Raw genomic sequence first — 55,972 nt, forward strand, 5'->3', positions numbered from 1 at the left:
GTGCCATGGACGACTCGGGTACTTCGACACGGACGGGGGGCGAGCCGTGTCCACAGTGCGGGACAGCGTTCTCACCCGCGGCGCGCGCGGCCTCGGCGCACTGCTCTGCCTGCTGCTCGCGCTGATCGGCGTGGGCTGGATCATCCGGGACCTGACCATCGCTCAGCACGGCGCGGACGTAGGGCGGTTCTGGCTCGGACAGCTGCCCCGGCCACGGGAGTTCACCGCCTGGGCCACCTCGGCACTCGACCCGCTGCTGGTGCTCGGCGCGCTCGTCGTCGCGGTCGCCGCCCTGCGCACCGCCGTCGCCTCGACCCTGGTCACCGGCGCCCTGCTCTCCCTGGCGGCCGCCACCGCACTGCTGCGGATCCCGCTGGTGTGGATGCTGGGCGCGGGCTGGCTCCAAGGGCTGGACAGCGGTCTCATGGCGCGGGCACGGCTGACCGCCCTGGTCCAACTCGCCCTGGCGGTCGCGATGATCGCGGTGTGCGCGGCGGGGCAGCGGCCGGACGGGACCGGCGGGCGCGGGGTGCACGGGCTGCCGGCGCCGCAGTCCGCGGCCTACGGAGTGGTCCGTGCGGTGCCGCCGGTGGCGGGCCACGGGGCACCCGGCAGGCCGTTCAAGGGGCCGGCCGTCACCGTCGCCGTCCTCCTGGGCGCCGCCGGAATCGCCGTCACCGGCTGGGAGATCCACTGGTGGGCGCAGCTCGGCGGGGACATCTACGCCAAGGGGCTGTTCGGCGACGCCTCCGTCTTCCGTGCGCTGCTCCAGCCGCCGGTGCACTGGCAGGCGGTGGCGCTCGCGCTGCTGGCCCTGGGCGCCGCGGCCGCCGCGCTGCGCCGGGCGGCCTGGTCCCGGCCGGCGGCGCTGACCGCCGCGGCCCTGCTGTGCGTGCACGGAGCCGTGGCACTCGCCTTCGCCGGCCACACCGGGAAGCTGGGCCGCTTCGCCGTGCTGCCCGTCCGGGCCCAACTGGAGCTGGGCTCCGCGGGCTTCGTGGCGGCCGCCGGACTGGCCGCGCTGATCACGGCGGCCCGGCCCGGCGTCCCGGCGGCGGCCCCGGAGACGGACGAGGTGCTGGCGTACGGCGCCACCCCGGGCGAGGCGCGGCCGCCGCACGCCCCGCCCCCGCCGTCCACGCTCCCGCCCGGCTGGTGAGACGGGCCGGTGGCGGGGTCTTAGGGGGCGGGCGAACAGATCCCGTAGGGGGTGGGGAGGCCCCCTCGGGCCCACAACGGGGCAGCGGGGGCGGGTATTCCCGTGGTCAGGCCCGCATCCCCAACGACCGCTTGAGAAAGTCGACTTGGAGCAGCAGCAAGTTTTCGGCCACCTGCTCCTGTGCCGCCATATGCGTCACCCCGGAGAGCGGCAGCACCTCGTGCGGGCGGCCCGCCGCCAGCAGCGCCGAGGACAGCCGCAGCGAATGGGCCACCACCACGTTGTCGTCCGCGAGGCCGTGCACGATCAGCATCGGACGGTGCGGCTCCACCGCTCCGGACAGCCCCTCGTCCGTGATCAGCGAGTTCTCCGCATAGACCGCCGGTTCCTCGTCCGGATGGCCGAGGTAGCGCTCCTGGTAATGGGTGTCGTACAGCCGGAGATCGGTGACCGGCGCGCCCACCACCGCCGCGTGGAAGACATCGGGCCTGCGCAGCGCGGCGAGCCCGGCGAGATAGCCGCCGAAGGACCAGCCGCGGATGGCCACCCGCTCCATGTCCAGGGGAAAGGATCCGGCCAGTGCCTGGAGGGCATGGACCTGGTCGTCCAGGGCGTACTCCGCGAGCCGCCGGGAGACCGACTTCTCCCACGCGGGGGAGCGGCCCGGGGTGCCCCGGCCGTCCGCGACGATCACCGCGAAGCCCTGGTCGGCGAACCACTGCGAGGTCAGATGGGCGTGGTGCGCGGCGACCACGCGCTGGCCGTGCGGACCGCCGTACGGGTCCAGCAGCACCGGCAGCGGACCGTCGCCCTCCTGATAGCCGCTCGGCAGCAGCACCGCACACGGAATCTCCCGTTCCCCGGCAAGGACGAGACGGGGGCGGGCGGTCAGGGACGGCTGCTCGGCGTGCGAACCGATCGTGGCGAGCGTCTTCTCCCCGCCGTCGGCATCCAGCCGCACCACCTCCACCTGGGTGCCGGGCCGCTCCAGCGACGCCTGGGACAGCACGGTCAGCGCCCCGCCGCGCACCGCGGAGGACACCGTCGGATACGGGCGCTCGCCCACCCGCTCCCAGCCGCCCTGGTCACCGCTGCCGCGGAACCAGGCGCGGTAGACGCCGATGTCGTGCATATCGGTGCCGCTCGCGGAGAACAGGACGTCGTCCTCGCCGATGTCCAGGACGGCCCGGACGTGCAGCGGCGCCCCGGTCAGCGGCCGGTCGCCGACGAACAGCTTGCGCGCGCCGCCCTCGTCCGCGATCCGCACCAGCCGGCCGTCCGGCGTCCAGGCCGGTACCCCGGGGAACGGCTCGACCCAGGCCTCGTCCTCGTCCTCGTGCACCGTCCGGGTCGCGCCGGTCGTGGTGTCGACGGTCAGATAGCGCTGGTCGCGCTGGTCGCGGGCCTGTACGAGCAGCAGTGGCGGCCCGGCCGCGGACCAGTGGACGCGCGCGAGATAGGGGTAGCGCTCGGTGTCCCAGACGATGTCGGTGCGGGTGCCGTCCAGGCCGAGCAGAGTGAGGGTGACCTCGGCGTTGCGGGTGCCGGCCGCCGGGTACGCGACCCGGGTCGGCTCCCGGTCCGGATGGGCCGGGTCGGAGATCCACCAGCGCCGCACCGGCGCCTCGTCGACCCGCGCGGCCAGCACCGCGTCGCTCTCCGGTGACCACCAGAAACCCCGGTAACGCCCCATCTCCTCGGCCGCGATGAACTCCGCGAGCCCCCAGGTCACCTCGGGCCCGTCGGGCTCGGCCAGCACCCGGTCCGCCCGCCCGTCGGCCGCCGCGCCACCCTCGCCCTCGTCCGACGTCGCGGCGCCGTCCACCGGCACCACCCGCAGCCGGCCGTCCGCCACGAAGGCCACCTGCCGGCCGTCCGGCGACGGCCGGGGGTCCACCACCGGCCCCTGGACCGGCAGTTCACGGGTGGTGCCGGCGCGCAGCTCGGAGACGAACAGCCGCCCCGAGAGCGTGAACGCCGCCAACTCCACGGCGGAGTCGGTCGCATAGCCGACGATGCCCGCCGAGCTCTCCCGGCTGCGCTCGCGGCGGGCCCGCTCCTGCGGGGGGAGGTCCTCGTCCGCACCGGCCAGCAGGGCCTGCGGGTCGGCGGCCGGGAACTCCCGTCCCTCTTCCAGGTCGAGTACCCACAACTGCTGGCTGCGGTCGGTACCCGAACCGGAGCGGAGGAAGGCGACGCGCGCGCCGTCGGGGGAGAGGGCGTAGCTGCGCGGGGCACCCAGGGTGAAGCGCTGCGTACGGGCGTACTGCCGCGGGAACGAAGGCTGTCCGGTCATGGGGTGAGCCTAGGGGTTTTCGCGCCGGTCAGGGCCGGGTCGGAGCAGCCGGATCCGTCCCCGGCGGCGGACCGGCTCACCCCGGTCGCGCTCGTGAAGATCATGTGCGCCCCCGTTCTGCTTCCGTGCTCCGACTTATGCGCTAGCGCGGAAAGTTATGATCCCTTGCGCGTAGTGGGTACGGGGTAAAGAGCCCTTGGCATACCCGGGTGCGCGGGTCGTGAAGTCGGTCCGGGCGCCCTCAACTCTGTCCGGACCGTGAGTACTTGGAGGTGAGCCGCCGTGGCACTCTCGATTTCGGCGGTGGTGCTGCTGGCGATCATCGTCTTCTTGCTTGTCAAGAAGTCTGGACTGAAGGCCCCGCATGCGTTGGTCTGCATGCTGCTGGGCTTCTATCTGGCCAGCTCGTCCATCGCCCCGACGATCAAGCAGCTGACGACGAACGTCGCCGGCATGCTCGGGAACATCAAGTTCTGAGCCGCCCCCGGCCGGGCCCGCCCGTGGTGGGCCCGTCCGCCGGCCGGGCACCCGGGTGGCGGACGGGATCGCCTGCGGGCGGCGGACGGGGCGGCTCGTAGGCTGTCGGCATGACCGATCAGCCCGCCCGTCCCCCGCAGCCACCCGCCGACGGGAGCGCCTCGCCCGCCGCCTTTTCCCGGCGGCTGCTGCTGGTGCATGCGCACCCCGACGACGAGTCGATCAACAACGGCCTGACCATGGCCAAGTACGCGGCCGAGGGCGCGCTGGTCACCCTGGTGACCTGCACCCTCGGCGAGGAGGGCGAGGTCATCCCGTCCGAGCTCGCCGCGCTCGCGCCGGACCGCGACGACACCCTCGGCCCGTACCGCGCCGGTGAGCTGGCCGCCGCGATGGCGGCCCTGGGCGTCACGGACCACCGCTTCCTCGGCGGGCCGGGCCGCTACCGGGACTCCGGGATGATGGGCGCTCCCCAGAACGACCGGCCGGACGCCTTCTGGCAGGCCCCGCTCGACGAGGCGGCCGGTGAACTGGTGGCCGTGATCCGGGAGGTCCGGCCGCAGGTCCTGGTCACCTATGACCCGAACGGCGGATACGGCCACCCCGATCACATCCAGGCGCACCGCGTCGCCATGCGTGGTGCCGAGCTCGCCGCGCGGGCGGACTTCCGGCCGGAACTGGGCCGGGCCCATGAGATCGGGAAGATCTACTGGAACTGCAACCCCCGGTCGGTGGTCGAGGAGGGTTTCGCGCGGCTGCGCGCGGCCGGCCACAGCTTCCCCGGGGTGGCCACCGTCGACGATGTGCCGGGCGTGGTACCGGACTCCGAGGTCACGGCGTCCCTCACCGGCGATCCCCGGTACACGGCCGCGAAGTCCGCGGCGATGCGGGCGCACTACACCCAGATCGCGGTCGACGGGCCGTTCTTCGCGCTCTCCAACGACTTGGGTCAGCCGCTGTTCGGCACGGAGCACTATCGGCTGGTGCACGGCGTCCCGGGCGCCGCGGACGGGGTCCGGGAGGACGATCTCTTCGCGGGTATCGGCGAAATGGTGGGTATGGAGGAGAGTGCCCGGATTGAGGAGGCGGCGGAATGAGCACGGCGAAGGGCGGCGGGAACGCCGGTGAGGGAAACGGTGGCGCGGCTCCCGGCAAGGGGAAGCGGTCGCGGGCCGGTTCGGGCGGAACGTCCGGTATGCCGTCCGGTGTCCCCGTGGCGCCGATGGCGGGTTCCGTGCCTGCCGCGCCGCTGACGGTGGGACGCGTCGGCATATATGTGCTGCTTCTGGTCGCGGGCGTGCTGGTGGCCGGTGCCGGAACGCTGGTACAAGCGGCCTGGTTCCCTGGCGGTTTGGCGCTGGCCCTGGCCGGTGTCGGCGGCCTGTTCTACGGGGGCGGCCGGGCGACCGGTACCTCCGCGGGCGTGCTGGTGCCCGGCGCGGCCTGGCTGGTGACCGTGTTTCTGCTGCTCAGCAACGTCCGGCCGGAAGGTGACTTCCTCTTCGGCGCGGGGCTCGGCTCGTACATCTTCCTGCTGGGCGGCATCGCGGTCGCTGTGATCTGCGCCACCGCGAAGCAGATGCGTCCGACGGGCGTCCGGCCCGGCCGAGTTGGCGGATGACGTGGCCCAAACCGGGACGGATGCCGCGTCGGTCCGGGTGAACGAACCGGGTCCCGGGGGTTCGCCCGGGGCGGGGGTGTTCGTACGCTCCCCGGGTGGCCGCCCGCGGCGGACAGTATGGTGGTGCGCGCCGTCGCGCCGCCCTGGGGGCACCTCCCGGCCTGTGGCCGGGGATCATCTCTGACGAGCGGCGGAGCCAACCGGGAGAACCTGCTTTGAGTCGTGAATCTGACAGTTCGTCCTCCGGCCCCCAGGGCCGTGGCGGAGCCGCGTACCCGTCCGGGACGCCGCCGTACGGCTCGCCCAGGGGAGAGGCCGGCGACACGCCGGCGTCCGGTGCCGCGGCGCAGCCGGAGGAGCCCAAGACCGAGACCACGCTGACGACGCGGATCAAGATCAACATTCCGGGGTCGCGCCCCATCCCGCCGGTCGTCGTGCGCAAGCCCGTCGGTGAGGAGGCCGGCATGAACGGACCGGCTGGTTCCGGCGGTGCCGCCGGTTCCCGCGGCACGTCCCGCTCCGGCGAGCGGAACGCGGAGCGTACGGCGAACATGCCCCGGCCCGAAGCCCCGGCGGACGAGACGCCCGCGGGCGGCCCGCCCGAGAAGACCAGCGACTGGTTCGCACCGCGCAAGCCGCAGGGCGGCGCCGGTGCGTCCTCCTCCACCGGCTCCCACGCGGTGCCGCCCGCCCCGGGCGGTGCCACGCCGCCGCGCGCCCCGTCGGGCGCCACGCCGCCGCAGCGCCCGGACCTGCCGTACTTCTCCGACAGCCCGGCACCGCAGGAGGGCGCCTCGCCGTTCGACGGCGGTGCCCGGCCGGGCGGCGGCTCGCCGTTCGACGGCGGTCCGGGGGCTGCCGCCTCGCCGTTCGACGGCGCGGCGCCCGGCGGCGGTACGCCGTTCGACAGCCCCGCCGCTCCCACCCGCGACCACAGCCCGTTCGACGCCCCGGCGGGCGGCCCGAGCGGTCCGACCACCGGGCCGGCGCGCGGCAATTCGGCGCTCAACCTCCCGCCCGGCTTCAGCGACCCCGGCACCGGCGGCACGCCCCGGATCGACGACACCGCGGAGCTCACCCCGCAGCCGCCGGCGCCGCTCGCCGGGCCGGGCAGCGGTCTCGGCGGCGGCGTCACCGGTGGGCTGCCCACCGCCCCCAAGGGCAAGCGCGGCCCGAAGGGCCCCCAGGGCGGCGGGCCGGGCGGCGCTCCCGGCGGCCGCGACCGGGTGTCCGGCGACACGCTGGTCAGCGGCATCCCGAAGATCCCCGGCGACGAGAAGCCGTCGTCCCCGTCGCCGTTCGCGCAGGCCCCGGCCGGTGAGGGCGACAGCGCGGCCCCCAAGCCGCGGCCGAAGATCCCCGAGCCGATCAACCCGCCCAAGAAGGGCCGTAACAAGCTCGTTCTCGTGGGTGTCGGCGTCGTGGTGCTGGCCGGTGTCGCCTATGGCGCCGGACTGCTGCTGGACCACGCCGATGTGCCCAACGGCACCACCGTGCTCGGGGTGGACATCGGCGGCACCACCAAGGAAGAGGCCGTCAAGAAGCTGGAGACGGCGCTCAAGAACAGCCGTACCGCGCCGCTCAAGCTCAGCGTCGACGGCAAGCCCGCGACCCTCCGGCCCACCACGGCAGGCCTGGACATCGACCCGCAGGCGACCGTGCGCAAGGCGGCCGGCCGGGACTACAACCCGGTCTCCGTCATCGGCTCGCTGTTCGGCGTGCACCGCACCGCCGAGCCCGCGGTGATCGTCGACGACGAGAAGCTCCAGATCGCCCTGGAGAACGCCACCGGGCCCGGGGGCGCCACCGAGGACGGCGGGATCACCTTCGAGAACGGCAAGGCGGTGCCCCACTACGGCGCGCCCCACAAGGCGATCGATGTGGACGCGTCCAAGAAGAAGGTCACCGACGCCTACCGCAAGCGCGCCGCGACCGGCACCGACGCCCCCGTGGTGCTGGCCGCCGGCACCCAGCAGCCGCAGGTCAGCAAGGCCGCGGTGAACAAGGCGCTGAAGCAGTTCGCCGAGCCCGCGATGTCCGGGCTGGTGACGGTCCGTACGGACGCGGCGCACACGGTCTCCTTCAGTCCGCAGAAGTCCATCCCGAAGTTCCTGTCGTTCAAGATCATCAACGGCGCTCTGGTGCCCTACTACGACCGGCCGGCTCTCAAGCGGCTCTACGGCGACACCTTCAACGGCGTCATGGTCACCAAGGGCGACGGCTCCAAGCACCCGGTCAGCGTCGAGGAGGTGGCGAGCGCGGTCGGCAAGGCCCTCCAGGGCACCAGCCCGGCCGAGCGGGTGCAGACCATCGCCACCAACGGCAACTGACCGCCGTCCGCGCGACATCGCAGGTGAGAGGCCCCCGCAGGGCGTCTGCCCGGTCACCCCGGGAAGACCCCTGGGGGGCCTCCCCCATGACGGATGTCATGGGGGAGTGCTGACAGCCGGCACTGCCGCGCAGGGAGCGGAGGCCGGAAGCTGAGAGGCATGACGACCACAGCGGCCACCACCGCCGACACCACCACCGCCGCGACGGCGGAGCGGGCACCCGTGGTCAGTTTCCGGCAGGTCAGCAAGAGTTACGGCGCGGTGCGCGCGGTCTGCGACCTCGACCTGGAGCTGTTCCCGGGAGAGACCGTCGCCCTCCTCGGCCCGAACGGCGCGGGCAAGTCCTCCACCCTCGATCTGCTCCTCGGGCTGCGCACCGCCGACTCCGGCACCGTCACCCTCTTCGGCACGACCCCGCAGCGCGCCATAGAGCAGGGCAGGGTCGGCGCGATGCTCCAGAGCGGCGGCCTGATGGAGGGCGTCAAGGTCAGGGAACTGGTCAAGCTCGCCCGTGATCTGCATCCCCAAGGCCATCCGCTCGACCGGATCCTGGCCGCCGCCGATCTCACCGACATCGCCGACCGCAAGGTCGACAAGCTCTCCGGCGGCCAGGAACAGCGGGTCCGCTTCGCCCTCGCCACCGCCGGCGCCGGCGATCTGATCGTGCTGGACGAGCCGACCACCGGGATGGACGTCACCGCCCGGCAGACCTTCTGGGGCGCGATGCGCCGGCAGGCCCGGGAAGGCCGTACGGTCCTCTTCGCGACGCACTACCTCGAAGAGGCCGACGCGATCGCCGACCGGGTGATCGTGCTGCACCGCGGCCGGGTGCTGGCCGACGGCACCGCCGCCGAGATCAAGTCCAGGGCCGGCGCCCGCCGGGTCACCTTCGACCTCGACGAGCCGGTCGACCGCGGGGCGCTGGACGGCCTGCCCGCGCTGCTCTCCCTGGAGGTCTCCGGCCGCACGGTCCGCATCCAGTCCCGGGACGCCGACGCCACCGTCCACGCGCTGTACGGCCTCGGCCTCTACCCCCGCCACCTCGAAGTCTCCGGCCTCGGCCTGGAGCAGGCCTTCATCGCCCTGACCACCGCCTCCGACGCCGGCCCCGCCGAGGAGGCGGCACGATGACCACTCTGATCAAGCTGGAGATCGTCCGCGCCCTGCGGAACAAGAAGTTCATGTTCTTCTCGGTGATCTATCCGCCGGTGCTCTACCTGATCATCGCCGGCGGCGCGGACAGCAAGCCGATCCCCGGGATGAAGCTGGACATGGGCCTGTATTTCATGGTGTCCATGGCAGCATTCGGTGCCATGACCGCCGTGCTGCTGGGCAACAGCGAGCGCATCGCCAAGGAGCGCGAGAAGGGCTGGGTGCGGCAGTTGCGGCTGACGGCCCTGCCCGGCCGTGGCTATGTCGCCGCCAAGATGGCCGCCGCCGCGACCGTCAGCCTGCCCTCGATCCTGCTGGTCCTGATCGTCGCCGCGGTGGTCAAGGGCGTCCGCCTGGAGCCCTGGCAGTGGATCGCCATCGCCGTCGGCACCTGGCTCGGCAGCTTCGTCTTCGCCGCCCTCGGCGTCGCCCTCGGCTATCTGGCCACCGGTGACGCGGTCCGCCCGATATCGATGCTGTGCTACTTCGGCCTGGCCTTCCTCGGCGGCCTGTGGATGCCGCTGACGATCCTGCCGCAGTGGGTGCAGAACATCGCCGAGTGGCTCCCGACCCACGCCTACGCGGCGCTCGGCACCGCCGTCGAGGCCGGCGGCGCACCGCACCTCAAGGACGTGGCCATCCTGGCCGGCTATCTGCTGGTCTTCACCGCCGGTGCGGCCGGCCTGTACCGCAAGGACACCCACAAGGCGTGAGACACACCACGGGGAAACGTGAGCCGGCGGACCGCAGTCCCATGCTGATCGGGCAGCCGCCCCGCAACCGCCGCCAAGCGCTGGTCAAGACGATGTGGATCTCCCTCTGGCTGCTGTATCTGGCCGGCCCGGTGAGCGGGCTGCTGCGGCCCGGCGTCCCCACCGCCGAGCGGATCTGGGGCGGCCTCGGGCTCACGCTCTTCGTGCTCTGCTACTTCGGCCTGGTCTTCCGCCACATATGGGGCGAGCGGAGCCGCTCGGTGGTCCACGGCTCCCTGGCGCTGCTGCTGGTGCTGTCCATGGTGCTGTCCTGGACGCTGGACTCCTCCTGGCTGGTGCTGTTCATCTTCACCAGCGTGGGCTGCGGAGTGGTGCTGCCCTGGCAGCTGTCGCGCTGGTCCATCCCGCTGGTCACCGCGGTGCTGCTCGTCGTCGGCGCCCACGATCCGCAGATCCGCGGCTACTACCTCTTCGCCTACGGGCTACCGGCGCTGGGCTGCGGTTTCCTGATGGTCGGCGTGCAGCATCTGATCCATACGTCCAGGGAACTGCGCGCCGCCCGCGAGAAGGTCGCCCGCCTCGCCGCCAACGACGAGCGGCTGCGGCTCTCCCGCGATCTGCACGACCTCCTCGGCCACTCCCTCTCCCTGATCACGCTCAAGAGCGAGCTGGCCGGCCGGATGCTGCCCGACCGGCCGTCCGACGCCGCCCGGCAGGTCGCCGACATCGAACAGGTCAGCCGGCAGGCCCTGCTCGATGTGCGGGAGGCGGTCACCGGCTACCGCCGCCCCCGGCTCGCCGTCGAACTGGCCGGGGCGCGGGCCGCGCTGCGCACCGCGGGCGTCACGGCCGTCGTCGACCCGGCCCTGGAGGGCGAGTACCGCGGGCTCACCGCCGACGAGGAGGGCGCCCTGGCCTGGGCGCTGCGCGAGGCCGTCACCAACGTCATACGCCACAGCGGTGCCCGCCGCTGCGAACTGCTGCTCACCGAGGAGCGGGAGGCCGACGAGCGCCACTGTCTGTGCCTGACGGTGCTCGACGACGGCACCGGCCCGCCCCGCGCCCAGCACGAGGGCAACGGCCTCAGCGGTCTGCGCGAGCGCCTCGCCCTGGCCGACGGCCGGCTGGAGACCGGCCCGGCCCCGCGCGGCCGCGGCTTCGCGCTGCGCGCCCGTGTCCCCCTGGGCGACGCCGGCACCGAACCCTCACCGTCCCTCCGAACCCCTTAAGGTGACCCGCATGATCAGAGTGCTGCTGGCGGAGGACCAGTCGATGGTCCGGGAGGCGCTGGCCGCGCTGTTGTCGCTGGAGGACGATCTGGAGGTCGTGGCCCAGGCGGCGCGCGGCGACGAAGTCCTCCCCGCCGCACGGGAGCACGCGGTGGACGTCGCCCTCCTGGACATCGAGATGCCCGGACTGAACGGACTGGACGCCGCGGCCGCGCTGCGCGACGCCCTGCCCACGGTCAGGACCGTCATCCTCACCACCTTCGGCCGCCCCGGCTATCTGCGCCGCGCCATGGAGGCGGGCGCCGACGCCTTCCTGGTCAAGGACGCTCCGGCGGCCCGGCTCGCCGACGCGATACGGCGCGTGCTGCGCGGCGAGCGGGTCATCGACCCGGCGCTGGCGGCGGCCGCGCTCGCCGACGGCGCCAGCCCGCTGACCGAGCGCGAGCGCGAGGTGCTGCTGACGGCCGCCGACGGCGCCACCAACGCCGAGATCGCCGCCGCACTCCAGCTGTCCCCGGGCACGGTCCGCAACTACCTCTCCACCGCCATCCAGAAAACGGGCGCCCGCAACCGCACCGAGGCGGTCCGCACGGCCCGCGACAAGGGCTGGCTGTAGCCCCGCGCGCCGGCGCCGGTCCCGTATGCGCCGGGACCTTCGTCCCGGTGCGGTCTTCGGCGGAGTCTTGCAGGCTTGAAGTGTTATGCCTGCCGACCGATCCACCGAGCACCGCGTCTGGGCTCCCCTGCTGCTCATCCTGGCGATCCTCCTGGTCGCCGTGCTGGACGCGACGACCGGCCCGGAACTGCACATCTCGGCCTTCCTGGGCATCGCCCCGCTGTACGCCGCGCTGCGCTGCTCGTTCCGGCGGACGCTCCTGGTGGCGGTCGTCTTCGTCGTGTCCCTGACCTACATCGACCTCTTCACGGTGCCCGACTGGGCCCCGGCCAGCCGGGTCGTCGGGATCTTCGGCGCCTGTCTGGTGGCCGTCTTCTCCCTGATGCTGTGCCGCACCCGCCTCCAGCGGGAGGCCCTGCACGCCCGGACCCGGTTGGTCGCCGACACCGTGCAGCGGGCGATGCTGCGCGAGCTGCCGCTCAGCGCCGGCGCGGTCGAGGCGTACGGCTTCTATGTCTCCGCCCAGGAGGGGGCCCGGGTCGGCGGCGACATCTACGAGGCCATCGACACCCCGCACGGCCTCCGGCTGATGATCGGCGACGTACAGGGCAAGGGCATGCCGGCGATCGGGGCCGGCGTCGAGGTGCTGGCGTCGTTCCGGGAGGCCGCGCAGTACCAGGAATCGCTGGAGTCGGTGGCCGAGCGCATGGAGCAGGCGCTGATCCGGCACAACGCCCGCTCCGTCGAGCAGGGCGCCGACGAGCGCTTCGTCACGGCGCTGCTGATGGAGATCCGCAGTGCGGCCGGCTCGCCGCAGGGGCGGGTGCTGTCCTGCGGCCACATCCCGTATTACCTGGTGCGCCACGGTGAGGTCACCGAGCGCCGGGACGGCGAGGGCGGACTGCCGCTCGGCCTGGGCATGCTCGGCGGCGGGCCCCGGCACAGCGTCCGGATCCACCCCGATCCCGACGACTGGATCGTGCTGTGCACGGACGGCGTGACCGAGGCGCGCGGCAAGGACGGTGAGTTCTACCCCCTGGCCGAGCGGCTGGCCGGGTGGACGGACCTGGAGCCCCCGGAGCTGGCCCGTACCCTCCGCGCCGATCTGGAGAGCTTCACCGGCGGCGACCTCAAGGACGACGCGACCGCGCTGGTCGTCCGGCGTACCCCGGCCGCCACTCAGTTCAGCATGGCCCGTGCCGCCGCGGCCTGACGCCGTATCGCGAGCGCCCCGGCCGCGTCGACGGCCTCCACCACCCGGGCGTACTCCTCCAGCTCGGCCGCCCCGGCCAGGAACTCACCACGCTGGACGAGCAGTTGGGCCCGCTCATGGCGCAGCCGCGCCGGATGGCTCGGCAGCAGCAGCGACAGCTCCAGCGCCCACAGCTGCACCGCACTGTGCTCCGGGCGGGCCTGCGCCCAGGCCCGGATGTTGTTGAGCATCCGCAGCACGATCTCCAGCGGATCGGCGGGCGTCATCATCCGCGCGCTCAGCGGCTCCCCCGTCGCCCCCGCGACCAGCAGCTCCGCGTCCTCGTCGGTGAGCGGCCGGCCGCCCGCGAACGGATCGGCCAGGACGTGGCTGCCGGCGGGATCGCCGAAACCGACGACGAAATGGCCCGGCAGCGCCACCCCGTACACCGGGGCCCCGGCCCGCCGGGCGACCTCCATCCACACCACCGACAGCAGGATCGGCAGGCCCCGGCGCCGCCGCAGCACCTCGTGCAGCAGCGAGGACTCCAGCCGCCGGTAGTCGGCGGGCGAGCCGCCGAAGCCACACCGGGTGCCGAGCAGCTCGGCGACGTTGCGGGCCCAGGCCCCGGGGCCACCGGCCGGGGCGTACGGGAGCAGCCCGGCCAGCCGGTCCAGTTCGATCTGCACCGCGTCACAGCCCGCCTCGTCCAGCGCGGGATCGGCCTCGGCACCGATCAGCAGACACAGCAGCGTCAGATCGGGCCGCTCGGCCCGCGCGGCCTCGGTGAACTGCTGCCGCCGTGCGGCGCGGGCGCCGTCCCGCTCCGGCTCGGGTTCCTGGGGCATGTCGGTGGGACCCTTCAGCGCCGGCCGCCGGGCCGGGCACGCCGGTAGTGGTAGCCGTGGTGCTCGGTGAAGCCCAGCCGGTCGTAGAACGCGAGCGCGTCCGCGTTGTCGGTCTCGACCTGGAGATACGCGGCCGAGGCGCCCTCTTCCAGGGCCCGCTCGGCGAGTGCCGCCATCACCAGCGTGGCCAGTCCCTGCCGCCGTGCGGCCGGGGCCACCTCCAGCGCCGCGAAGCCCGCCCAGCGCCCGTCGACGACCAGCCGGCCGATCGCCGCCGTCCCGCCGTCCGCGCCGGGCACCGTCGCGAACCACACGGACGGCCCGCCGGTCAGCACCTGCCGGGCGATCCGGGTGGCCTCCTCCGACGCGGTGGCCTCGCCGGTCCGGTTGTACAGGGCCAGCCAGTCCGCGCCGGGCTCCCGGGACAGCGTGACGCGGCTGGTGTCGGCGTCGGTGTCGGCGAGTGGCGCCAGCGCCGCGATCCGGACGGTGGTGTGCCGCTCGGCGGTCCAGCCGCGTTCCGCCAGCTCCGCGGCCAGCCGTTCATCGGTGTCGGCCTGCCCGGTGGCGACCATGATCACCGGCGGCAGACCACGCTCGTCATACCACTGGCCGATCCGCTCCAGTGCCACCTCCAGCGGGACGCCGGGGTCGCCGAGCGGCAGCACGGAATTGGCGCGGCGGGTGAATCCTCCCGAGGCCCGCAGTGTCCACTCCCCGAGATGCGCCGTCTCCACGGCGGGCCAGCCGCGGGCCGCGACGGTCTGGAGCTCGCGGGCGGTGGCGGCGGGCCCCCGCCGGCGGGACGGTTCCCCCGAGGACGGCCGCGCGGCCCCGTGCCGGGCGGTGGCGGGACGGTCGGGCACCACCTTGCCCGCCACCAGCGAGGACTCCTCGATCCGGACGGTCTCACCACTGCGCCGTGTGATGCTCAGCACACCTTGATCCCAGGATGTGAGAACGCCGACCGCGTCGGTGAACGCGGGAACCCCCGCACCGCCCCCGGTCAGACGCCGGACGGATACCCTTTTGCCCACGTCAGAACGGGTGATCCGGACCTCCGCGCGTCCGCCGGCCAGGAATTCCATCGCTCAAACCGCCCCTCTTGTTCGTCTCGCGCCCGGGAACGGAGATACTAGATGGCGGGCATCGACGACGCCGCGCTCCCGCGCGCCCAGCGGCGGTACTGCCAATCGGTCCGCCGGCCCTACCGAGGAGGAACGACAGCGTGACCTACGTCATCGCGCAGCCTTGTGTCGACGTCAAGGACAAGGCGTGCATCGAGGAGTGCCCGGTCGACTGCATCTACGAGGGCTCCCGGTCCTTGTACATCCACCCGGACGAATGCGTCGACTGTGGTGCCTGTGAACCGGTCTGCCCGGTCGAGGCGATCTTCTACGAGGACGACACCCCGGAGGAGTGGAAGGACTACTACAAGGCGAATGTGGAGTTCTTCGACGAGCTCGGTTCGCCCGGTGGCGCCAGCAAGCTCGGTCTGATCGAGCGGGACCACCCGTTCATCGCGGCCCTGCCGCCGCAGAACCAGTAACGACCGAGGAGCAAGAGGGAGCCAGCCCGCTCCCTCTTGTCCCCGTGTCGTTGGGGGCACCTCCCCGTGTCAGCCACGGGAGGTCGCACGGCGCCGCCCCGGTCCCGTACGGCCTGCCGCCGTACGGGACCGCAGCATTTCCGCCGAGGGCCCCGCACCACCCGAGAAAGAGAGCACCGTGGGCGCAGCATCGTCTCCCCGGCCCGAATCCCCGCGCGCGTCGCTCCGCGACCGGCTTCCGGTCTTCCCCTGGGACCGCCTGGAGCCGTACAAGGCCACCGCCGCCGCGCACACCGACGGCATCGTGGACCTGTCCGTCGGCACCCCGGTGGACCCGGTCCCCGCGCTGGTGCGGCAGGCGCTGACCGACGCGGCCGACAGCCCCGGCTATCCGACGGTGTGGGGCACGGCCGCGCTGCGGGACGCCCTCACCGGCTGGGCCGCCGAGCGGCTCGGTGCCCGGGGCCTGGAGCACACCAATGTGCTGCCGGTCGTCGGCTCCAAGGAGCTGGTGGCCTGGCTGCCCACCCAACTGGGCCTCGGCCCCGGCGACAAGGTCGGCTACCCCCGGCTGGCCTACCCGACCTACGAGGTCGGCGCCCGGCTGGCCGGCGCCGAGCCGGTCGTCTACGACGACCCCACGGAGCTGGACCCCAGCGGTCTGAAGCTGCTCTGGCTGAACTCGCCGTCCAACCCCACCGGCCGGGTGCTGAGCGCCGACGAGCTGCGCCGCACCGTCGCCTGGGCGCGCGAGCACGGTGTCCTGGTCTTCAGCGACGAGTGCTACCTGGAGCTGGGCTGGGAGGCCGACCCGGTCTCCGTGCTGCACCCGGACATCTGCGGCGGCTCCCACGACGGCCTCGTCGCCGTCCACTCGCTCTCCAAGCGCTCCAACCTGGCCGGCTACCGCTCCGCGTTCCTCGTCGGTGACGCCGCGGTCCTCGGCGATCTGCTCCAGATCCGCAAGCACGGCGGCATGATGATCGCGGCGCCCGTGCAGGCCGCCACCGTCGCGGCGCTTGGCGACACCGCCCATGTCGCCGAGCAGCGTGCGCGCTACGCCCGCCGCCGCGCCGCGCTGCGCGGCGCCTTCGAGGCCGCCGGCTTCCGCATCGAGCACAGCGAGGCCTCGCTCTACCTCTGGGCGACCCGCGACGAGCCCTGCTGGGACACGGTCGGCGACCTCGCCAAGCGCGGCATCCTCGTCGCCCCCGGCGAGTTCTACGGCCCGGCGGGGGAGCGGTTCGTACGGATCGCCTTCACCGCCACCGACGAGCGGGTGGACGCGGCGGTGCGCCGGCTGGCGGAGTGAGCCGCGGCTGACCACGCGCAGGGGCCCGGGGAGAGCGAACTCCCCGGGCCCCTGCGCGTCGTACGGGCGGACCGCCGGTCAGCGGCCGCCGAGCGGCAGACCGCCGAGCAGGCCGGTGGCGGGCGCGAGCAGGCCCTTGGGCGAGCCGACGAGCCCCTTGGCCGCGTCGAGCGGCAGCGAGCTGGTCGAGACGCCCTTCTTGGCGATCGGGCGGGCCACGCTCTCCGCCTTGTCAACGGCGGCATGGGTGAGCGGCATGGCCTTCTTCACGACCGGGCCGGCGGTCTCGACGAGTGCCGGGGCGAGCTTCGTGGCGGCCTTGCTGCCGGCCGCGTTCACCAGGCCGACGCCGTCGCGCGCGGTGTGGTCGAGGGTCTCGCTGGTGTTCTGGGAGTCCAGGGGCGCCGTCAGTCCGCCGAGTGCCTTGGTGGGCAGCTCCGCAGCGCTCGCGGAGCCGGCCGCAGCGACCACGGGAGCGGCACCCGCTGCAACGAGCAGGGCGGCTCGGGCGATCCGACGCGTAACGGGGAGGGACATGGTGCTCCTTTTACGGAGAAGGACTCGTTCTTCTGACAGATGTGCCATGTCCGCCTGGCGGACGCACTGACTACCGCGTCAGAACCCCGAAGGTTGCGGTGAACTCCGGTAAAGAGTTGGTAACGCGTCACATAATCGGCCCTGGATAAAGACGGGCAATATGTGCACGGACGGCGGTGCCGCGGAAACGTCACAGCCCTTTGCATACAAGGGAATTGACCGAGGACGTGGACGAGATACGGTCAACTCGCCTTCCGTAAAAGGGAATTGCTGACGGTGCCCCTTCCGGGTGACCGGACAAACTATTGCGCGGTGACGATCCGCACCTGCTGCGCGGCCCCCGCGGAATCGGCCGGCTTCCGCTGCCAGCCCTTCCCCGCATCGTCCGCCTGCCACATCCGGCCGGCGTAAGAGATCTGTTCGATGCGCAGCTCGGCGGAGTGCGCCATCGCCCACATGGCCAGCTCCCAGCCGCGCCGCTCGGTATCGCCCGCGCCCACCGCACCGGACTGCCCCACCGGTATCGTCACGCCGCCCTTGGCGCGGCCCTTGTCGTCGCCCGCCCGTGGCAGCACCCCGGCGCCGAACTCCCGCACCAGCCGCTCCCGCACCGCCGCGGCGCCACCCGCCTGCCCGTCCACCGGGCGGCTCTCCGTACAGGTCATCGCGTCCCGGTCACGGCCCGAGAGCGCGCCGGTCAGCCGTGCGGCGTTCGCCTCGTGCTTCGCATAGGCCTGCGGGTAGCCGCTGCGCTGCACCTTCTGCGCGGCGACGGTCAGCGGCAGCCGGGAGTAGCCGGGCACCTTCGCCAGATGCCGGTAGAACTCCCCGGCCGAATAGACCGGGTCCATGATCTGCTGCACGGTGCCCCAGTCCTGCGACGGCCGCTGCTGGAAGAGCCCGACCGAATCCCGGTCACCGAAGTCGATGTTGCGCAGCCCCGACTCCTGCATCGCGGTCGCCAGCGCGATGGTCACCGCCCGCTCCGACAGCCCGCGCGAGGACGCCACCGCCGAGATCGTCGCGGCGTTCGCGGCCTGCTCCGGGGACAGCTCGTACTCCTTCGCATCCCCTTCGGCGCGCACCGTGCACTGCGGTGCTCCCGGGCCTCCGGTCACGTACTGGATCACGAGATAGCCGGCCAGTCCGATCAGTACGGCGACGGCTGCGGCGGCACGCCACAGACGGGCGCGGCGGCGGGGAGCTGAGGGCTGTGCGGACACGGGCCCACCGTACTGGAGTGCTGCCGATAGGGTCGGATCCATGGAGCGCCCCACAGATCACCCCGCCCTCGACCTGTCGCTCGACGCCGCCGCGCTCACCGCGCAGCTCGTCGACTTCCCCTCCGAGAGCGGCAACGAGAAGGACCTCGCCGACGCCGTCGAGCACGCGCTGCGCGCGCTCCCGCACCTCACCGTCGACCGCTACGGCAACAACGTGGTGGCCCGCACGAACCTGGGCCGCGCCGAGCGGGTGGTGCTCGCCGGGCACCTCGACACCGTGCCGATCGCCGACAACGTCCCCTCCCGGCTGGACGAGAACGGCGTGCTGTGGGGCTGCGGCACCTGCGACATGAAGTCCGGCGTCGCCGTCCAGCTGCGGATGGCCGCCACCGTCCCGGCCCCCAACCGCGACCTGACCTTCGTCTTCTACGACAACGAAGAGGTCGCCGCGCACCTCAACGGCCTCGGCCATGTCGCCGACGCCCACCCCGACTGGCTCACCGGTGACTTCGCCGTCCTCCTGGAGCCCTCCGACGGCCAGGTGGAGGGCGGCTGTCAGGGCACCCTCCGGGTCCTGCTGCGCACCACCGGCGAGCGCGCCCACTCCGCCCGCAGCTGGATGGGCGCCAACGCGCTGCACGCCGCCGCCCCGATCCTGGCGAAGCTCGCCGCGTACGAGCCGCGCCGCCCGGTCATCGACGGCCTCGAATACCGCGAGGGCCTCAACGCCGTACGCATCGAGGGCGGCGTCGCCAACAATGTCATCCCGGACGCCTGCACGGTCACCGTGAACTTCCGCTACGCACCGGACCGCACCCCCGACGAGGCGGTGGCCCACGTCCGCGAGGTCTTCGCGGATTGCCCGGTGGACGAGTTCGTCGTCGACGACCACTCCCCGGGCGCGCTGCCCGGACTGTCCCACCCGGCGGCCCGGGCGTTCATGGAGTCCGTCGGCGGCACCGCGATGCCCAAGTTCGGCTGGACCGATGTCTCGCGCTTCAGCTCCCTGGGCGTCCCGGCCGTCAACTACGGCCCCGGCTACTCCCTGCTCGCGCACAAGAAGGACGAGCGGGTGGAAATCGACCGCATCCTGCACTGTGAGGAACGGCTGCGCGCCTGGCTGACGGCCTGACGCCCCCCGGGCCCGCCGCCGACCGCTCGCCTCCCCACCGAATTCCCCTGCTCTTCATGTCGGCGGATCTACGCTGAACAGGCAAACGATCTGCCAGCGGAGGGAGCACGACATGGCCAGTCCCGAGGGAGCACCGGTCCCGGAGGAGCAGCGGCTGGGTCCCGTACTGCGCCGCCAGGAGCAGGTGCAGACCGGCACCACCGACCAGCGGCTGCTGGACTCCGAAGGCCCCTCCGAGTGGGTGCACACCGACCCCTGGCGCGTGATGCGCATCCAGTCGGAGTTCGTGGAGGGCTTCGGCGCGCTGGCCGAGCTGGGTCCGGCCGTCAGCGTCTTCGGCTCGGCCCGTACGCCGCGTGACTCCAAGGAGTACGACGCCGGTGTACGGATCGGCCGGGCCCTGGTCGACGCCGGTTTCGCGGTGATCACCGGCGGCGGCCCCGGCGCCATGGAGGCCGCCAACAAGGGCGCCAACGAGGCCGGTGGCACCTCCGTCGGGCTGGGCATCGAGCTGCCCTTCGAGCAGGGCATGAACGAGTACGTGAACCTCGGCGTCGACTTCCGCTACTTCTTCGTCCGCAAGACGTGCTTTGTGAAGTATGCCCGGGGGTTCGTGGTGCTCCCCGGTGGCCTGGGCACCCTCGACGAGCTCTTCGAGGCGCTCACCCTCGTCCAGACCCGTAAGGTCACCCGCTTCCCGATCGTGCTGTTCGGCACGGCCTACTGGAGCGGCCTGGTCGACTGGCTGCGCGACACCCTCATCGCCCAGGGCAAGGCGTCGATGCACGATCTGGAGCTCTTCCACCTCAGCGACGACGTGGACGAGGCAATCGCCCTGGTGACCAAGGAGGTCGGGATCTAGGGAGACGCCCTCTGGGAGCGGGGGCGGCCCGGGGTCCCGCTGACGGGGGCGGCCCGGGAATGCCGCCGCCCGGCGCCCGCCCGGGACTACCCCCGGCCGGTGCCCGCCCGGGAAACCTCCCGGCCAGGCGCCCACCCCGGGAATACCCCCGCTCCCCATCCCGTTGTGGCCCCGAGGGGGCCCAGGCACCCCCTACGGCATCCGTTCGCACGAGCCCTAAGGGATTCCTCCCTCAGGCCAGTCCCCGGCGGGCGACCGCCGGGGGCCGGTGGCCGGCGATCGAGGCCACCATGTCCAGCACCTGCCGGGTCTCGGCGACTTCGTGGACGCGGTAGACCTGGGCGCCCAGCCAGGCCGAGACGGCGGTGGTCGCGAGGGTGCCGAGTACCCGGTCCTTGACCGGCCTGTCGAGCGTCTCGCCGACGAAGTCCTTGTTGGACAGCGAGACCAGCACCGGCCAGGTCGTCTGCGTCATCTCGCCCAGCCGCCGGGTCGCCTCCAGGCTGTGCCGGGTGTTCTTGCCGAAGTCGTGCCCCGGATCGATCATGATCGCGTCCCGTCGGACGCCCAACTCCACGGCGCGCTCGGCCAGTCCGAGCGTCACCCGCAGGATGTCCGCCATCACGTCGTCGTAGGTCACCCGGTGCGGCCGGGTCCGTGGCTCGGCGCCGCCCGCGTGGGTGCACACCAGGCCGACGTCATAGCGCGCGGCAACCTCGGCGAGCCGTGGATCGACGCCGCCCCAGGCGTCGTTGAGCAGATCCGCGCCGGCCTCGCACACCGCCTCGCCGACCTCGTGCCGCCAGGTGTCGACGCTGATCACCACATCGGGGAAGCGCTTGCGGACCTCGGCGACGAACCCGACGGTGCGGCGGGCCTCCTCCTCGGCGCTCACCTCCTCGCCGGGACCGGCCTTGACGCCGCCGATGTCGATGATCGCGGCACCGTCGGCCACGGCCTGTTCCACCCGGGCGAGCGCGGGCTCGTCACGGAACGTGGCGCCCTGGTCGTAGAACGAGTCCGGCGTCCTGTTGACGATCGCCATGATCACCGGCTCGTGCGCGCCGAACTCGCGATTCCCCAGCCGCAGCATTCCCTGACTCCCTCTCCGTGGTCCGGGAGCGACCCTAACTGTCACACCCGCATGGCACGATCAGTGCAGGCACATAGTCCGGGGAGTTGGTCGTGTTCTGGTTCTTGCTGATCGCGATGGTCGTGGTGGTGGCCGCGGTCACGCTCGTGGTCGTCGGTGGCGGTGACGGCGGTGGGCTGCGGGATGCCGAGCCGGACCGGCTGCACGACCCGCTGCCGGAGGACCGCCCGGTGGCCCGCGCCGATGTGGACGCCGTCCGCCTTCCGGTCACCGTCCGTGGCTATCGCATGACCGACGTCGACGACGTCCTGGACCGGCTGGGCGCCGAACTCGCCGAGCGGGACGCCCGGATCGCCGAGCTGGAGGCCGCGCTGGCCGGGGCGCATGCCTCCGCCATGGGCGGCCCGGGGCTGATACAGGACGGCCCGCCGGTGCTCGGGCCGGTGCCGGAGGCGGGGCCCGGCGACCAGAAATCCGCGAACGCACCCGAAGCGCCCGGACAGCGGCCGGACGACGAGGAGCGGGCATGAGCGGCGTGGTGAGGGAACCGGACGGCATCCCGCGCTGCCCGTGGGGGCTGGAGTCGGCGCAGATGGCCGACTACCGCGCCTACCACGACACCGAATGGGGCCTGCCGGTCCATGGCGACGACGCCCTCTTCGAGCGGATGAGCCTGGAGGCGTTCCAGTCCGGGCTCTCCTGGATCACGATCCTGCGCCGCCGCCCCGGCTTCCGCGCCGCGTTCGCCGGCTTCCGCATCGCGAAGGTCGCGCGGTTCACGGACGCGGACGCCGAGCGGCTGCTCACCGACCCCGGCATCATCCGCAACCGCGCCAAGATCGCCGCGACGATCAACAACGCCAAGGTCGCCGCCGAGCTGGCCCCCGGCGAGCTCGACGACCTGATCTGGTCCTTCGCCCCCGCCCGGGCGGGCCGGCCGGTGCCGCGCACCGTCGACGATCTCCAGCCGACGACCCCGGAGTCCACGGCGCTCGCCAAGGACCTCAAGAAGCGCGGCTTCCGCTTCGTCGGCCCGACTACCGCCTACGCGATGATGCAGGCCTGCGGTCTGGTCAACGACCATCTGGCGGAGTGCCACGTCCGGGCGGCCGTGGAGGCGGCGGCCGGCTGACCCGGCCGGCGGGGCCGGGCCCAGGGCGGGTCAGCGGCCCAGGAAGACCGGCTTCTCCTTCTTCACGAACGCCTCGACCGCGATCCGGTGGTCCTCCGACGCCCCTGCCCGGCCCTGTAGTTCGTCCTCCTTGCCGAGGGTCTCGACGAGCGAGTGCCCCGCCCCGTAGGCCAGCGACTCCTTGAGCGCGGCATACGCGGCGGTCGGGCCCTGGGCCAGCCGGCGGGCGACGGCCGCGGCTTCCCCGGCCAGTTCCTCGGCCGGCACCACCTTGTTGGCGATCCCCAGCTCGTACGCCTCCTGGGCACCGACGTTGCGCGGGAAGAGCAGCAGGTCGGCGGCCCGGCCCTGGCCGATCAGCCGCGGCAGGGTCCAGGACATCCCGGAGTCGGCGGTCAGCGCGACCCCTGCGAAGGAGGTGTTGAAGGAGGCCGAGTCGGCGACCACGCGGTAGTCGGCGGCCATCGCGAAGCCCGCGCCGGCGCCCGCGGCGACCCCGTTGACACCCGCCACCACGGGCTTGGGCATCTCGGTCAGCGCCGTCACGATGGGGTTGTAGTGCTCACGCACGGTGTTCATGGTCTTCCCGGAGCCGGTGGCCCGGTCCTCGGCCAGCAGGCCGATGTGCTCCTTGAGGTCCTGCCCGACGCAGAAGGCGCGCCCGGTGGCGGTCAGCAGCACGGCCCGCACGGCGGAGTCGGCGGCGGCCTCCTGGAGCGTGTCCCGCAGCAGGACCTTCGCCTCGATGTTCAGCGCGTTCATCGCGTCGGGGCGGTTGAGCGTGATCGTCGCGAGTCCGTCGGTCACGTCATAGAGCACGGTGTCGGCCATAGTGGGAGTCCCCTCCGTCGCGGCTCGGACTGCTCGGCAGCGGCAGTCAGCGCTCAGGATGCCGGAGATCATCGGGCATCGGCATGTGACGTACATCAAAGATTGCGGGCGCGCCGGGGGGCGGCGGGTGGAGAAGTATTGCAGCCGCCTCTCCGAATTGAGGGGGTTTGCGGGAGCGCGTTGCCGAAGGGATGCAGCCCGATGTTGGTCATCGGGTCGTTCGATGCGGGATAATGGCCTGGAAGCAATGTGTTCGATGCCGGTGACACGTGCCTATTCGGGCCGTCGGCTGAGATGAGCTGGTTTCAGGAAGGGGAACGAGCATGGCGGCCATGAAGCCGCGGACGGGCGACGGCCCGCTCGAGGTGACCAAGGAGGGGCGGGGCATCGTCATGCGTGTTCCGCTCGAAGGCGGCGGGCGGCTCGTCGTCGAGCTGACCCCCGACGAAGCCAAGGCCCTGGGTGAGGCCCTGGACAAGGTCACCGTCTGACAAGGGCGGCGCAACCGGCGGTTTCCCGGGGCTGGCCCCGGTATCCCCAGCCGAATTACCCCGGCCCCGGCACGTGGCGCGCAGTGAAGGCGCGCCGCGTGCCGGGGCCGTTTCGTACGTCCCCCGCCGGGTGGTCAACCGCGCTTGACCGCGCAGAGCAGTCCGTCACCGACCGGCAACAGGGACGGTACGAGGGTCGTGCTCTCCCTTACGGCCCGCAGCAGTTCCCGCAGCCGCAGCACCTCTGCGGGCTGTACCGCCGAATCGACCGTACGGCCGTCCGCGAAGACGCCCTCGAAGCAGACCAGGCCGCCGGGGCGCAGCAGCCGCAACGATTCAGCGAGGTACTCCAAGCACTCCATCAGGTCGCCGTCGCAGTACACGAGGTCGTATCCGCCGTCCGCGAGCCGGGGCAGTACGTCCAGGGCGCGGCCGGGGATGAAGCGGGCGCGGTTGCCGGCGAAGCCCGCGGCACGGAACGCCTGCTTGGCGAACGCCTGCCGCTCGGGTTCGAGGTCCACGGTGGTCAGTACCCCGTCGGGCCGCATGCCGTGCAGGAGGTAGATGCCCGACACGCCCGTGCCGGTGCCGATCTCGGCGACCGCCTTGGCGTCCACGGCGGCGGCGAGCAGACGGAGGGCCGAGCCGGTGCCGGTGGTCACCGTGCGGATACCGGCTTCCCGTGCGCGGTCACGGGACCAGTGCAGGGCGGCCTCGGCGCTGTCGTCGATGGTCCCGGCGCCGTACGCCTCGGCGAATGCCAAGCTCGTCTGCCGGTTGCCGGTAATGGCCCTCTCCTGTCCCCGTAGTTGACGCAACCGTGACTGTATCCGCTGCGTGCGGGAACCCGCAGATGGGACTGGACGTTAGGGAGGGGTAGCGGGGTGACGGGGGGAGGCACGGTGACGACCGCGCGAGACGCGAACCAGGACGAGAAGCAGGACCAAATGCAGGTCAAAACTGCTTATCCGGAGCTAACGGGCGAGGTGGATATGGTAGGGGCTCTACTGGACACCACCAGAGCCACCAGGGGAGGTGCGGCTGCGGCGGGTGACCGAGGGGTGCTGAGGCGCTTGAAGAGGTCGTTCGCCGAGCCGAAATCCGTGACAAACACTGCTGACCGTTTCCGCCCCCATGGCCCGAAGGGCATGGGAGGGGCCTCCACCGCCGACTCCGCGACCACCGCGACCTTTGCCGCAGACGCGGATGCGCAGGCGTGGACTCCGCCCAGCTGGGAGGAGATCGTCAGCACCCACAGTGCACGGGTCTACCGCCTCGCCTATCGCCTCACCGGCAATCAACACGACGCCGAGGACCTCACCCAGGAGGTGTTCGTCCGCGTCTTCCGTTCGCTGTCGACGTACACCCCCGGCACGTTCGAGGGCTGGCTGCACCGCATCACGACCAACCTCTTCCTGGACATGGTCCGGCGCCGCCAGCGTATTCGCTTCGACGCGCTCGGTGACGACGCGGCCGAGCGGCTGCCCAGCCGTGAGCCCTCCCCGCAGCAGCACTTCAACGACACCCATTTCGACGCCGATGTGCAGCAGGCGCTGGACACCCTGGCGCCCGAATTCCGCGCCGCGGTCGTGCTGTGCGACATCGAGGGCCTGTCCTACGAGGAGATCGCCGCGACCCTCGGCGTCAAGCTGGGCACGGTCCGCAGCCGGATCCACCGTGGCCGCTCCCATCTGCGCAAGTCCCTCAAGCACCGGGCCCCGGCCACCCGCGCCGAAGAGCGCGAGCAGCGACGCTCGCTGGCCGTGGTGCCCTCGCAGGAGGTCGGAATCGCGTGAGCGGCAACGGCGGTCCGTCCCCCGCCGAGCAGCATCTCGGCGACCGCCTTGCGGCCCTGGTCGACGGCGAGTTGGGGCATGACGCGCGCGAGCGGGTGCTCGCGCATCTTGCGACCTGCGGCAAATGCAAGGCGGAGGCCGATGCCCAGCGTCGGCTGAAAAACGTCTTCGCCCAGGCGGCACCCCCCGGGCCGTCCGAGGGCCTGCTGGCACGTCTCCAGCAGTTGCCCGGCGGCGACCCCGAGGGTCCCGGCAGCCGGCTCGGCAACGGCGCCCTCGGACGCGGTGACTTCGCCAGAGGCGGCGGCGCGTTCCGCTATGTCCCCTCCGACGGTCACTCCGGCCACGCCATGGCGGCGCTTCCCACCCCCTCGCGCGGCCGCGGCTTCCGGGTCCATGAGATGGACCGTCCCGCACAGCGGCGGCGGTTCGCCTTCGCGGCGGCCGGTGCGGTCTCCCTCGCGGCCTTCGCGCTGGGCGGCGCCCTCCCGCTGGAAGCGGCCGTCGACCTGCCCGGCGGACGCGTCGACAGCGGTGGCACGACCGTCACCCCGCTCAGCGTCAGCCCGGCCGCCGACAGCGGTTCCCTGCTCCGTGGCGCGGAGTTCGCCGCCAAGAACTCCGCCGGCCGGCAGCCGTCCGGCGGCCCGACCCTGGCCCCGGCCCCCAGTGCCATGGCTCTCTACGGCCCCGGTGCGGCACCCCCAGCCCCCTATGCGTCGGCGCCGGCACCGCCCTCCGCGCCGGCCGGTCGCTTCGGCCTCTCCCCGCTGATAGCCGGGAGCGGTCCGGCGTCGCCGTATCACCTCGCGCCCCTGGCCATCGCCACCGGCAACTCCCCGGTGCGGAAGAACCCGCCGGCGCTCCCACCCCTGGAGCCCAAGCGTCCGCTGATCGGCTCCGCGGCCGCGGCGGGTCCCTCCGCCGGGAGCGGAGCCTCCGCCCGGCGCTGACCGTCCCCTGCGCGGCCCCACACGGAACTGGTTGAATCGCTGTGGGGCGGCGCACCCCTGACCGGGCGCGTCCGCGAGGTGGTGGCCCGCGCACGACGCGGGCGAACTCTGGGGAGAGCATGGACGACGGTAAGGCCGCCGGGTCGAAGCTGAAGTGGTGGAGCCGTCCGGGGAGCAGCACGGGCACGGAACCGTCCGCCGAGGCCGGCCCGCAGACGCTGCCGCCCGCCGGTAACTCGTCGGACGGAACGCGGACCGAGGGCTCCGGCACGTCCGCCGTGCACCACAGCGGCGAGGACTGGGTGGTGCGTCCGCCCGAGCCTCGGAACGGCGCGGTGGCGCCCGGAGCTGCCGAGACGGCCGAAGTGGCCGGGCCCGCCGATGAGTTGGCGGTGGCGTCGGGCGCGACAGCCGGGGCCGGTCCGGATCAGGAGACCGCCGCGGCCGTGGACGGCGCGGCCGGCGGTGCGCGGCCGGACCCGGGGACCGTGACGCTCGGGCGGGTGCCTGAGGATGCACGGGGCGCGGCGGCTCCGGCTGCCGGGACCGCCCCGACGACTGTGCCGCCGGGGCAGGGGCGTGAGGACGTACGGGACGAAACGGCTTCACCTGCCCGGACCCCGGACGGCGCGGACACGACGGCCACGACGGTCATAGCGGCCGCACCCGCCGCCGCGCCCACGACGGCCACCCCGCCCACCCCCGCCCCCGAAGCCACTCCGATACCGCCCGAGGCACCCGCACCGCCCGAGGCCCCGGCCGCCGCGCGCCGACAGCCCCTGCACGCCGAGGACCCGTACGGCACCCCTCCCTACGGCGGTCCCGGGCCCTGGGCGCCCGCGCCGCCCGTGCAGCGGCCGATGGCGACCCCCGCACAGGGCACGGTGCTTCCGCCGCAGGCCGGGCCGCTGCCCCCGTACGGCGCCCCGGCCGCCCCGCAGACCGCCATGCCCGCCGCGGCCTACCCGGGCCCGCCGCAGTCACCCGCGCCCGCGGCGCCGTCCGGCACGACCGGTGAGGAGCGCTCGTCGCTCGCACCGGGCGCCGAGCAGCCGCACCCGGCCGGGGCGGCGGACGCCGCACACCCCCAGCCCGCCGCCGACCCGGCTGTACCCCAGCGGCCGGGTCTCCAGAAGACCGGCACCCCGCAGCCCGCCCCCGCCGGGCCCGACGCCGACCCCGGGGTCACCGGCTCACCGAGCGCCTCCATGGCTGCCGCGACCGGGCCGGCCGCCGGGACCGACGCGCCGCAGGAGGGCACGGACGGCGCCTTCATCCCCCACCCCGGCGATGGCGGCCCCCGCCCGGCCTCGGCGACCGCGGCCTACGGATCAGGCCCGCAGCCCGGCACCACCGGACCCGGCGGCCCCCATCCGGCCTCGCCACCCGCGCCCCACGCTCCCGGCCCGCACCCCGGCCCCAGTGACCACGGCCCGGCCCCCACCTCCGGCCACGCCCACCTCCCCGGCCAGGCCCCCACCTCCCACCCCACGCCCGCCGCCTCCCCAGGCGCCTGGCACCAGTACGACCCCTGGAGCGCGCCGTTGCAGGGCGGGCCCATGGCGTCGCAGGGCGGCCGGCGACGCCGGCGGGGACCGCTGGTCGCTGGAGCGGTGGCGCTCGCCCTGCTCGCGGGGGGTGTCGGGGGGTGCATCGGTGCGTATGTCGAGCGCTACGGCGGGCTCAGCGATATCAAGCTGTCGCAGTCCGAGGCCGATGAGGGGGGCCGTAAGCCCGACAGCGTCGCCGGGATCGCGCAGCGTGCGCTGCCGGGGGTGGTCACCCTCCACGTGCGGGGCAGTGCCGAGCAGGGGACCGGGACCGGCTTCGTCCTCGATCACCAGGGGCACATCCTCACCAACAACCATGTGGTCGAACCGGCCGGCAGCGACGGCGAGATCTCGGTGACCTTCAGCGGCGGCCAGACGGCCAAGGCCAAGGTCGTCGGCCGGGACGGTGGCTACGACCTCGCCGTCGTCCAGGTGGAGGGCGTCGCGGGGCTCCGCCCGCTCACCCTCGGCAACTCCGACTCGGTACGGGTCGGCGACCCGGTGGTGGCGATCGGCGCCCCGTTCGACCTCGCCAACACCGTCACGTCCGGGATCATCAGCGCCAAGCAGCGCCCGATCACCGCGGGCGGCCAGAAGGGCGACGGCAGCGATGTGTCGTATGTGGACGCCCTTCAGACCGATGCCCCCATCAACCCGGGCAACTCCGGCGGTCCGCTGGTGGACGCCAAGGCGCGGGTGATCGGCATCAACAGCGCCATCCGCGCGGCCGACAGCGGCGGCGGCCCGGACGGCGACAGCCAGGGCCAGGGCGGCAGCATAGGGCTGGGCTTCGCCATACCCATCAACCAGGCCAAGCGGGTGGCCGAGGAGCTGATCAACACCGGCCGGGCGACACACCCGGTGATCGGCGTCACGCTGGAGATGGAGTACGCGGGCGACGGGGCGCGGGTCAGTGAGCGCAGCAAGGACGGCCGGCAGCCGGTCCTCCCGGGCGGCCCCGGCGCCAAGGCCGGGATCAAGGCCGGCGATGTGATCACCAAGGTCGACGGCGCCCCCGTGCACAGCGGCGAGGAGCTGATCGTCAAGATCCGCAGCCACCGGCCCGGCGACACGCTGGTGCTGACCCTCCAAAGGGGCGGCAAGGAGCGGTCCGTCCGGCTCAGCCTGGGATCCTCCAGCACGGGCTGATCGTTTGCACGGTGTTGGTACGGGCGACTCCCGCCCGACGTGCGGGGCCAGGTACCGTGATAGGCGGCCTGGCCCCTAGGCCACCGAAGGCCGCGGATAACCCAAGGAGCTGCAAGGTGTTCTTCGACATAGGACCCCTCGAGCTGGTGGCGCTCGTGATCCTTGCCGTGCTCATCTTCGGTCCGGACAAGCTCCCCAAGGTCATCCAGGACGTCATGTCCTTCGTCCGCAAGGTCCGGGCGTTCTCGGACAGCGCCAAGGAAGACATCCGCAGCGAGCTGGGGCCGGAGTTCAAGGACTTCGAGTTCGAGGACCTCAAGCCCAAGAACTTCGTGCGCAAGCACGTCCTGGAGAAGGACGAGTACGGCCTCAAGGACCTTCAGGAGATCCGTAACGGCTTCGACCTGAAGAAGGAGATGGCCGAGGTCACCGACGCCGTCCACGGCCACGACAGCGCCTCCTCCGCCACGCCCTCGAACGGCTCCGGTCCGAGCCTGTCCAAGGAGTCCCCGGCCGCCTCCGCCGGGCGCCCCGACATGGTCAAGAGGACCGCTCAGCCGGACGAGCGTCCGCCGTTCGACGCCGACGCCACCTGACACACACCGGTATGACTGTCTGTGTGGAAGCCTATGGCTATGCTCCGGGTGTCCGGGGTTCGGTCGCCTGAGGGGGGCGGGCCGCCCACGACGCAGGGCAACAAGGAGGCTCCGCGCAGATGGAGACGACCAGTCCGTCAGCGACACAAGAGGCGGCCGCCGGCGTCGGCCGGAAGGTCGACGGTTATCTGCTGGCCGCGTTCCCGTGGTACGGCCTCGACGAGGCATTCACCGGTCCGCGCTGGCTGATGCAGGTCGGCGCGGCCGCGGACGGCACCGTCGAGCACGGCGCCACCGGGCACGGTGAGGAGCCCACCATCAAGGTGGAACCGCCGCAGGACGAGCGGTTCGCGGTCGTGGTGACGGTCGCCAGCCGCCCCGTGCGGCGCAGCGGTGACGGCACCGGCGTCCTGGAGGCGACCTCGGTCTCGACGGCCGCCTGGCTCGCCGGGTCGGGGCTGCTCGCGCAGACCTGGCCGACCCAGATGGACCGGACACTGCGCCAGGACTGGCTGGACCAGCAGACGATGCTCGCCTGGGAGCTGGCCGACGATCTCGGTGGCGGCAGCTGGAGCGAGCTGATGCTGCCGGTGGACGGGGTGCCCACCTCGTTCGCCTACCGCGAGTCCGAGTACGGCTGGGTGCTGGCCGGTTCGGCGAGTGAGGGCCCCGAGGCGGTCCACATCGGCGCCTACGGGCGCGGGATGAGTGCGTACGGCCTGGGCTTCTCGGTGATCAAGGACCTGGCCGCGTACGAGGGCTGAGCCGGGACGCACGCCGGACGGCACCGGGGGCCCGGACGGCCGGGCGCCACAGCAAAAGGGGCGGACCCGTAAGGGCCCGCCCCTTTCCACATCAGCCGGGAGGCGCGGCGTCCCGTGCGGCCGCCGCGCCTCCCGCCGTCTCAGAACTTGTTGCGCGGGGTGATCCCCAGCGACATACCGGACAGGCCCCGCTGGCGGCCGCCCAGCTTGCCCGCGATGGTGCGGATCGCCGAGCCGGCGGGGGAGTCGGGGTCGGTCAGCACGACCGGCTTGCCCTCGTCGCCGCCCTCGCGCAGCCGGACATCGATCGGGATGGCACCGAGCACCGGCACCTGCGTGCCGGTCGTCTTCGTCAGGCCCTCGGCGACCCGCTCGCCGCCGCCGGTGCCGAAGACATCGACCATCTCGTCGCAGTGCGGGCAGGGCAGCCCGGACATGTTCTCGACCACGCCGACGATCTTCTGGTGGGTCTGCACGGCGATCGAACCGGCCCGCTCGGCGACCTCGGCGGCGGCCTGCTGCGGGGTGGTGACGACGAGGATCTCGGCGTTCGGGACGAGCTGGGCCACCGAGATGGCGATGTCGCCGGTGCCCGGGGGCAGGTCCAGCAGCAGCACGTCCAGGTCGCCCCAGTAGACGTCGGCGAGGAACTGCTGGAGGGCGCGGTGCAGCATCGGGCCGCGCCACACGACGGGGGCGTTGCCCGGGGTGAACATGCCGATCGAGATGACCTTCACGCCGTTCGCCGACGGCGGCATGATCATGTTCTCGACCTGGGTGGGCTTGCCGTCGGCACCGAGCATCCGGGGCACCGAGTGGCCGTAGATGTCGGCGTCCACGACACCGACCTTCAGGCCGTCGGCCGCCATCGCCGCGGCGAGGTTGACCGTCACCGACGACTTGCCGACGCCGCCCTTGCCGGAGGCGACCGCGTAGACCCGGGTCAGCGAACCGGGCTGGGCGAACGGCACCTCACGCTCGGCGGTGCCGCCGCGCAGCGAGGCCGCCAGTTCCTTGCGCTGCTCGTCGCTCATCACGTCCAGCTCGACGGCGACGGAGGTGACGCCCTCGACCCGCTCGACGGCCTCGCGCACATTGCTGGTGATCGTCTCGCGCATCGGGCAGCCGGAGACGGTCAGATAGACCACGACCGCCACCGCGCCGTCCGCCGCGATGTCCACCGATTTGACCATCCCCAGTTCGGTGATGGGGCGGTGGATCTCGGGGTCGTTCACCGTCGCGAGCGCTTCGCGGACCGCGTCCTCGCTCGGGGTGGCGCCATGGGGCGTGTCGGTAGCCATGACCCGATGGTACGGCTCATGAGGCGGCCTCCGGAAAGGCTGTCAGCGGTCGCGTTCGTCACTCTCCGCGTCAGCCGGCTCCCGCAGCTCCAAGTCCCTGAGCGTGTCCTGGAGCTCGGAGCGGATCCAGTCGCGGGTGGCGACCTCGCCCAGCCCGAGCCGCAGCGCCGCGATCTCCCGGGTCAGATACTCGGTGTCGGCGATGGAGCGCTCGTTCTGCTTGCGGTCCTGCTCGTGGGTGACCCGGTCGCGGTCGTCCTGCCGGTTCTGCGCCAGCAGGATCAGCGGCGCGGCGTACGACGCCTGGAGCGACAGCGCCAGCGTCAGAAAGATGAAGGGGTACTGGTCGAACCGCAGCCAGCTGGGCGCGGTGGTGTTCCAGATGACCCACACGATGATGGTGAAGGTCATCCAGACGATGAAGCGGCCGGTCCCCAGGAAGCGGGCGATCTTCTCCGAGAGCCGCCCGAAGGCCTCCGGGTCGTACTCGGGCAGGAACGTACGGCGCGGGGCGCGCGGCTGGTCGAGGCGCACGCGCGGCCGGTCCACGGCGCCCCGGCGCAGCGCGGAGGCGCCGTTCGCCCGCGACCGTTCCCTGCCGCCGTCCCGCTCCTCAGCGCCCATGCGCGGCCTTCCCGAGGCGGCCGTTGCCGGTCAGTCCGGCCGTCGCCGAGCCGTGCAGACCGTCTTCCCGCCAGTCGTCCGGCAGCAGATGGTCCAGCACGTCATCGACGGTGACCGCGCCCAGCAGGGCCCCGCTCTCGTCCACGACCGGCGCGGCGACCATGTTGTACGCGGCCAGATAGCTGGTCACCTCCGGCAGCGGGGTGTCCGGCGGCAGGGCCGGCAGATCGGTGTCGGCGATCGAGCTGACCAGGGTGAACGGCGGGTCGCGCAGCAGCCGTTGGAAGTGCACCAGGCCCAGGTACTTGCCGGTGGGGGTCTCGTCCGGGGGCCGGCAGACATAGACCTGGGCGGCCAGGGCGGGGGACAGGTCCGGGTCGCGGACCCGGGCCAGCGCGTCCGCGACGGTGGCGTCCGGCCGCAGCACGATCGGCTCGGTGGTCATCAGCCCGCCCGCGGTCCGTTCCTCGTACGACATCAGCCGCCGGACATCCGCGGCCTCCTCCGGCCGCATCAGCGCCAGCAGCCGTTCCTTCTCCTCCTCCGGCAGCTCGGAGAGCAGATCGGCGGCGTCGTCCGGGTCCATCGCCTCCAGGACGTCGGCGGCCCGCTCGTCCTTGAGCTTGCCGAGGATCTCCACCTGGTCGTCCTCCGGCAGCTCCTCCAGGACGTCGGCGAGCCGGTCGTCGTCGAGTGCCGCGGCGACCTCGGCACGCCGCTTGGCGGAGAGATGGTGCAGCACCCCGGCCAGGTCGGCGGGCCGCAGCTGCTCGAAGGTGGCGAGCAGGCTCTCCGCGCCCTGTCCGTGCTCCTCCAGCGAGAAGCCGGTCACCGCCGACCACTCCACGGTCAGCGCCTCGCCCTTGCGGCGCAGCGCCCCGCCCTTCCCCTTACGGACGAAGACCTTCTCGATCTCCCAGTCGCGGCGGGCCGGCAGCTGGGTGATGCCGACGTCGAGGACGGTGACCTCCTCACCGGTCTCCACCAGCCGCACCCGCCGGTCGAGCAGCTCGCCGAGCACCAGCGTCTCGGTCGCCCGCTGTTCGAAGCGCCGCATGTTGACCACGCCGGTGATGACGATCTGGCCGGAGTCCACCCCGGTCACCCGCGTCATGGGGACGAAGATCCGGCGCCGGCTGATCACCTCGACGACCACGCCGAGCAGCCGCGGCGGACGGTCGCCGACCCGGAGCAGCGCGACGAGGTCCCGCAGCCGGCCGACCTGGTCGCCGTTGGGGTCGAAGACGGCGCTGCCGGCGAGGTGGGAGACGAAGACCCGAGGCGTCACGACTGCCATGCAGAGCGCCGCCCTTCTCCCGTTCAGCCCGAAATAAGGCATCAATCCGGGTTCAGGCTAACGCGCCCGGCTCCGCGCCGCCCCGGGGAAAGAGGCCGTAGGGTGACCGCCACGCACCCCGCCGACGACCCGGCGCGGCCCAGGTACGCTGCCGTACTGCTGCCGAGATCACCCGCATCAGGAGGCCGAGCCGACGTGAGCGCAATCCCCCCGGGGTCCGGCCCCCGACACCTGCCCGGAACCCGTCGTACGGGACGGGCTGCGCTCGTGGGGGCGGCCTGCGCGGCACTGGCCGTGGCGCTGACCGGCTGCGGCGGGGAGGCCGATCCGGACGCCGGCACCAACGGCATGGGAAAGCTGCCCGCCGCGAAGGTCGAGGCCAAGGCGCGGGCCGCGGCCCAGCGCGCCGAGACGGTGCACCTCTCCGGCAATGTCGTCAGCCAGGGCCGCACCTACAAGCTCGACATGAGCCTGGCGAAGGACGGCGCCAAGGGCGAGCTGACCACCAAGGCGGCCGCCTTCCAGCTGCTGCGGGTCGGTGAGTCCCTCTATCTGAAGGCCGACGCGGCCTTCTGGGCCGGTGAGAAGAGCGGCAGGTCGGGCACGCCCGACCAGGCGGCGGCGCAGAAGCTCGGCGGCAAATACGTCAAGGTGCCCGCCAAGGACCCGGTCTACAAGCGCTTCAGCGGCTTCACCGACAAGGACACCCTGCTCGCCGGTCTGCTCGGCCTGCACGGCAAGCTGACCGCCGGCGACCGCGGTGAGCTCGACGGGGTCCGCACCCTCCGGCTCACCGGCGGCGCGGGCTCCGGCGGCACCCTCGATGTCTCGCTGGAGGGCACGCCCTACCCGCTGCGGCTGCACCGGGCCGGCGGCGCGGGCGTGGTGCGGATGGCTGACTGGGGCAAGAGCGTGGACCTCAAGGCCCCGGACAAGGACCAGGTCGTGGACTACGGCACCCGGATCTCCGGCGGGGACCGCTAGAGCCTCTCCGCAAGTCCTGCCTGCCTCACCCCGCCCGCACCGGATCACGCCCGGCCGGCGGGCGGCACGGGCCCCTGACGGCCGCCCGGGGTTCAGCCCTTGCGCCCCCGCCGCAGCAGCTTCGGCAGCGCGGCCGGGACGGGGCGGCGGGTGATCGCGGGGCTCGCCAGTGGCGGCACGGCGTGCGACTCCGCCGGCATCTGTCCGGGGCGCTGGGTGGTCTCCCCGGTCGGCTCCAGCCGCAGCACCCGGCACTCGCGCGCCCAGCGCTCCGTGAGGGTGTCAGCGTCCGGCGCGTTCAGCCGCTTGCCCTTGAGCTCGTCGACCGCGGCCCGCCAGGCCTCGCTCTCCGGCGCCAGCTCGACGACCCGGGCCTGCCAGGCGACCAGCCGGCCGCCCTTGTCCTTGCTGCGGACGGTGACCGTCGCCGTCCCGCCGTCGGCCAGCCCGAGGTCGGCCAGCGGCTGCTCGCCGGGGCCGTCCCCGATGAGGCAGGCGGCTCCGTCGAGCCACAGATGCCACAGCGCACGGGACGGGCCGGCCGCCCCCCGTACCCAGATGAGGCCGGACTTCTTCGTGGCCTCTTCGATGAGCGCCCGATCGTGCAGGGCCTGCGACACGGTCTCCGTCATACGGCTCAGCCTAATCGCCCCTGCCTCGGGCGACCGGGGCCGCCCAGGCGCTGAGATGCGCGGACGGGCGGGCGGCACCGGCGGGCGACGCCGGGCGGGGGCCCGGCGCCGGGCTCACAGCCACCCGTTGCGCTTGAACCCGCGGTGGATGCCGACACAGATCGCGGCCGTCACCAGCAGCACCGCGGGGTAGCCGTACTCCCAGTGCGTCTCCGGCATGTAGTCGAAGTTCATGCCGTAGATCCCGGCGATCATCGTCGGTACGGCGAAGATCGCCGCCCATGCCGTGATCTTGCGCATGTCCTCGTTCTGCGCGACGGCGGCCTGCGCGAGGTTGGCCTGAAGGATGGAGTTGAGCAGATCGTCGAAAGACAGCACCTGCTCGTTGACCCGCGCCAAGTGGTCGGCGACATCCCGGAAGTACTTCTGGATGTCGGAGTCCACCAGCCGCATCGGACGCTCGCTCAGCAACTGCATCGGCCGCAGCAGCGGCGACACCGCCCGCTTGAACTCCAGTACCTCACGCTTGAGTTGGTAGATCCGCCCGGCGTCGCCGCCCTTCGGGGAGCCCTTGCCGTTGGTGCCGGAGCTGAAGACATCGATCTCCACCTCGTCGATGTCGTCCTGCACCGCGCCGGCCACCGCCATATAGCCGTCGACGACCTGGTCGGCGATGGCGTGCAGCACCGCGGACGGCCCCTTGGCCAGCAGCTCCGGGTCGTCCTGGAGCCGGTGCCGCAGCGCGCGCAGTGAGCCCTGGCCGCCGTGCCGCACGGTCACGATGAAGTCCCGGCCGGTGAAGCACATCACCTCGCCGGTCTCCACGACCTCGCTGGTCGCGGTCAGCTCGGTGTGCTCGACGTAGTGGACCGTCTTGAAGACGGTGAACAGGGTCTCGTCGTAACGCTCCAGCTTGGGCCGCTGGTGGGCGTGCACGGCGTCCTCGACGGCGAGCGGGTGCAGCCCGAACTCCTGGGCGATACCGGCGAATTCGGCCTCGGTCGGCTCATGCAGGCCGATCCAGGCGAAGCCGCCCTCACTGCGCACCCCGGCCATCGCCTCGGCCGGGGTGACGTGCTCGCTCACCCGGCGGCCCTCGCGGTAGACACCGCAGTCGACGATGGCGCTGTTCACACAGGCCGGGGCGGACTCGTAGGGGTACGGACGGTCGTCGCGACGCCGGGAGGGACGGACGGCGGCGCGCAGGTCGCGGATCATCGACATGGCAGGCTCCTTCACGGGCCGGCCGTCAGCGCGGGCGCGGGGGGCAACGCTGCCCGGAACGTGGACGTACGAGGCGTCATCGGCCGTACGTCCGCAAAGCGGGCGGCGCTCCGTGCGGGGGCACTGACGGCAGTTCGCAGAAAACACGGAACAAAGAGTCGAAGGCGCTCTTCCGGCATCTACTTCCGGCGCAAAGGTGCTTCCCTGGTTTCACCGCTGAGCGGCGGGGTACGGAAGCTCTCGGATCAGGAGATTCGCTGCGCGAGGGGGATGACGGGAGAACTATCGGTACTGCACGGTCGACTCGGATCCACCGCAGCCCCACCTCCTCCGGCCGGTCCCCGTTGGGGGACGACGTCATTCCCTGACCAGACGGCAAGGCTATCAGCCGCCTGAAGCGTTACGGTGCCGCTTTGCCCGTTCCATACGAAGAACGAGCGCGCCGCACAGCAGCACATGGAGGGGTGACGGCCGAACGGGTGGCCGGCCGTATGCTCGCGCCATGTCTGACGTTCTTGAGCTGGTCGAAGCCCGGTTGCGGACCGCCCTGGGCGAGCCGGACGCGCGCGCCGCCGTCACCTTCCTCGGGACCGACCGTATCGAGGTCCTCCGCTTCGTGGACAGCGGGGTGGTCCGTTACGCCACGCTCGGGATGTCCGCGCAGCCCATGGCCGACCCCACGACCGTAGTGGCCGATCCGCTCCGCGGTCCGCGGGCCGAACTCCTGCTGTCCGTACGGGGCGGCCTCGCCGACACCGACAAGGTGCTCCGGCCGCTCGCCGTGCTCGCCGCGTCCCCGCAGGTCGAGGGGGTGGTCGTGGCGCCCGGCGCCTCGCTGGACGTGGGGGATCCGCTGTGGCCGGGCGCGTCGTTCACCTCGGTGCTGGTCGCGGCGCCCGGTGGTCTCGTCGAGGACCTCGAACTGGACGAGCCGAGGGAGCCGGTCCGCTTTCTGCCGCTGCTGCCGATGACGCCCAATGAGGCGGCCTGGAAGCGGGTGCACGGCGCCGAGGCCCTGGAGAAGCGCTGGCTGGAGCACGGCACGGATCTGCGCGATCCGCTGCGCCCGGGCGTGCCGCTCGACTGATCCGCGCGCTGCCGGCAGCGGTACGCCCCGTCGGCCCTCCGGGAGGGAGAGCCGACGGGGCATCAGTTTGCCTGCGGGGCGGGTTGCGGCGGCCCGGTGTGCCTCACCGGGCGAAGGCGGTGATCCCGTCCTCCGTCGCGTGCTGCGGTGCCTGCTCCTCGGCTCCGATGGTCAGCGCCCGGCGCCGGACGGCGACGATGCCGGCGCCGAGCACCGCCGCTACGGCCGCGACCACGAAGGGGAGATGGATATCGGTCCACTCCTCGATCTTGGGCGCGAGGAACGGCGCGGCCGCCGCCGCGAACCAGCGCACGAAGTTGTAGCCGGCGCTCGCCACCGGGCGCGGAGCGTCCGAGACGCCCAGCGCCAGTTCGGTGAAGACGGTGTTGTTCAGGCCGATGAAGGCGCCGGCCAGGATGGTGCAGACGACGGCGGTGGTGTGGTCGCCGTAGCCCAGTACGACCAGGTCGGCGGCGAGCAGCAGCAGCGAGGCGCACAGCACCTTCAGGGAGCCGAAGCGGTGCTGGAGCCGGGGTGCCACGAGCACCGAGAAGACCGCGAGCAGCACACCCCAGGCGAAGAAGACGCCGCCCGACGCGTAGGGGGACATGTTCAGCACGAACGGGGTGAAGGCCAGCACCGTGAAGAACGCGTAGTTGTAGAAGAAGGCGGCGGTGGCGGTGGTGGCCAGCCCGCCGTGGCCGAGCGCCCTGACCGGGGCCAGGAGCGAGGTCTTGGCGGCGGGCTTCGGCTGCTCCTTGAGGAAGGCCGTGATGGCGACGAAGCCGACGGCCATCAGGACGGCGGTCCCGAAGAACGGGTAGCGCCACTTCATGTCGCCGAGGACCGCGCCCAGCAGCGGGCCGCAGGCCATCCCGAGCCCCAGCGCGGACTCGTACAGCAGGATCGCCGCGCTGCTCCCGCCGGCCGCCGCGCCCACGATGACCGCCAGCGCCGTCGAGACGAACAGGGCGTTGCCCAGGCCCCAGCCGGCCCGGAAGCCGACCAGTTCGCCGACCGACCCCGACATACCGGAGAGCGCCGCGAAGACCACCACCAGCGCCAGCCCGGCCAGCAGCGTCGTGCGGCCGCCGATGCGGCTGGAGACGAAGCCGGTGACCAGCATCGCGACCGCGGTGATCAGGAAGTAGGAGGTGAAGAGGAGCGAGACCTGGCTGTTGGTGGCGTGCAGGCCCCGGGCGATCGACGGGAGGATCGGGTCGACGAGGCCGATGCCCATGAAGGCCACGACCGAGGCGCCCGCCGTGGCCCAGACGGCCTTCGGCTGGCGGAGCAGGGAGGTGCCGCCCTCCTCGAACGGATCGTCCGCGCCGCCGTGGCCGCCGTTCTTCGTGCCGCTCATGCCGCGGTTCCCCTTCCTGTTGCCGGTTGCCCATCCCTGGTCCGCGGCGACTCGCTGACGACCCGCCGAGATCGTTGACGTTTACACACAATAAGTTAGGCGAGCTAAAGAATGCAAGCTACAACTAGCTCTTCGGCGGGGGCGGGCGGACCTCGGGGTGCGGTCAAATGCGCGCCGGCGTAAGTGATTCGGGGCACACCGGTCGGGTGATCGTCCTTGACGCGGCGGCGGGGCTGGAGGACCGTGGGTCCCTATGAGGGGCGAACCCAGTTGCCCGAAGTGCGGAGGCCGGGTAAGGGCGCCCGGTCTCTTCTCCGACACCTGGCAGTGCGCCCTGCACGGCACCGTGCATCCGCTCCAGCCGGTCGTCCCGCCGAGCGTCGAGGCGCTCGGCGTTGTCGTGCGCCGCGCCCAGGTGCCCGTATGGATGCCCTGGCCGCTCCCGGTCGGCTGGCTGTTCACCGGTGTGGCCTGCGCCGGTGACGACCGCAGCGGCGGCCGGGCGACCGCGGTGGCCTGCACGGGCCCCGGACCGCTCGGCGGTCCCGGCGAACTTCTGCTGATCGCCGAGGAACTGGGCGTCGGACTCGGCGCGCGCTACGCCGGTATCGACGGCCCCGACCCCGGTCCGCACCTCTGCGTCGACAAGCACCCGCACGGCAAGGTGCTCGCCGCCGGCCGCCCGACCCCGCTGTGGCACCTCGACGACGCGCCCCCGGACCGTGCGGTGTTCGCGGGCGAGGCGCGCGGGCTGTGGCTGTGGGCGATCGCCTGGCCCGAGCAGTCGGGGCTGATGATGTACGACGAGCTGGTGCTGACCGACCTGCGCGAGGCGGGTGCCGAGGTGGACCTGCTGCCGTGCGGGGCGCTCTCGCCGCGGATTCTGGGCTGACGGCTCACGGCTCACGGCTCACGGCTCACGGCTCACGGCTGATGGCTGACGGCTGACCGCCCGGGCGGGGCGCTGTCGCCGTCCGCCGGGGCCGGGCGCCGTCCGGCCGCCCGGTATCCTTCTGAGGTCCCCTTACGGTGTACCTGTCCCCGGTGTTTCCCCGGGCCCCGTCCCCCGTCCGTACCGCAGCAGTCTGGAGTCCGTGTCGTGCGTATCGATCTGCACACCCACTCCACGGCCTCCGACGGTACGGACACCCCCGCCGAGCTGGTGCGCAACGCCGCGGCCGCCGGGCTGGACGTCGTCGCGCTGACCGACCACGACACCGTCGGCGGCCACGCCGAGGCACGGGCGGCACTGCCCGCGGGACTGACGCTGATCACCGGCGCCGAACTCTCCTGCCGGCTCGACGGGGTGAGCCTCCATATGCTCGCCTACCTCTTCGACCCCGAGGAGCCCGAGCTCGCCCGCGAGCGCGAGCTGGTGCGGGATGACCGGGTGCCGCGGGCCCAGGGCATGGTCGCCAAGCTGCGGGACCTCGGGGTGCCCCTCACCTGGGAGCAGGTCGCCCGGATCGCCGGGGACGGCGCCGTGGGACGGCCGCATATCGCCACCGCCCTCGTCGACCTGGGCGTGGTGCCCTCCGTCTCCGACGCCTTCACCTCCGAGTGGCTCGCCAACGACGGCCGGGCGTACGTGGAGAAGCACGAACTCGATCCGTTCGACGCGATCCGGCTGGTCAAGGCCGCGGGCGGGGTCACCGTCTTCGCGCACCCGCTGGCCGTGAAGCGCGGCAGCTGCGTACCGGAGAGCGCGATAGCCGAACTCGCCGCGGCCGGTCTCGACGGCATCGAGGTCGATCACATGGACCACGACGCCCCGACCCGCGCGCGGCTGCGCGGGATGGCCGCCGAACTCGGCCTGCTGACCACCGGCTCCAGCGACTACCACGGCAGCCGTAAGACCTGTCGCCTCGGCGAATACACCACCGACCCCGAGATCTACGGCGAGATCGTGCGCCGCGCGACCGGCGCCTTCCCCGTTCCCGGCACCGGCGGCTGACCCCGCCGCGGCCGGCTGCCGCACCCACGTGCCCCGGTCCGCCGGACCGTCCCCACCGGGCCGTTTCCCGTCCGGGCGAGGCGCACGCCCCTGCCTGCCCGCCGACCCACCACCCCCTCCTTACGGGCCCGCGCCCACCGCGCCGGTCCGTGGTTCCTCCCGTACCACCTCTCGCAAGGCCTTCACCGTGTTCGACGTCGCCGTCTTCAGTACTCTGTTCGTCACCCTGTTCGTGATCATGGATCCGCCGGGCATCACCCCGATCTTCCTGGCCCTGACCTCCGGCCGGCCGGCCAAGGTGCAGCGCCGGATGGCCTGGCAGGCCGCCGCCGTCGCCTTCTGCGTCATCGCCCTCTTCGGCCTCTTCGGCCGGCAGATCCTGGGGCGGCTGCACATCTCCACGCCCGCGCTGATGATCGCGGGCGGTCTGCTGCTCCTGCTGGTCGCGCTGGACCTGCTGACCGGCAAGTCGGAGGAGCCGACCCAGACCAAGGACGTCAATGTGGCGCTGGTGCCGCTCGGCATGCCGCTGCTGGCCGGGCCCGGGGCGATCGTGTCGGTGATCCTCGCGGTGCAGCACGCCCACGGTGTCGCCGCGCAGGTCTCCGTCTGGGCCGCGATCGCGGCGATCCATGTGGTGCTGTATCTGGTGATGCGGTTCTCGCTGGTGATCATCCGCGTGATCAAGGACGGGGGAGTGGTCCTGGTCACGCGGCTGGCGGGCATGATGCTCTCCGCGCTCGCCGTGCAGCAGATCATCAACGGCGTTCTCCAGGTGATCCAGGCGGCGGCCTGACGCCGGCGCACTGCCGTGGAACGCGCGACGCCCCCGTACGGCCTGTGCGTACGGGGGCGTTCGTGCGGGTGCGGCCGATCGGCGGCCGGCTGCCGGTCCGGCGCGTTACCGGGCGGCGGAAAGGGTGTTAACGGACGGCGGTGTCGGCCGGGCGGATATAGATGCGCTGGCCGGTTGAGGCGGCCTGCTGCACGATCCGGTTGACGGAGGCGGCGTCCACGACGGTGCTGTCCACGGCGGTGCCGTCGACATCGTCCAGGCGCATGATCTCGAAGCGCATACGGCTTCTCCCTTCGTCTGATCCTCCTGCGGAGAACTCCTTGGGTCGGCGCTGCCCGGCGTCGCTGCCGGGCGCTCCATACAGGGGGAACAACCTCCCCGGTGCAATCATTCCCTACGCTAAAGAAAAATTTCGACGGTCTAAGTACGCCTGGCCGAGAACGGTTGTGCCCGCAGAGTGACCGCCCGGACAATGGGTCCGGTATGAATGACGTCCAGCCCACGGGCCCCACTGACCTCACCGCTCTCGCCGCCGGGATCGAGCGCACCAACGAGCTGCTCACCCGGGTGCTCGCCGAGGTCGCCACCACCCCGTCCACCCACGCGGCCTTCGTGGACGCGGGCTATGTCTACGCCGCCGCGGGACGGCTGGTCGCCGGCACGGAGGACCGCAAGGCCTTCGACCTGGACGCGGAAGGGCTCATCGAGGCTTTCATCGACAAGGCCCGGATGATCTTCCCGGACAGCCGGCTGCTGCGCGTGTACTGGTACGACGGTGCCCGCCGCCGGATCCACACCCAGGAGCAGCAGCGGATCGCCGAGCTGCCCGACGTGAAGGTCCGGCTCGGCAACCTCAACGCCAACAATCAGCAGAAGGGCGTCGACTCCCTGATCCGCTCGGACCTGGAGTCGCTGGCCCGGCACCGGGCGATCAGCGACGCGGTGCTGATCGGCGGCGACGAGGACCTGGTCTCCGCGGTCGAGGCGGCCCAGGGCTACGGCGCACGGGTGCACCTGTGGGGCATCGAAGCCTCCGGCGGCCGCAATCAGGCCGAGCCGCTGCTGTGGGAGGTCGACAGCACCCGCACCTTCGACCTGGAGTTCTGCAAGCCGTACATCACCCGGCGGGCCGGCGTCGAGTGCGCCGACCAGACGGTGGGCGAGGGGCCGGCGCCCAGCCGTGAGGACGTGCGCTTCGTCGGCGCGCAGGTCGCCGCCCAGTGGCTGTCGGAACGCGGCCGCGAGTGGATGGCCGGACTGCTCCCCGGCCACCCGTATCTGCCCGGCGCCGTCGACCAGGAACTGCTGACCGCCTCGGAGGCACTGCTGCGGCACTCCCTGCGCGGCCACGCCGATCTGCGCCGGGTGCTGCGCGACGGCTTCTGGGATCACGTGCAGGGGCAGTATTAGCGGCCGTTCCGGGGCGGGTCCCTTCGGTGTCCGGCCCGAGAGGGGCGGGATCAGGCCCGCGCGAGCAGCTCCGCGAGGCGGTCGAAGAAGCCCGACCAGCCCGCCTCGGCCTGGCGGTACTGCTCGGAGGTGAGATTGCCGCCGAGCTGACGGAAGGCCATCTCCGTGCGGTCCCCGAGGTCGGTCAGGGTGACCCGGACGATCTCGCCCTCGATGCCGTCCGGCGCGGTCGCGTCCTTGAGGGTGAACTCCAGCCGCTCCGGCGGCGCGACCTCACGGTAGACACCGGAGAACGGCAGCTCGCCGCCGTCCGGGGTCTGCATCACCAGGCTCCAGATCCCGCCGGGCCGGGGATCCATCGTCATCCGGTCGGCCGGCACCGGCAGCTCCCCGCCGAACCAGTACCCGAAGTGCTCCGGCCTGGTCCACGCCTCGAAGACCAGCTCACGGCGGGCGTCGAAGGTCCGGGTGAGCGCGATGCCGTGCGGGCCGCCTTCGGTATCGTCCGGTGACGCCGGATTCTCGGTCATGGGGGAGCCCTTCGTACGAAGCCGGTGCGGGCCGGGCGCCGGTGCCGGCCCGCCTCCCTCGATGCTCGCCGAACCGCCGGGCGCTGTCCTGGCGACACCGCCCGCTCGGCCCACCCGGACCGGCGGTGGCGCGGGCGGCCCGGTGGCGGCGAGGGCGGGCCCGGCCCTCAGCCCACCCCGCTCCAGAACCCCGTCAGCGCCTCGGCCGTCTTCTCCGGACGCTCGGCGTTGGGGGAGTGCTCGGCGCCCTCGATGACGGTGCGCCGGGCGGACAGCCGCTCGGCCATCGCATCCATCCACGCCACCGGCCAGGCATAGTCGACGGCGCCGGAGACGACATGGGTGGCCAGCCCCGTACGGGCCAGCTCCGCCACCCGGTCGGGCTCCTCCAGCATCTGCCGCCCGGTCGCGATCAGCTGCTCGGGGACGGTGTTCAGCCAACGACGGTGCAGGAACGCGCCGATCTCCGGCGGTGTCGCCGCGTCCGCCGCCTCCGGGGGATCCAGTTCGCGCATCGCCCGCCAGACGCTCTCCATGTCCAGCCGGCCGAGCGCGTCGATCAGCATCCGCACCCGGGCCTGCTGGGACGCCTCGATGGCCGCGGGCCCGGAGCTGAGCACGGTCAGCGAACGGAACGGGGACGCGTCCAGCAGCACCGCGGCCCGGGTGATCAGCCCGCCCAGTGAGTGCCCCAGCAGATGGACCGGCCCGCTGTCCGGCTCCCGCACGGCCCGCGCCTGCGCCAGCACATCGAGCGCCAACTCCCCTTGTGCGTAAGCCTGTTCCTCGCGCGGCCCGGGGGATTCGTGCTGGCCGCGGCCGTCCACCGCGACCGCCCGGAACCCGGCCGCGGCGAGCGGCGCCAGCAGGGCGAGGAAGTCTTCCTTGCTGCCGGTGAATCCGGGCACCAACAGGGCGGTGCCGATCGGCGCGGCCTCGGGCCGGGCGTCCTGAACGGCGAAGGAGCCGCGCTCGGTGTCGAGTCGGTACGCACGGGCGCACGGGGGCAGCGTGAGGGTGGGCGGCCTGCTCATGAGGTGAGGTTATCCGGGCCGGGCGGCAAAACGGGGCCGGGACGCCGACGACCCGGCACCCGCGCGGGGCGGGTCCGGGTCGTCGGCGTGGAGGAGGGTCAGCCCTCGGGCGTGGCCTCGGCCGCGGTGGCCTTGGCGCGGGTGCGGCGGCGCACCGGCTTGGCCTCGGCGGCCTCCGCCGCGTCCGCGGCCGGCTTGGCGGCGGCGCTCTTGCGCGTCCGCTTCGGCTTGGCCGGGGCGTCCTCGGCGGCCGGGGCGTCCGCCGTGGCCTTGGCGGCGGCGGTCTTCCGGGTGCGCTTGGGCTTGGCCGGTGCGGCCTCGGTGCCCTCGGCGGTGTCCACCGCGGCCTCGGCGGCCTTGGCGGCTGCGGTCTTACGGGTCCGCTTCGGCTTGGCGGGAGCCTCCACGGTGCCCTCGACCGCGTCGACCGTGGCCTCGGCGGCCTTGGCGGCAGCGGTCTTCCGGGTGCGCTTCGGCTTGGCCGGCGCGTCCACCACGGCGTCCGCGGCCACGGTCTCCGTCACCACTGCCGGCGCCGTCTCCACGGCGGCCTTTGCGGTGCTGCGGGTACGGCGGCGCGGCTTGGCCGGCGCCTCGACGGGCTCCGTCACGGCCGCGGTGGCCGCCGAGCGCTCCGCGGCGAGCGCCCGAGCGGCGGTCTCGACGGTCTGGAAGCTCTCGGTCTCCACCGGACGGACGACCCGGGCACGGCGGCGGCGCGGCGCGGGGGCCTCGGCCGGAGCCTCGGTCACCACGGCGGGCGCCTCGGCCACCTTGGCGGCGGACTTGGTCGCCACGGCGGGGGCCTCGGTCACCACGGCGGCGGGCTTGGTCACCTCGGCGGCGGTGGCCGCGGCCTCGGTGACCGGCGCCGTCACGGCACCGGACTGACCCGAGCGGGTACGGCGACGCCGGCGCGGCTGCCGCGGTCCGGCGGCGTCCGTGCCCTCGGAGCCCTTGGTGCCCTCGGCCTCGGCGGCGGGCGACCCGGTCGTCTGCGTCGTGGCGTCGGCCGGGCCGTCCAGCGAAGTGCCGCCACGGGTGCGGCGGCGCTGCCGCGGGGTACGGGTGCGTGCGGGGCGCTCCTCCTCGACGACGGCGCCCTTACGGGGACCACGGCCCCGGCCGCCGGTCTCGCCCAGGTCCTCGACCTCTTCCGCGGCCAGCCCGGCCCGGGTGCGCTCGGCGCGCGGCAGCACGCCCTTGGTGCCCTCGGGGATGTTCAGCTGCGCGTAGAGATGCGGCGAGGTGGAGTAGGTCTCCTCCGGCTCGTCGAACGCCAGGTCCAGCGCCTTGTTGATCAGCTTCCAGCGCGGGATGTCGTCCCAGTCGACGAGGGTGACCGCGGTGCCCTTGGCGCCCGCCCGGCCCGTACGGCCGATGCGGTGCAGGTAGGTCTTCTCGTCCTCGGGCGACTGGTAGTTGATGACATGGGTCACACCCTCGACGTCGATACCGCGGGCGGCGACGTCGGTGCAGACCAGGACATCGACCTTGCCGTTGCGGAAGGCGCGCAGGGCCTGCTCACGGGCGCCCTGGCCGAGGTCGCCGTGCACCGCGCCGGAGGCGAAGCCGCGGCGCGCGAGCTGGTCGGCGATATCGGCGGCGGTCCGCTTCGTACGGCAGAACACCATCGCCAGGCCCCGGCCCTCGGCCTGGAGGATGCGGGCGACCAACTCCGGCTTGTCCATGGAGTGCGCGCGGAAGACGTGCTGGGTGGTGTTGCGGACGGTCTGGCCCTCGTCGTCCGGCGCGGTGGCGCGGATGTGCGTGGGCTGCGACATGTAGCGGCGGGCCAGGGAGATGACCTGGCCGGGCATGGTCGCGGAGAACAGCATCGTCTGCCGCTTGGCCGGCAGCAGCTGGATGATCTTCTCGACGTCGGGCAGGAAGCCCAGGTCGAGCATCTCGTCGGCCTCGTCCAGCACCAGGCTCTTGACCTGGGAGAGGTTGAGCTTGCGCTGACCGGCGAGGTCGAGCAGCCGGCCGGGCGTGCCGACGACCACGTCGACGCCCTTCTTCAGCGCCTCGACCTGCGGCTCGTAGGCACGGCCGCCGTAAATGGCCAGGACCCGGACGTTACGCACCTTGCCGGCGGTGAGCAGGTCGTTGGTGACCTGCTGGCACAGCTCGCGGGTGGGCACGACCACCAGGGCCTGCGGAGCCTCGGTCAGCTGCTCGGGCTGTGCGCGGCCCGCCTCGACGTCCGCGGGGACCGTGACGCGCTCAAGGAGCGGCAGGCCGAAGCCCAGGGTCTTACCCGTGCCGGTCTTGGCCTGGCCGATGACGTCGTTGCCGGAGAGGGCGACGGGGAGCGTCAGCTCCTGGATGGGAAAGGGGGAGATGATGCCGACGGCTTCCAGCGCCTCGGCCGTCTCGGGGAAAATCCCGAGGTCTCGAAATGTAGACAGAATCTTGCCTCTTCTGTGAGACGCGGCGTGAGGCGGCGAAGGGGGTCGTACCGCACCTTCGTACGGGTTCGTACGGGCCGGCCTGAGGCGGCCGGTGGGGCGGGACCACTGCCAACGCTCAGGCACTCCTGCCGCGAGCGGTGTCCCTCCTGCTGTGCGTATGTCTGCTACGCGCCGCAAAAGAGGGCGGTCGGTTTGGAGCCGATCGGGCCACCGACCGGGCATCCGCTTCGTGGAACGACCCACCGATACTCGGCAGGTCCAAATACCACTGTACCCCGGATATGGCGCGCTCATCCGAAGGCTTGTATGAGTGAGGAATACATCACGGCCCGGTCCGGCGCCCGAGCGCCCGCTACGACCGTCGTTCGTACGGGGGAACGGCAGTGGCTGACCAGGGCCTTCCCCGAACCGCCGAGCGGGCTATTGTGCCGGTCATGGGAACGCCTGACAACGCCGCGGCTGACGCGCAAGAACACACCGGGATCGCCGCCCAGGACTGGGCTCAGGCATCCGCCGACCCGCAGTACCGGGCCGCCGTGATCGATCTGCTCGGCGCGCTCGCCTACGGCGAGCTGTCCGCCTTCGAGCGCCTGGCGGAGGACGCCAAGCTCGCGCCGACGATGGACGACAAGGCCGAACTGGCCAAGATGGCCTCGGCAGAGTTCCACCACTTCGAGCGGCTGCGGGAGCGGCTGGCACAGATCGAGGCGGAGCCGAACGAGGCGATGGAGCCGTTCGCCGCCGCGCTGGACGAGTTCCACCGCCAGACCGCGCCGTCGGACTGGCTGGAGGGCCTGGTCAAGGCCTATGTGGGCGACTCGATCGCCAGTGACTTCTACCGTGAGGTCGCGGCCCGCCTGGACTCCGACACCCGTGGCCTGGTGCTGGCCGTGCTGGACGACACCGGGCATGCCACGTTCGCCGTGGAGAAGGTGCGCGCGGCCATCGAGGCCGAGCCGCGGGTCGGCGGTCGGCTGGCCCTGTGGGCGCGCCGGCTGATGGGCGAGGCGCTCTCGCAGGCGCAGCGGGTGGTCGCGGACCGCGACGCGCTCTCCACGATGCTGGTGGGCGGTGTCGCCGACGGCTTCGACCTGGCCGAGGTGGGCCGGATGTTCTCGCGGATCACCGAGGCGCACACCAAGCGAATGGCGGCGCTGGGCCTCGCGGCCTGACGTCCTGCCAGGGCGCCGGGCGGTTCAGGCCGTCCGGTGCCCCTTCAGTGCCGGGGCCGGCCGCCGAAGGCGCCGGTGCGGCGGGCGCACCAGGACCGACAGCAGTGCCGCCCCCACGGCGACCGACGCGAACATCACCTGGACGGGATACCCCGGGCCGAGGATCGCGCGGGTCAGCACGGCGCCGAGCAGCGCCGCGACCGGGCCCGTCGCGAGCGTGAGGGTGCGTGAGGGGAAGCGGTCGGGCAGCCATCGCGTCGCGGACAGGGCGATGACAAAGCCGATGAGCAGGGCACCGAGCGCTTCCCAGATCATGCTGTTTTCCCTCCCGCGTGACAATGCCGATCGGACGAACAAATCGGTCGTAGGCGGTCGTACCCAGGGGGCACCGGCAGCAACCCTCCGCGCCCCGGTCCGCTGCCTGATCAGCCCAGCCGAACCGACTCGAACGGTCTGATCTGCGCAAATACGGCGCCCGGGGGCCCGGAACGGCACGCGGCCGAGCCCGGAAGCGAGACGGAAAAAGACGGCGGCCCGGAGAGGAAACTCCGGGCCGCCGTCTTTGTCACCCTGTGGGCGCCGCGGTCGGCGCCCCGTGATCAGAGCGCGCCGAAACCGACCTTGCGGGCGGTCGGCTCGCCGATCTCCACATAGGCCAGCCGGTCCGCCGGGACCAGGACCTTGCGACCGTGGTCGTCCACCAGGCTCAGCAGCTGTGACTTGCCGCCCAGCGCGTCGGACACGGCGCTCTCGACCTCTTCGGCAGACTGCCCGCTCTCCAGAATGATCTCGCGGGGCGCGTGCTGCACGCCGATCTTGACCTCCACGGCTTTTGTCCCTCCGACGGTCTGGGGGTCCCCAGCGTCAGCTGGGGCAGGATGCGCGATGATCCGCGCCGTACGCAGCACACATTAGCCCGGTACGGGGACGCACAGGACGCCATGGGCCACGCCCGCAGCGAACAGGGCCGGTGCGTGCACGGGGCCGGTGCGGGAACAGGGTCAGTGCGGCTCGCTGCCCTGGAGCGGGAAGCCGGCGATGCCCTTCCACGCGAGCGACGTCAGCAGCTGCACCGCGGTGTCCCGCGGGACCTTGCTCTCCGAGGACAGCCAGTAGCGCGCCACCACCTGGGAAACCCCGCCCAGGCCCACGGCCAGCAGCATCGACTCGTCCTGCGACAGCCCGGTGTCCTCGGCGATCACCGCGCTTATGGCCTCGGCGCACTCCAGCGACACCTTGTCCACCCGCTCACGGACCGCCGGATCATTGGTGAGGTCCGACTCGAACACCAGCCGGAAGGCGCCGCCCGGGTCCTCCACGTACGCGAAGTAGGCGTCCATCGTCGCCGCGACCCGCTGCTTGTTGTCGGTCGTCGACGCCAGCGCCGCGCGCACCGACTGGAGCAGGGACTCGCAGTGCTGGTCGAGCAGGGCGAGGTAGAGCTCCAGCTTGCCCGGGAAGTGCTGGTAGAGCACCGGCTTGCTGACGCCCGCCCGCTCGGCGATGTCGTCCATCGCGGCCGCGTGGTAGCCCTGCGCGACAAAGACTTCCTGGGCGGCGCCCAGAAGCTGGTTGCGCCGGGCTCGACGTGGCAGGCGTGTGCCCCGCGGGCGCGTCGCCTCGGTCTGCTCGATGGCGCTCACGCTGCCTCCCAGAAATCGTTCCGTATGCGGCCCGTACAAGATGGTGCACCGCGCCCGCCATCGTACTTTTGGGTAACCCGGCTGTGCGCGGTCCGGGCCCAGAATTTATGCCTGACCCCGGTACCGGAAGCCGACATAACGCCCCAGGTCATCGGTATTCGTCTTCGTTGAGCTCCACGATGCGGGCCTGTTCGGCGCGATCCGCCTCGTTCGCGGAGTCCGGGTCGACGGTGACCGGCGGCTCATCGCGGTGCGGGGTGACGTCGGCGTACTGCTCCGCCGCGTCCGCTTCCGGTGCCTCGACATCGAACTCGGTGGCGTCGCTCTCGTCCTCGAAAGTATCCGGGTCTGTCGGGTCGACGCGCATGGTGGCTCCCTTTCTCGCGTGCTCGCTTGGACGGCTGGTGCCTGACATGACAGCAGGGGCCGGGGCGGCTGCCCTCGACTACGAGCGTAGGAGAGTGGCCGCGGCAGCGCGATGCGGTGTGTGACCGCGGACACACGATCGGGGGCGTGATCGTCTCGTAACATCGACCCATGTCTTCGACCGAGTCGCCGGACACCGCGACCGCCGCCCTCCCGGTGCCCCCGGCCGGCCCCGGCCGGCGCGGCGCGGCGGAGACGGTGCACACCGTGACCCTGCCGGGCCTGACGCTGACCGTACGGGCACCCGCCGGATCGCCCGCGCCCCAGGACGGCGGCGCCAAGACCGGCACCGAACGGGACCGCGAGCCCGCGCTCTACGTCCACGGCCTCGGCGGCTCCTCACAGAACTGGTCGGACCTGATGCCGCTGCTCGCCGACCGGGTGGACGGCGAGGCGATCGACCTGCCCGGCTTCGGGCACTCCCCGCCGCCGGACGACGGCAACTACTCCGTCTCCGCGCAGGCCCGCGCGGTCATCCGCTACCTCGACGCGGCCGGGCGCGGCCCCGTCCACCTCATCGGCAACTCCATGGGCGGTGCCGCCGCCACCCGCGTCGCGGCCGTGCGCCCCGATCTCGTCCGCACCCTGACGCTGATCTCCCCGGCGCTGCCCGAGCTGCGCCCACAGCTGACGGCGGTCCCCACGGCGCTGCTCGCGGTGCCCGGCATCACCGGGCTCTTCGGCCGGCTCACCCATGACTGGACGCCCGAGCGCCGTACCCGCGAGGTGCTGGCGCTCTGCTACGGCGACCCCGGCCGGGTCAGCCCCGAAGGGTTCAACGCCGCGGTCGATGAATACGCGCGACGGCTCGAACTTCCCTACTTCTGGGAGGTCATGGAGCGCTCGGCCCGCGGTTTGGTGAACGCTTACACACTGGGCGGCCAACATAATTTGTGGCGTCAGGCAGAGAGAGTGCTCGCCCCCACCCTTCTCGTCTACGGTGGGCGCGACCGCCTGGTCTCCTTCCGGATGGCGCGGCGGGCGGCCGCGGCGTTCCGCGGTTCGCGACTGCTGACGCTGCCGGAGGCGGGTCATGTGGCGATGATGGAGTACCCGGAGACAGTGGCGCGGGCCGTCCGCGAACTGCTCGACAGTGACATGACCGATGTGACCGCCGATGCGAGCAGGAGCTGACGCACCCCGTGGGACGCCATAGCCGCCGAGGCCGGCCGGAAGCCGCAACGGACACCCCGGAGACGGCCGGTCCGCCCGGTAACGGCCCCTCGGGGGGCACCTCACCCGGACCGGGCCCCGGGCGCCGCAGACGCGAGCCGTTCGAGGGCGATGTGGTGCGCGGCGGGCACCCCGAACAGCGGGAACCGGGCGGCGGCTGGGGCGAGTTCCCCGGGGCGCCGGCCTCCCCGGCCGTGCCCGGCCAGGGCGCGCCCCGGATTCCCCGGCCGCGTACGGAGATGCCCGGCGGCCCGGCGGTCGCTGCCCCGGGCAGCGGGCCCGGACCGAAGCGCGAGTATGTCGAGGCCTTCGACGCCCGGACGTTCCCGGGCGGGCCGGGAGCCGCGAGCGACCCGGACGACGATGTCTTCCGGGCCGGCGCGCCCCGGAAGACGGTTCCGCAGGCCGGGGCGTACGGGCCCGGCGCGGACGGGGTGGCCCCCGGCGGCCGGTACACCGGCCGCTCGGTCGTCTTCGACCGGGAGGCGGGCGACGAGCCGGACCGACAGGCGGGCTTCGGCGCGGACGGCACGGCACCGGGCGGCCCCGGGGGCCAGGATCCGGACGGGGAAGGGGAATTCGACGCGGCGGAGTCGCGGCACGGCGCCATGAAGGGCGGCAAGGGCCGGACCTTCACCGGCGCGGCGGCCGCGGCCGTGACCACCGTGCTCGCCGTGGTCATCGCGGGCCAGGTCGCCGAGCAGCACAAGGAGGGCGCCGACCCGCAGCCGCGCAGCGGGAACGACCGCGCCGAGGGGGTCGGCGACGAGGCCTCCCGGTCGCACGCCAGGCCCACCCAGGACGCCAAGCCCGCCAGTTACGACGAGAAGATGAACCAGGTCTTCCCGCTGGACGCGAGGCTGACGGCCACCGGCCGCTTCAAGCCGGTCGGCGGTGACGCCAGGGCGCCCGGCCAGGGCAAGGTGCTGCGCTATCGCGTCGACGTCGAGGAGGGGCTGTCGCTGGACGGCGAGCTGTTCGCCGAGGCGGTGCACAAGACCCTCAACGACAGCCGCAGTTGGGCCCACGGCGGGAAGATGGCCTTCCAGCGGGTCGGATCCGGCGACGCCGATTTCGTGATCACGCTGGCGAGTCCGGGGACCACCGCGAAGTGGTGCGCCAAGTCCGACCTCGACACCAGCGAGGGCAATGTCTCCTGTGACTCCGCGGCGACCGAGCGGGTCATGATCAATGCCTACCGGTGGGCGCAGGGTGCCCGGACGTATGGCCACGACAAGATGTACGCCTACCGGCAGATGCTGATCAATCACGAGGTCGGCCACCGCCTCGGCCACAACCACGAGTTCTGCTCCCGGCAGGGCGCACTGGCCCCGGTGATGATGCAGCAGACCAAGTTCCTGACGACGGACGGGGCGACCTGCCGGCCCAACTCCTGGCCGTTCCCCACCCAGCGGTGACCGGACCCCGGCACCGGGGAACGTTTCCGCACTCACATAGCGCGAAGAAACGCCCTTAGGGGCGGAAAGTTACGTGCTTTCACCCCTTCCGGTGGCGCGATGGACAACCGTCCATCGCGCCACCGGCCCCTTTGCATAGCTTCTTCCTGCCGGTGGCGGCCGTGCCGCCCGGCACACCAGGACGTCGACAGGGGAGGACGGGGGTGCACTCATGCGTATTGGACTGCTCACCGAGGGTGGCTACCCGGATGCGGCCGGTGAGTCGCACGCGTGGTGCGACCGGCTCGTGCGCGGGCTCACCGGCCATGACTTCGAGGTCTACGCCCTGAGCAGCGACGCCCGCCAGGAAGCGCGGCCCCGGACCGCACTGCCGGAACACGTACGCCTGGTACGCCGTGCCCCCCTGTGGGGCGACTTCCCCGCCGGGCACCGCCGGGCCGCCGAGGAGCGCAAGGGCCGCAGCCCCGGCCGCCGCGAACGGCGCCGCTTCGCCGAGCGGTTCGGTGATCTCGTGACGTCCTTCGCCACGGTGCCCGACGGGAGCGGGCCGGCCCGCGGTGCACCGTACGGGGACGCACCGGCCGGCGATCCGCCGAGTGCCCCCGAGACATCCGTGACCTGGAAGGCGGACCGTTTCGCCACCGGCCTCTACGAGCTCGCCGAACTCGCCCGGGAGCAGGGCGGACTGCCGGAGCTGCTGCACTCCGAGGGCGCCGTACGCATCCTGGAAGCCGTCTGCCACGGCCCCCGTGCGCTGCCCGCCGCCCAGGGCGCGCAGGTCAACGATCTGCTGGCGGTCACCGACCGGCTCGAACTCGCGCTCCGGCCGCTGTCCCTGGACTGGTACGGCGACCGGCACACCCCCGGCCTCGGCGGAGTGGACCTCTGCCATGCCACCTCCGGCGGCGCGGCCGCCCTCCCGGGACTGCTGGCCAAGCGCTTCTTCGGGACCCCGCTCCTGGTCACCGAGTACGGCGTCCGGCTGCGCGAGCACTACCTGGCCCGCGCCGCCGCGCCGCTGAGCGTGCCGGTGCGCGCGCTGCTCGCCGCCTTCCAGGGCGCGCTGGCCGCCGAGACCTACGCCCAGGCCGCACTGATCACCCCCGGCAACACCCACGCCCGGCGCTGGCAGGAGCGCTGCGGCGCCGACCGCGCCCGGCTGCGCACGGTCTACCCGGGCATGGACGCCACCCCGTTCGCCGCGGTCGCGGACGCCGCCCCGGACGACTCCAAGACGCTGGTGTGGGTCGGCACGGTGGAACCCGCGAAGGACCTCATCGCGCTGCTGCACGCCTTCGCCGAGATCCGCAAGGCGGAGCCATCGGCGACGCTGCGGATCATCGGCGGGACCGGCCGCGATCCGCGGGCGCCCGGATATCTCGCGCACTGCCGGGTGCTGGCCGCCCAGCTCTTCCCCGACGAGGCGGCCGACGCCCGCACCGTCGGCGAGAACCCGGTCAGGTTCGAGGAGATCGGCAGCCCCGACCTGCCGGCCCTGGCGGACGCCTATGCCTCCGGTGCGGTGGTGGTGCTCTCCAGCGTCATCGAGGGCTTTCCCCGCTCCCTGGTGGAGGCGATGTTCTGCGGCCGCGCCACGGTGTCGACCGACACCGGCGCGGTCTGTGAAGTCATCGGCGGCACCGGTCTGGTCGTCCCGCCGCGCAACCCCCGCGCGCTGGCCGCAGCCTGCACGGCGCTGCTCGCCGACCCCGACCGCAGGGCCCGGCTGGGCGCGGCGGCCCGCGCCCGGGCGCTGGAGCTGTTCACCGTCGAGCAGAACATCGCGGCATTTCGTGGCATCTACCTGGAGCTGATCTCCCACGCCCCGGACCGGACGGCCGCCTGCCGCACACGGGACGCGCACGGGGTCCCGCGGCCCTTCGCCCGCCCCGCGGAGTCCCATGTCCCCGGCCGCTGGGCCGCGACCGGCACGGCCACCAGGGCGGTCACCGCGCCGGCCGGCCGGACGCCGAGCTGGGCGGCCTCCGGGACCGGGCGGTCCACCGAGGCGCCGGCCGCCGCCCCGGGCGAGGCCGGGGGAGGGGGCACTGTCCGGGAAATGGGACAGGCCGTGAGACGGGATGACCCGGCGAGCCACCAGGCGTGGCCGGTGCGAGGGAGAGAGCAATGGTGACCGGTGTGCTGGACGTGATGTGTGCGATGGGTGTCGTGGGTGTGGCACTGGTGACGGGCATGGCGGATGTGGCGCACAGCGGCCGCTCCGCCGTCCCCGTCCGCGTCCGCCGGCGCACCCCGGGCCGCCCCGGCCGCCTGCCCCGGCGCCGTACCGCGCACCTCCGCCCCGGCCAGGACGGCTGCGCGCGGACGTGGGAGAGGGGGAACGGGGCATGACCACACCCGAAGGCGGCGCCACCGGTGCCGTGGAGACTCCGGGGGAGGCCCGCGCCGACCGGGCCGCACCCCCGCGCAAGGACGCCGCCGCCCGCCCCCCGCGCCGCGGCCCCGCCGACCCCGTACGGATGCTGATGCACCGGCACCAGGAGCTGTGCGCGCACGCCGTCGACGCGCTGGAGATCGCCGCCGGCCTGGAGGCACACGGCGTCACCGACCGTACGGCCGCACGCTTCCGGCACCGGGACGTCTTCTCGCTGGCCGAGGAGCTCTACGCCCGGGTGCCGCGCGCCGACCCGGCCGCCGTCCCCGGGGCCGGGCCGCCCCCGCACGCGACCGCACCCGCCCGGCGCTCCCGCACCGTGTGCGTCGCCCTGCACCTGCTCCCCGGCGCCGTCTGTGTCGCGGCGGCCGCCGCCCTCGCCTCGGTGACCACGGCAACTCCCGCCGTACGCACCGCCGTCGGCGCCTCGGGCCTCGTACTGCTCGCCCTCGCCGTCCGGCTGGGCGTCCGGTCCGGGCCACTGCGGCTGCG

General features: G+C 72.8%; 56 protein-coding genes (1 of these 56 cut by a window edge). 34 read left to right on the plus strand and 22 right to left on the minus strand.

Features of this window, described 5'->3' with window-relative positions; translation table 11 throughout:
• Positions 1-46: 46 nt before the first annotated feature.
• Entirely contained in the window at positions 47-1,159 is a 1,113-nt protein-coding gene (locus TU31_RS02590; RefSeq protein WP_245698384.1) for a hypothetical protein, read from the plus strand.
• Between the two features lie 106 nt (positions 1,160-1,265).
• Here the strand turns inward: TU31_RS02590 and TU31_RS02595 are convergent, their stop codons facing one another.
• Positions 1,266-3,455 carry a S9 family peptidase gene (locus tag TU31_RS02595; protein ID WP_042148207.1) on the minus strand — a complete coding sequence of 730 codons (2,190 nt, stop codon included), beginning with the start codon at positions 3,453-3,455 and terminating at the stop codon, positions 1,266-1,268.
• A 282-nt stretch (positions 3,456-3,737) separates the two neighbouring features.
• Here TU31_RS02595 and TU31_RS02600 point away from each other — a divergent pair, with 282 nt between their 5' ends.
• The 9 genes from TU31_RS02600 to TU31_RS02640 all read left to right on the plus strand — a co-directional run bounded on the left by TU31_RS02600 (position 3,738) and on the right by TU31_RS02640 (position 12,806).
• Positions 3,738-3,932: a hypothetical protein gene (locus tag TU31_RS02600; protein WP_006603310.1), complete on the plus strand. Its 195-nt coding sequence runs from the start codon at positions 3,738-3,740 to the stop codon at positions 3,930-3,932.
• A gap of 110 nt (positions 3,933-4,042) precedes the next feature.
• The gene (mshB, locus tag TU31_RS02605) at positions 4,043-5,029 is read left to right on the plus strand and encodes an N-acetyl-1-D-myo-inositol-2-amino-2-deoxy-alpha-D-glucopyranoside deacetylase (protein WP_042148210.1); all 987 of its coding nucleotides are present in this window, start codon (positions 4,043-4,045) and stop codon (positions 5,027-5,029) included.
• Positions 5,026-5,553 carry a DUF6113 family protein gene (locus tag TU31_RS02610; protein WP_042148213.1) on the plus strand — a complete coding sequence of 176 codons (528 nt, stop codon included), beginning with the start codon at positions 5,026-5,028 and terminating at the stop codon, positions 5,551-5,553. The genes mshB and TU31_RS02610 overlap by 4 nt, the downstream gene beginning before the upstream one ends.
• A 215-nt stretch (positions 5,554-5,768) precedes the next feature.
• Positions 5,769-7,883 (plus strand): hypothetical protein, encoded by a 2,115-nt coding sequence (locus TU31_RS02615; protein WP_042148215.1) that lies wholly within the window; start codon positions 5,769-5,771, stop codon positions 7,881-7,883.
• A 159-nt stretch (positions 7,884-8,042) separates the two neighbouring features.
• Entirely contained in the window at positions 8,043-9,014 is a 972-nt protein-coding gene (locus tag TU31_RS02620) for an ABC transporter ATP-binding protein (RefSeq protein ID WP_042148219.1), read from the plus strand.
• The gene (locus tag TU31_RS02625) at positions 9,011-9,748 is read left to right on the plus strand and encodes an ABC transporter permease (protein ID WP_042148222.1); all 738 of its coding nucleotides are present in this window, start codon (positions 9,011-9,013) and stop codon (positions 9,746-9,748) included. The genes TU31_RS02620 and TU31_RS02625 overlap by 4 nt, the downstream gene beginning before the upstream one ends.
• The gene (locus tag TU31_RS02630) at positions 9,745-10,977 is read left to right on the plus strand and encodes a sensor histidine kinase (RefSeq protein ID WP_306304248.1); all 1,233 of its coding nucleotides are present in this window, start codon (positions 9,745-9,747) and stop codon (positions 10,975-10,977) included. Before TU31_RS02625 ends, TU31_RS02630 begins: the two co-directional genes overlap by 4 nt.
• 10 nt (positions 10,978-10,987) lie before the next feature.
• Complete coding sequence (locus TU31_RS02635; protein WP_042148227.1) at positions 10,988-11,593, plus strand: response regulator transcription factor; 606 nt, start codon at positions 10,988-10,990, stop codon at positions 11,591-11,593.
• Positions 11,594-11,678: 85 nt separating this feature from the next.
• Positions 11,679-12,806, plus strand: a complete 1,128-nt coding sequence (locus TU31_RS02640; RefSeq protein WP_042148229.1) for a PP2C family protein-serine/threonine phosphatase — start codon at positions 11,679-11,681, stop codon at positions 12,804-12,806.
• On the opposite strand, the gene TU31_RS02645 is transcribed toward TU31_RS02640, so the two are convergent.
• Entirely contained in the window at positions 12,773-13,633 is an 861-nt protein-coding gene (locus TU31_RS02645) for a transglutaminase family protein (protein WP_042148230.1), read from the minus strand. The two genes, TU31_RS02640 and TU31_RS02645, sit on opposite strands and share 34 nt — an antisense overlap.
• A 14-nt stretch (positions 13,634-13,647) precedes the next feature.
• Positions 13,648-14,721, minus strand: a complete 1,074-nt coding sequence (locus TU31_RS02650; protein ID WP_042148231.1) for a GNAT family N-acetyltransferase — start codon at positions 14,719-14,721, stop codon at positions 13,648-13,650.
• Between the two features lie 140 nt (positions 14,722-14,861).
• On the opposite strand from TU31_RS02650, the gene fdxA reads away from it, so the two are divergent.
• Both fdxA and dapC read left to right on the plus strand, forming a co-directional pair.
• Complete coding sequence (fdxA, locus tag TU31_RS02655) at positions 14,862-15,182, plus strand: ferredoxin (RefSeq protein WP_018089397.1); 321 nt, start codon at positions 14,862-14,864, stop codon at positions 15,180-15,182.
• A 178-nt stretch (positions 15,183-15,360) separates the two neighbouring features.
• Positions 15,361-16,494: a succinyldiaminopimelate transaminase gene (gene dapC, locus TU31_RS02660; protein ID WP_042148234.1), complete on the plus strand. Its 1,134-nt coding sequence runs from the start codon at positions 15,361-15,363 to the stop codon at positions 16,492-16,494.
• Positions 16,495-16,572: 78 nt separating this feature from the next.
• Here dapC and TU31_RS02665 read toward each other — a convergent pair whose 3' ends face one another.
• Together TU31_RS02665 and TU31_RS02670 are read right to left on the minus strand one after the other, a co-directional pair.
• Positions 16,573-17,031: a hypothetical protein gene (locus tag TU31_RS02665; RefSeq protein WP_042148235.1), complete on the minus strand. Its 459-nt coding sequence runs from the start codon at positions 17,029-17,031 to the stop codon at positions 16,573-16,575.
• Between the two features lie 302 nt (positions 17,032-17,333).
• A complete protein-coding gene (locus TU31_RS02670) occupies positions 17,334-18,254 on the minus strand; it encodes a VldE C-terminal domain-containing protein (RefSeq protein WP_078885517.1) in 921 nt (306 codons plus the stop codon).
• Between the two features lie 40 nt (positions 18,255-18,294).
• Here TU31_RS02670 and dapE point away from each other — a divergent pair, with 40 nt between their 5' ends.
• Both dapE and TU31_RS02680 read left to right on the plus strand, forming a co-directional pair.
• Positions 18,295-19,386 (plus strand): succinyl-diaminopimelate desuccinylase, encoded by a 1,092-nt coding sequence (gene dapE / locus TU31_RS02675; protein ID WP_042148239.1) that lies wholly within the window; start codon positions 18,295-18,297, stop codon positions 19,384-19,386.
• Between the two features lie 112 nt (positions 19,387-19,498).
• Positions 19,499-20,248, plus strand: a complete 750-nt coding sequence (locus tag TU31_RS02680) for an LOG family protein (RefSeq protein WP_042148240.1) — start codon at positions 19,499-19,501, stop codon at positions 20,246-20,248.
• A 232-nt stretch (positions 20,249-20,480) separates the two neighbouring features.
• Here TU31_RS02680 and folP read toward each other — a convergent pair whose 3' ends face one another.
• Positions 20,481-21,341 (minus strand): dihydropteroate synthase, encoded by an 861-nt coding sequence (gene folP, locus TU31_RS02690; protein WP_042148242.1) that lies wholly within the window; start codon positions 21,339-21,341, stop codon positions 20,481-20,483.
• 92 nt (positions 21,342-21,433) lie between these two features.
• Here folP and TU31_RS02695 point away from each other — a divergent pair, with 92 nt between their 5' ends.
• Both TU31_RS02695 and TU31_RS02700 read left to right on the plus strand, forming a co-directional pair.
• Positions 21,434-21,871, plus strand: a complete 438-nt coding sequence (locus TU31_RS02695; protein ID WP_042148244.1) for a DivIVA domain-containing protein — start codon at positions 21,434-21,436, stop codon at positions 21,869-21,871.
• Entirely contained in the window at positions 21,868-22,473 is a 606-nt protein-coding gene (locus TU31_RS02700) for a DNA-3-methyladenine glycosylase I (protein WP_042148248.1), read from the plus strand. Before TU31_RS02695 ends, TU31_RS02700 begins: the two co-directional genes overlap by 4 nt.
• A 30-nt stretch (positions 22,474-22,503) precedes the next feature.
• On the opposite strand, the gene chcB is transcribed toward TU31_RS02700, so the two are convergent.
• On the minus strand, positions 22,504-23,304 hold the full coding sequence (gene chcB, locus TU31_RS02705) for a 2-cyclohexenylcarbonyl CoA isomerase (RefSeq protein ID WP_042148250.1): 801 nt from the start codon (positions 23,302-23,304) through the stop codon (positions 22,504-22,506).
• A 323-nt stretch (positions 23,305-23,627) separates the two neighbouring features.
• Here chcB and TU31_RS36420 point away from each other — a divergent pair, with 323 nt between their 5' ends.
• Complete coding sequence (locus TU31_RS36420; protein ID WP_006603288.1) at positions 23,628-23,795, plus strand: DUF3117 domain-containing protein; 168 nt, start codon at positions 23,628-23,630, stop codon at positions 23,793-23,795.
• 134 nt (positions 23,796-23,929) lie between these two features.
• Here the strand turns inward: TU31_RS36420 and TU31_RS02710 are convergent, their stop codons facing one another.
• A complete protein-coding gene (locus TU31_RS02710) occupies positions 23,930-24,613 on the minus strand; it encodes an O-methyltransferase (RefSeq protein ID WP_042148253.1) in 684 nt (227 codons plus the stop codon).
• Between the two features lie 285 nt (positions 24,614-24,898).
• Between TU31_RS02710 and sigE the strand changes: the two genes are divergently transcribed.
• From sigE to TU31_RS02735, 5 genes are all read left to right on the plus strand, one after another.
• Positions 24,899-25,591 carry an RNA polymerase sigma factor SigE gene (sigE, locus tag TU31_RS02715; protein WP_042149877.1) on the plus strand — a complete coding sequence of 231 codons (693 nt, stop codon included), beginning with the start codon at positions 24,899-24,901 and terminating at the stop codon, positions 25,589-25,591.
• Positions 25,588-26,544, plus strand: coding sequence for an anti-sigma factor family protein (locus TU31_RS02720; RefSeq protein WP_042148257.1), 957 nt, complete (start codon positions 25,588-25,590; stop codon positions 26,542-26,544). The genes sigE and TU31_RS02720 overlap by 4 nt, the downstream gene beginning before the upstream one ends.
• 947 nt (positions 26,545-27,491) lie before the next feature.
• The gene (locus TU31_RS36425) at positions 27,492-29,243 is read left to right on the plus strand and encodes a trypsin-like peptidase domain-containing protein (RefSeq protein ID WP_245698417.1); all 1,752 of its coding nucleotides are present in this window, start codon (positions 27,492-27,494) and stop codon (positions 29,241-29,243) included.
• A 116-nt stretch (positions 29,244-29,359) separates the two neighbouring features.
• Entirely contained in the window at positions 29,360-29,839 is a 480-nt protein-coding gene (locus TU31_RS02730; RefSeq protein WP_042148263.1) for a sec-independent translocase, read from the plus strand.
• A gap of 119 nt (positions 29,840-29,958) precedes the next feature.
• Complete coding sequence (locus tag TU31_RS02735) at positions 29,959-30,603, plus strand: hypothetical protein (RefSeq protein WP_042148267.1); 645 nt, start codon at positions 29,959-29,961, stop codon at positions 30,601-30,603.
• A gap of 140 nt (positions 30,604-30,743) precedes the next feature.
• On the opposite strand, the gene TU31_RS02740 is transcribed toward TU31_RS02735, so the two are convergent.
• From TU31_RS02740 to TU31_RS02750, 3 genes are read right to left on the minus strand one after another with little or no spacing between them, the layout of a single operon-like run.
• Positions 30,744-31,904 (minus strand): Mrp/NBP35 family ATP-binding protein, encoded by a 1,161-nt coding sequence (locus TU31_RS02740; protein WP_042148270.1) that lies wholly within the window; start codon positions 31,902-31,904, stop codon positions 30,744-30,746.
• Positions 31,905-31,946: 42 nt separating this feature from the next.
• Positions 31,947-32,528 (minus strand): DUF1003 domain-containing protein, encoded by a 582-nt coding sequence (locus tag TU31_RS02745; RefSeq protein WP_042148274.1) that lies wholly within the window; start codon positions 32,526-32,528, stop codon positions 31,947-31,949.
• Positions 32,518-33,825, minus strand: a complete 1,308-nt coding sequence (locus TU31_RS02750; RefSeq protein WP_042148279.1) for a magnesium transporter MgtE N-terminal domain-containing protein — start codon at positions 33,823-33,825, stop codon at positions 32,518-32,520. The genes TU31_RS02745 and TU31_RS02750 overlap by 11 nt, the downstream gene beginning before the upstream one ends.
• Positions 33,826-34,020: 195 nt before the next feature.
• On the opposite strand from TU31_RS02750, the gene TU31_RS02755 reads away from it, so the two are divergent.
• Complete coding sequence (locus tag TU31_RS02755; RefSeq protein WP_078885519.1) at positions 34,021-34,809, plus strand: hypothetical protein; 789 nt, start codon at positions 34,021-34,023, stop codon at positions 34,807-34,809.
• Positions 34,810-34,901: 92 nt separating this feature from the next.
• Here the strand turns inward: TU31_RS02755 and TU31_RS02760 are convergent, their stop codons facing one another.
• Together TU31_RS02760 and TU31_RS02765 are read right to left on the minus strand one after the other, a co-directional pair.
• Positions 34,902-35,441 carry a ferredoxin reductase domain-containing protein gene (locus tag TU31_RS02760; protein WP_042148282.1) on the minus strand — a complete coding sequence of 180 codons (540 nt, stop codon included), beginning with the start codon at positions 35,439-35,441 and terminating at the stop codon, positions 34,902-34,904.
• Between the two features lie 114 nt (positions 35,442-35,555).
• Positions 35,556-36,665 carry a magnesium and cobalt transport protein CorA gene (locus tag TU31_RS02765; protein ID WP_042148284.1) on the minus strand — a complete coding sequence of 370 codons (1,110 nt, stop codon included), beginning with the start codon at positions 36,663-36,665 and terminating at the stop codon, positions 35,556-35,558.
• A gap of 502 nt (positions 36,666-37,167) precedes the next feature.
• On the opposite strand from TU31_RS02765, the gene TU31_RS02770 reads away from it, so the two are divergent.
• On the plus strand, positions 37,168-37,752 hold the full coding sequence (locus TU31_RS02770; RefSeq protein WP_042148288.1) for a suppressor of fused domain protein: 585 nt from the start codon (positions 37,168-37,170) through the stop codon (positions 37,750-37,752).
• A gap of 103 nt (positions 37,753-37,855) precedes the next feature.
• Here TU31_RS02770 and TU31_RS02775 read toward each other — a convergent pair whose 3' ends face one another.
• Positions 37,856-39,115, minus strand: a complete 1,260-nt coding sequence (locus tag TU31_RS02775) for an MFS transporter (protein ID WP_042148289.1) — start codon at positions 39,113-39,115, stop codon at positions 37,856-37,858.
• A gap of 253 nt (positions 39,116-39,368) precedes the next feature.
• On the opposite strand from TU31_RS02775, the gene TU31_RS02780 reads away from it, so the two are divergent.
• The 3 genes from TU31_RS02780 (at position 39,369) to TU31_RS02790 (ending at position 41,865) form a co-directional block, all read left to right on the plus strand.
• On the plus strand, positions 39,369-40,007 hold the full coding sequence (locus tag TU31_RS02780) for a DUF6758 family protein (protein ID WP_042148292.1): 639 nt from the start codon (positions 39,369-39,371) through the stop codon (positions 40,005-40,007).
• 207 nt (positions 40,008-40,214) lie between these two features.
• Positions 40,215-41,069: a PHP domain-containing protein gene (locus TU31_RS02785; protein ID WP_042148295.1), complete on the plus strand. Its 855-nt coding sequence runs from the start codon at positions 40,215-40,217 to the stop codon at positions 41,067-41,069.
• A gap of 187 nt (positions 41,070-41,256) precedes the next feature.
• Entirely contained in the window at positions 41,257-41,865 is a 609-nt protein-coding gene (locus TU31_RS02790) for a MarC family protein (RefSeq protein ID WP_042148298.1), read from the plus strand.
• 127 nt (positions 41,866-41,992) lie between these two features.
• Here the strand turns inward: TU31_RS02790 and TU31_RS39025 are convergent, their stop codons facing one another.
• A complete protein-coding gene (locus TU31_RS39025) occupies positions 41,993-42,145 on the minus strand; it encodes a DUF8834 family protein (RefSeq protein WP_085925097.1) in 153 nt (50 codons plus the stop codon).
• A 203-nt stretch (positions 42,146-42,348) separates the two neighbouring features.
• On the opposite strand from TU31_RS39025, the gene TU31_RS02795 reads away from it, so the two are divergent.
• Positions 42,349-43,275: an NYN domain-containing protein gene (locus tag TU31_RS02795; protein ID WP_042148301.1), complete on the plus strand. Its 927-nt coding sequence runs from the start codon at positions 42,349-42,351 to the stop codon at positions 43,273-43,275.
• A gap of 50 nt (positions 43,276-43,325) precedes the next feature.
• Here the strand turns inward: TU31_RS02795 and TU31_RS02800 are convergent, their stop codons facing one another.
• From TU31_RS02800 to TU31_RS02810, 3 genes are all read right to left on the minus strand, one after another.
• A complete protein-coding gene (locus TU31_RS02800; RefSeq protein WP_042148306.1) occupies positions 43,326-43,805 on the minus strand; it encodes an SRPBCC family protein in 480 nt (159 codons plus the stop codon).
• Between the two features lie 167 nt (positions 43,806-43,972).
• Positions 43,973-44,839 (minus strand): alpha/beta fold hydrolase, encoded by an 867-nt coding sequence (locus tag TU31_RS02805; RefSeq protein ID WP_042148308.1) that lies wholly within the window; start codon positions 44,837-44,839, stop codon positions 43,973-43,975.
• Between the two features lie 98 nt (positions 44,840-44,937).
• The gene (locus TU31_RS02810) at positions 44,938-47,376 is read right to left on the minus strand and encodes a DEAD/DEAH box helicase (RefSeq protein WP_042148312.1); all 2,439 of its coding nucleotides are present in this window, start codon (positions 47,374-47,376) and stop codon (positions 44,938-44,940) included.
• Positions 47,377-47,687: 311 nt separating this feature from the next.
• Between TU31_RS02810 and TU31_RS02815 the strand changes: the two genes are divergently transcribed.
• Complete coding sequence (locus TU31_RS02815; RefSeq protein WP_042148315.1) at positions 47,688-48,425, plus strand: ferritin-like fold-containing protein; 738 nt, start codon at positions 47,688-47,690, stop codon at positions 48,423-48,425.
• A gap of 24 nt (positions 48,426-48,449) precedes the next feature.
• Here the strand turns inward: TU31_RS02815 and TU31_RS02820 are convergent, their stop codons facing one another.
• The 4 genes from TU31_RS02820 to TU31_RS02835 all read right to left on the minus strand — a co-directional run bounded on the left by TU31_RS02820 (position 48,450) and on the right by TU31_RS02835 (position 50,435).
• The gene (locus TU31_RS02820; RefSeq protein WP_042148318.1) at positions 48,450-48,740 is read right to left on the minus strand and encodes a hypothetical protein; all 291 of its coding nucleotides are present in this window, start codon (positions 48,738-48,740) and stop codon (positions 48,450-48,452) included.
• Positions 48,741-49,024: 284 nt separating this feature from the next.
• Positions 49,025-49,252: a DUF3107 domain-containing protein gene (locus TU31_RS02825; RefSeq protein ID WP_018089430.1), complete on the minus strand. Its 228-nt coding sequence runs from the start codon at positions 49,250-49,252 to the stop codon at positions 49,025-49,027.
• 174 nt (positions 49,253-49,426) lie between these two features.
• On the minus strand, positions 49,427-50,068 hold the full coding sequence (locus tag TU31_RS02830) for a TetR/AcrR family transcriptional regulator (RefSeq protein WP_042148322.1): 642 nt from the start codon (positions 50,066-50,068) through the stop codon (positions 49,427-49,429).
• A gap of 148 nt (positions 50,069-50,216) precedes the next feature.
• Complete coding sequence (locus tag TU31_RS02835; protein ID WP_042148325.1) at positions 50,217-50,435, minus strand: Rv3202a family protein; 219 nt, start codon at positions 50,433-50,435, stop codon at positions 50,217-50,219.
• A gap of 170 nt (positions 50,436-50,605) precedes the next feature.
• Here TU31_RS02835 and TU31_RS02840 point away from each other — a divergent pair, with 170 nt between their 5' ends.
• The 5 genes from TU31_RS02840 to TU31_RS02860 all read left to right on the plus strand — a co-directional run.
• Positions 50,606-51,628 carry an alpha/beta fold hydrolase gene (locus tag TU31_RS02840; RefSeq protein WP_042148329.1) on the plus strand — a complete coding sequence of 341 codons (1,023 nt, stop codon included), beginning with the start codon at positions 50,606-50,608 and terminating at the stop codon, positions 51,626-51,628.
• A gap of 152 nt (positions 51,629-51,780) precedes the next feature.
• On the plus strand, positions 51,781-53,085 hold the full coding sequence (locus TU31_RS02845) for a DUF3152 domain-containing protein (protein WP_042148332.1): 1,305 nt from the start codon (positions 51,781-51,783) through the stop codon (positions 53,083-53,085).
• A gap of 211 nt (positions 53,086-53,296) precedes the next feature.
• Positions 53,297-55,219, plus strand: a complete 1,923-nt coding sequence (locus tag TU31_RS02850; protein ID WP_042148335.1) for a DUF3492 domain-containing protein — start codon at positions 53,297-53,299, stop codon at positions 55,217-55,219.
• Positions 55,213-55,437, plus strand: coding sequence for a hypothetical protein (locus TU31_RS02855; RefSeq protein ID WP_042148338.1), 225 nt, complete (start codon positions 55,213-55,215; stop codon positions 55,435-55,437). The genes TU31_RS02850 and TU31_RS02855 overlap by 7 nt, the downstream gene beginning before the upstream one ends.
• Positions 55,434-55,972, plus strand: partial view of a hypothetical protein gene (locus TU31_RS02860; RefSeq protein WP_042148339.1) — the 5' end (the start) only. 691 nt of this gene lie beyond the right edge of the window; the window shows 539 of its 1,230 coding nt (coding positions 1-539); the start codon lies at positions 55,434-55,436; the stop codon falls past the right edge of the window. Before TU31_RS02855 ends, TU31_RS02860 begins: the two co-directional genes overlap by 4 nt.

This window comes from Streptomyces lydicamycinicus (assembly GCF_000829715.2).
In the GTDB taxonomy this organism is placed as follows: domain Bacteria; phylum Actinomycetota; class Actinomycetes; order Streptomycetales; family Streptomycetaceae; genus Streptomyces; species Streptomyces lydicamycinicus.

Coding starts and splice junctions, on each gene's coding strand:
- TU31_RS02795 (WP_042148301.1), top strand. CDS start 42,349: ATGAATGACGTCCAGCCCACGGGCCCCACTGACCTCACCGCTCTCGCC.
- dapE (WP_042148239.1), top strand. CDS start 18,295: ATGGAGCGCCCCACAGATCACCCCGCCCTCGACCTGTCGCTCGACGCC.
- TU31_RS02750 (WP_042148279.1), bottom strand. CDS start 33,825: ATGGCAGTCGTGACGCCTCGGGTCTTCGTCTCCCACCTCGCCGGCAGC.
- TU31_RS39025 (WP_085925097.1), bottom strand. CDS start 42,145: ATGCGCTTCGAGATCATGCGCCTGGACGATGTCGACGGCACCGCCGTG.
- TU31_RS02800 (WP_042148306.1), bottom strand. CDS start 43,805: ATGACCGAGAATCCGGCGTCACCGGACGATACCGAAGGCGGCCCGCAC.
- TU31_RS02850 (WP_042148335.1), top strand. CDS start 53,297: ATGCGTATTGGACTGCTCACCGAGGGTGGCTACCCGGATGCGGCCGGT.
- TU31_RS02665 (WP_042148235.1), bottom strand. CDS start 17,031: ATGTCCCTCCCCGTTACGCGTCGGATCGCCCGAGCCGCCCTGCTCGTT.
- TU31_RS02635 (WP_042148227.1), top strand. CDS start 10,988: ATGATCAGAGTGCTGCTGGCGGAGGACCAGTCGATGGTCCGGGAGGCG.
- TU31_RS02815 (WP_042148315.1), top strand. CDS start 47,688: ATGGGAACGCCTGACAACGCCGCGGCTGACGCGCAAGAACACACCGGG.
- TU31_RS02625 (WP_042148222.1), top strand. CDS start 9,011: ATGACCACTCTGATCAAGCTGGAGATCGTCCGCGCCCTGCGGAACAAG.
- TU31_RS02770 (WP_042148288.1), top strand. CDS start 37,168: ATGTCTGACGTTCTTGAGCTGGTCGAAGCCCGGTTGCGGACCGCCCTG.
- folP (WP_042148242.1), bottom strand. CDS start 21,341: ATGCTGCGGCTGGGGAATCGCGAGTTCGGCGCGCACGAGCCGGTGATC.
- TU31_RS02745 (WP_042148274.1), bottom strand. CDS start 32,528: ATGGGCGCTGAGGAGCGGGACGGCGGCAGGGAACGGTCGCGGGCGAAC.
- TU31_RS02775 (WP_042148289.1), bottom strand. CDS start 39,115: ATGAGCGGCACGAAGAACGGCGGCCACGGCGGCGCGGACGATCCGTTC.
- chcB (WP_042148250.1), bottom strand. CDS start 23,304: ATGGCCGACACCGTGCTCTATGACGTGACCGACGGACTCGCGACGATC.
- TU31_RS02620 (WP_042148219.1), top strand. CDS start 8,043: ATGACGACCACAGCGGCCACCACCGCCGACACCACCACCGCCGCGACG.
- TU31_RS02700 (WP_042148248.1), top strand. CDS start 21,868: ATGAGCGGCGTGGTGAGGGAACCGGACGGCATCCCGCGCTGCCCGTGG.
- TU31_RS36425 (WP_245698417.1), top strand. CDS start 27,492: ATGCCCGCCGCGGCCTACCCGGGCCCGCCGCAGTCACCCGCGCCCGCG.
- TU31_RS02740 (WP_042148270.1), bottom strand. CDS start 31,904: ATGGCTACCGACACGCCCCATGGCGCCACCCCGAGCGAGGACGCGGTC.
- TU31_RS02735 (WP_042148267.1), top strand. CDS start 29,959: ATGGAGACGACCAGTCCGTCAGCGACACAAGAGGCGGCCGCCGGCGTC.
- TU31_RS02640 (WP_042148229.1), top strand. CDS start 11,679: ATGCCTGCCGACCGATCCACCGAGCACCGCGTCTGGGCTCCCCTGCTG.
- TU31_RS02760 (WP_042148282.1), bottom strand. CDS start 35,441: ATGACGGAGACCGTGTCGCAGGCCCTGCACGATCGGGCGCTCATCGAA.
- TU31_RS02780 (WP_042148292.1), top strand. CDS start 39,369: ATGAGGGGCGAACCCAGTTGCCCGAAGTGCGGAGGCCGGGTAAGGGCG.
- TU31_RS02855 (WP_042148338.1), top strand. CDS start 55,213: ATGGTGACCGGTGTGCTGGACGTGATGTGTGCGATGGGTGTCGTGGGT.
- mshB (WP_042148210.1), top strand. CDS start 4,043: ATGACCGATCAGCCCGCCCGTCCCCCGCAGCCACCCGCCGACGGGAGC.
- TU31_RS02840 (WP_042148329.1), top strand. CDS start 50,606: ATGTCTTCGACCGAGTCGCCGGACACCGCGACCGCCGCCCTCCCGGTG.
- TU31_RS02610 (WP_042148213.1), top strand. CDS start 5,026: ATGAGCACGGCGAAGGGCGGCGGGAACGCCGGTGAGGGAAACGGTGGC.
- TU31_RS02835 (WP_042148325.1), bottom strand. CDS start 50,435: ATGCGCGTCGACCCGACAGACCCGGATACTTTCGAGGACGAGAGCGAC.
- TU31_RS02595 (WP_042148207.1), bottom strand. CDS start 3,455: ATGACCGGACAGCCTTCGTTCCCGCGGCAGTACGCCCGTACGCAGCGC.
- TU31_RS02650 (WP_042148231.1), bottom strand. CDS start 14,721: ATGGAATTCCTGGCCGGCGGACGCGCGGAGGTCCGGATCACCCGTTCT.
- TU31_RS02820 (WP_042148318.1), bottom strand. CDS start 48,740: ATGATCTGGGAAGCGCTCGGTGCCCTGCTCATCGGCTTTGTCATCGCC.
- TU31_RS02645 (WP_042148230.1), bottom strand. CDS start 13,633: ATGCCCCAGGAACCCGAGCCGGAGCGGGACGGCGCCCGCGCCGCACGG.
- TU31_RS02765 (WP_042148284.1), bottom strand. CDS start 36,665: ATGTCGATGATCCGCGACCTGCGCGCCGCCGTCCGTCCCTCCCGGCGT.
- TU31_RS36420 (WP_006603288.1), top strand. CDS start 23,628: ATGGCGGCCATGAAGCCGCGGACGGGCGACGGCCCGCTCGAGGTGACC.
- TU31_RS02805 (WP_042148308.1), bottom strand. CDS start 44,839: ATGAGCAGGCCGCCCACCCTCACGCTGCCCCCGTGCGCCCGTGCGTAC.
- TU31_RS02680 (WP_042148240.1), top strand. CDS start 19,499: ATGGCCAGTCCCGAGGGAGCACCGGTCCCGGAGGAGCAGCGGCTGGGT.